The sequence below is a fragment of the Capnocytophaga sp. oral taxon 863 str. F0517 genome, assembly GCF_000466425.1.
Taxonomy (GTDB): domain Bacteria; phylum Bacteroidota; class Bacteroidia; order Flavobacteriales; family Flavobacteriaceae; genus Capnocytophaga.
Genome location: NZ_KE992182.1, coordinates 1 through 57,671, shown reverse-complemented (window position 1 = coordinate 57,671; position 57,671 = coordinate 1). Strand labels below are relative to the sequence as shown.

The following is a 57,671-nucleotide window of genomic DNA, read 5'->3' as shown; positions in this document are numbered from 1 at the left end:
ATCATCACAAAAATATTCCCCACTGATGAAAAACCTAATCCTGAAACCCCTCTATCAAACTTAGATAACAGCAAATTGGACAAAGTAGGGATGTTCTCCATCCTTAGTGTAAAATAATTGCTTTCCTCTCCATATGTAGGCCTGCACTTAATAATAGTTGAGTGCAGGCTATTTCTAATTTATTTTATATACCTATGAAAAACATACTAAAATTCTCCCTTTTACTCCCCTTTTTATACGCCTGCAACAAAAACACAACTGATATCCCTAAAGAAGAAGCCTTACAACTGACCAATCCAAGGCTATCACTTTCGATTCCTTCCAATTTCCCTCCTCTCAATCCTCTTATTGAGACTGCCTATCCTACCGAGTATGGCGTAGCCTTAGGCGACAAACTCTTCCACGAGGTACGCCTAAGTCGGGACAACTCTATCTCTTGTGCTACTTGCCATATCCGCGGACAGGCCTATGCTGATAGAAACCCACGTGCTGTGGGGGTCGCTGGAAAAATAGGCCTTCGCAATACACCTCCTATTCAAAATATGGCCTTCCTGACCGAATATATGTGGGATGGTGCCGTGGTCGATCTCAAGGAACAGCCTATAACTCCTATCGTTACCCATGAGGAAATGGACTCTTCGCTCTTAGAAGTAAAGGAAAAGCTCAAGGATGATCCCTATTATAAGGAGGCATTCACTAAGGCTTTTGGCGATGCCCAAATCACCTCTGACCGCATCTTAGGAAGTATCGCCCAATTCATGTATACCCTGATCTCAGCCAACAGCAAATATGACCGTGTCACACGCGACCATACCGCTACCTTCTCCCTTTTGGAACAACAGGGATACGAGCTATTTCAGTCCAAATGTGCTTCCTGTCATAAGGGTACCCTCTTCACCGACGAATCTTTTAGAAATATTGGCTTCCCCGAACACCCCGACAGGGTAGAAGAATCAGGAAGAGGGCGCGTTACAGGTAGCGAAGACGACCTTTATCGCTTTCGGGTACCCTCCTTACGCAATATCGCCTATACGGCTCCCTACGGCAGTTTTGGCCAATTTGCTTCCCTGAAAGAAGTATTGGACTACTTCGATCAGGGGGTATTGGATTACCCCAACTTAGACCCTATCCTGAAGAATAACAACCGACGTATTCCCCTCACCGAAGCGGAGAAAGAGGCACTTATCGCCTTTATGCAAACCTTAAGCGATCCACAATTTATCGGAAGAGAGTAAATATAAAAAGAGCGGCCAGTCGGTCGCTCTTTATTTCTTAAGCATCTATCTTTGCGTATTTAGCATTTTTCTCGATAAACTCTCGGCGAGGTGGTACATCATCCCCCATCAGCATAGAGAAGATCCTATCGGCCTCTACCGCATTTTCTATATGTACTTTTCTTAGGATACGGTGCTCCGGCTTCATGGTAGTATCGGCCAGCTGATCCGCATTCATCTCTCCCAAACCTTTGTAGCGCTGTACTGTTACCTTGGTTTGTGCTTGCTCATAGAACTCCTTGGTAAGGGTATCACGCTCTTCGTCCGACCAAGCATACTGTTCTTTTTTCCCTTGCTTAAGCAGATAAAGCGGAGGGGTGGCAATATACACATGTCCTTCCTCTATCAGCTCGCGCATATAGCGGAAGAAAAAAGTCAAAATCAGTGTAGCAATATGCGAACCATCCACGTCAGCATCGCTCATGATAATTACCTTATGATATCTTAGTTTGCTAATATTGAGTGCTTTTGAATCCTCTTCGGTACCTATGGTAACCCCCAAGGCAGTATAGATATTTTTGATCTCTTCGTTCTCGAACACTCGGTACTGCATGGCCTTCTCCACATTGAGGATCTTACCACGTAGCGGCAAAATCGCTTGGAATTTCTGGTCGCGCCCTTGCTTGGCTGTACCTCCCGCAGAATCCCCCTCGACTAAGAAGAGTTCACAGTTAGCCGGATTTCTATCTTGACAATCGGCCAATTTGTTAGGTAAGCCTGCCCCTCCCATAGGAGATTTACGCTGTACGGCTTCACGGGCTTTCTTTGCGGCCAAGCGAGCTTGAGCAGCTAATATAACCTTATTGACAATCGTCTTGGCATCTTCGGGGTTCTCTTCCAAATAGCTTTCTAACATATCAGAAACAGCCTGCGAAACAGCTGCTGTCACCTCACGGTTCCCCAATTTGGTCTTGGTCTGCCCCTCAAACTGGGGTTCGGCTACCTTAACCGAGATAATGGCCGTAAGTCCTTCTCGGAAGTCATCCCCTGAGATTTCCAAAGGATTCTTCTTGTCCTTGTTAGCCTTTTCAAGCAAACCCGATTTGTCGGCATAGTTCTTCAGCGTACGAGTAAGCCCCATACGGAAGCCTTGTAAGTGAGTACCTCCTTCGTGGGTATTGATGTTATTGACATACGAATGTAGGTTCTCATTGAAGGAATCGTTATAAATCATGGCTACTTCCACAGGAATATCGTTCTTTTCCCCTTCCATAGCAATGATTTTCTTGATAATAGGGGTACGATTGCCATCCAAGTACTGGATAAACTCTTCTAATCCCTTTTCAGAGTAGAATTTTTGGCTCACAGGCTCCCCTTTTTCATTCTTATTGCGCAAGTCGGTCAAGGTAATGTGGATTCCCTTGTTCAAAAAAGCCAACTCTCGGATACGATTGGCCAAGATATCATAGTTGAACTCTACCGTTTGCTGAAAAATTTCTGTATCAGGCAAGAAAGTAACCTTAGTACCACGCTTATCTGTAGCCCCTTTTTCTTTGACTTGATAGAGGGCTACCCCACGTTCATATTCTTGTTCCCATATCTTCCCGTCGCGGTACACAGTAGCAGTCAGGTGGGTCGAAAGAGCATTAACGACGGATACCCCTACCCCATGCAGCCCTCCAGAGACCTTATAAGAGCCTTTGTCAAACTTTCCTCCTGCCCCTATTTTGGTCATCACCACCTCAAGAGCGGAAACGCCTTCTTTCTTATGTATATCCACCGGGATACCACGCCCGTTATCCTCTACCGTTACCGAATTATCAGGGTTGATAATCACCGATATAGTGTTGCAATAGCCTGCAAGTGCCTCATCAATAGAGTTGTCCAACACCTCATATACTAAGTGGTGCAAGCCTCTCACCCCTACATCCCCTATATACATGGATGGGCGCACACGCACGTGCTCCATCCCCTCTAAGGATTGAATGTTATCGGCCGAATATTTGTTTGGATCTAATGGTTCGCTCATTACGTTTGCTAATAAAAAATTCGGACAAAGATACAATCTTTTTTTGTCATTCGCAAATGTTTTTTGCCAAAGTTATCAAGAATTTAGAGGTATAGAATTATAGGAAGTAACCAATACAGATGAATAACAAAAAAGATATAAAATAAAAATAACCTACAAAATGTAGGTTATACTTTCTTTTTGTATAGGTGCTTTCTCACTTCATCTGTCTTGAAGGGTAAGTCTAAGTTTTTTGCTTTAGCTAATTTATGAGCTATATTTCTATTTGCTATTTTTGACAACTCCATTATAGCTTCATATTGTTCTTTGGTTTCTTCTTCGAAAGCAGGCATAGGCTTCTTAATCCTTTTCTTTGTTTCGATAGGATTTTTTTTAGTCTTAGTTTCTTTGATTTTTGTAACTTTCGCAAAATCAAGTTTTTTAGCTTCTTTTATAAAAGCTAAGGCTTGAGGACTGTCGCTGGTGATGGTAATAGTATAAGCCATGAGATTCTTATTTTGAGTACAAATGTACAAAAATTATACCAAAGCACAACAAACCTCCCCTAATATACTCTCTTGTGCAACTTTCCTTTTTTTTAGAGAATCTTATATAATACATTGATTTTCAACAATTTAAACTACTTATAAAACTTAAGTACTGAATAAGATTTTAGAAAAGAATTTGGATCGTTTGCAATGAGAATATTAATATAAATAACTCATTTGTCATTAATCATTAAAAGTTGTATCTTTGTCCCCAAAAAAACAACCTTATGAAGTGGCAAGGAAGACGACAAAGTGACAACGTGGAAGACCGCCGTGGGGTGAGTACCACAGGAAAAGTGGCTGCCGGTGGCGGCTTGTTAGGAATTGTAATTGTCCTGCTCCAACTCTTTGGAGGGGAAACCGGACAGGCCGTCGCGCCTATCTTAGAGCAGTTCAACCAAACACAACAAACCTCCCAAGTAGCCAATGAGGCTGACCTTACAGAGGAACAAAAGGAAATCAAAGCCTTTACCGCAACCGTATTGGCCGATACGGAGGATATTTGGACTAAAATATTCAAAGACAACAATTTAGGAACCTACCAGAAGCCTACCTTAGTGCTCTTCACCAATGCAGTACAGACCGCTTGTGGAAACGCCAGCAGTGCTGTAGGGCCTTTCTACTGCCCTGGCAATCACAAGCTCTATATGGATATGAGCTTCTTCGAGGAGCTGCGTACACGCTTTGGTGCCAAAGGGGGCGACTTTGCCATCGCTTATGTAATGGCGCATGAGGTAGGCCACCATGTACAAACACTCTTGGGGACCTCCAAAAAGGTTCGCCAAGCCCAACAAGGACTCAGCCAAAAGGAGGCTAACAAACTCTCGGTAGCTCTCGAACTCCAAGCCGATTTCTATGCGGGAGTATGGGCGCACTATGACAAACAATATCTCGATGCCGACGATATAGATGAGGCCATAAGCGCTGCCAACGCCGTAGGAGACGATGCCATCCAAAAACGCATGCAAGGAGAGGTAGTCCCCGACTCCTTCACCCATGGTACCTCTAAGCAGCGAGTAGAATGGTTCATGAAAGGATATAATACAGGCGATATCAATCAAGGAAATACCTTTGATAGTGTAAAGTGAAAAGTGAAGAGTGAATAGCTTTTCGCTCTTCACTTTCCACTCTTCACTTAATAAAGTTGGGTAAATCAGCTTATCGCTGCCTTCGGGTAGAGGAAAGTCCGGACACCACAGAGCGCTATAGCGGGTAACGCCCGTCCGCCGTAAGGCGAGGACCAGTGCAACAGAAAGCAAGTACAGTTCGGCTGTAGTGAAATCAGGTAAACTCTATAGGGTGCAACGCCAAGTATACCGGCAACTAAGAGTGGCTCGCTCCGTGTCGGAGGGTAGGCGGTTAGAATGGCCTGGCAACAGTCCATCCAGATAAATGATAAGCTCTTTCTCCTGAAGGGAAAGCACAGAATCCGGCTTATGATTTACCCTTCTTTTTAACAATAAAAAATGCGAGATTTTCGAAAAATCTCGCATTTTTTATTAACGTATGATGACCGATATATCTACTCTTCGGGCTTTCTCCTTATCCACCGAATGGTCTATGCCTCTGAAAGCAGTAAGGATTCGCTGCAAAGCAATTCCGCGCTGCTCCAGCAAGCGAGCTACGCTTTCCGAACGCCTCATAGACAATTGATTATTGTAGGCGGAGGAACCCACATCACTCGCATAGCCTTCCAATAGAATGGACAGCTCTGGATTATCGTTAAGCATGCTTACTATTTGGCTGATAGCCTCTGTATCATGTGGCAGCGGACTATAGGCATTATTAGCAAAATAAATAGGTGTTTTCTTATGTCCGTACTTAGCCAACAAATCTTCTAATGTACGCCTTCTTTCCTCTGAAATAACAACATTCACTTCATTGTGAACAGGTGCTGCTATGCGCTGTGTTGCTACTTCATGTTGCTGTACTTCATTTTGTAACACTTCATTATTCGCTACTTTATGCTGTACTTCATTATTTCGTACTTTATTATCCTGCACTTGATTATTTGTTTGTTTTTTAGATACTAACAAAACGGAATCTAAGCGCTGTTGGATTTTTTCCAGTTTGTCTTTATTATTCAATGCAGCTAATGCGGCTATTGATACGGCTAATTGCTTTTGCTGGTTACTTAGATCATTTACAGATCTGTATATCGTACTCAATTGTTTTTGCAAAGCCTCCTCATTCGAATTATTAGCCACATTTTTAGTTGTATTCGGATTATTATTAGCTACCTGCTTAGCTGTATTCGGATTATTGGCTGCCTGCTTGGCTTTATTTGGATTATTATTAGCCACACGTCTGGCTGTATTGGAACCTCTAATCACGTATTTGACAGTATCTGTTACATGAATAACCGAAATGCTATCCTTTTTCATCATATAAGCCAATAGAAGATCCATTTTCCTATTTAGCTGTTCTACATCTGTATGAGTGGAGTCTGCATGTTGCGCTAAATAGTAAAAATTCTTTATTTCATTGGATTTATATATATTTGAAGCTGCTTCTTTTTGTTGAGATTTATGCAGATTAGTCAGTTTTTCCGATCTTATTTTTCTCAATTTAGCCTCCGCTACTTTTTGTAAAAGCAATTGTAACTCCCCTTCAGAGAGAACAATTTCTGTTTGTTGATGTGGTAGCTTATCTTGAGCATATATAAGAGTAGGAACAAACACTAATATAAATATAATCCCCTTTATTATGATATTATTCATAGTTTTGGGCTTTTTCTATTTAGGTTTATTTGTTTTTATAGGAGCATTCTTCACTGTAGGAACAATGATATTTGTTTTCTCCACACTTTCTTTCAAATTTTGGATAGCTTCAAGGACAGACTGATTCATTTTCTGTTGTTCTTCTATCTTTTTATTATTGTTATTGATTTCTAACAACAATTTTTCAAGCCTATCGATACGTTGATCTGGTGTTTTCCCTTCTCCTTCTTCTACTTTTTGAACTACTTCAGAGATTAAGGTTTGTAGTTGTTCTGGAGTCATTCTTACCAAATGTGTTTGGTCTCCTGCTGGATAAGGAATATGCTCTGCTACGTAATTGTTACGCAATTCTTCCCATTTTTTCTTTTCTTTTAGCAATAGATCTGCATTCTTCATATCATTCTGTCGGTAGGCCAATTGTATTTGTTTTTCTACCACAGCGATTTGTGCATTATAGTAGTCTATATCTTTTTGCTTTTGAGAGGCTATTGTTGTTTTAGGTGCTTGTTGAACCTTAGTTTGCTTTGCTTCCTGTTGGGCTTCCACATGAAGTTCGTTGGCAGGGTCTTGATAAGTATAGCTGTTTTCTTTAGCTAATTTGATGCGAATACCTGCACTATAGAAAATATTTTTTTGCAGCTTATTGGGAGAGCTCAAAGCGCTATGAGCCCCTTCATTATTAGCGGTATATAGGATATTAGCTACCCCGAACAGTTCTAAATGTTTACTTATGGGAATAGCCATTCCTAATCCTCCTTTTGCAAAAATACCAGATCTATTTTCAGCCGTTGCCACCTTTCCCTGATAGCTTTCGCCTGCCCTAAGGCGTCCTGCCCCTACGGTAATATAAGGTACCACGCCGTTTGACACATTAAGACGTGCCAAAAAGTCCGCCCCATAGAGCGAGAGCTTGTCAAAGTTCGTGCTTACTTTTTCATCCTCCATGGCTTGGTAATAGAACCCTCTTACACCTATGTATTCTGTAAAGTCGAATCCTAAGGAGATACCTGCCAAATAAGTATCACGGAAGTTGTTAGCATCATCAAAATCAATATATCCGATGGCAGGAGCAACGACCACCTTGAAGTTCTTAAGACTGGTATAAGAACGATCGAACTCGGTCAATTCGTTAGGATTGCGCCCTCCTAAATACCATTCTAAGCCTGCTGCAAGAGACCAGTTGTAGAGATTTCCTTTCGAGATATTATCTTTTATCCATTGATTATAAGGACTTGTGGGTGCTTCGGAGGTTTTATAAAGGACATTAGGCGCATCCGAATTGAAGCGATAGCCTTTTGCCTGAAGGTTGAGTGTAAGTCGTCTTAGCAAATTGAACTTAGCTCCCAAGCCAAAGGTAAAATAAATAGCATCTTGCTTAGTGGGATCTACCTTTACGGTCTGTATACCAGAGCCTAAGGTTACATAAGGCTGGAAAGAATACGTCATAGGGATATTCCCTTTGAGTTCTCCACCCCAGCGGTATACCGCTACATCGGAAGGTGAAAAAGCATCCCTTATATTATCAGGAAGCGAAAAACCATCTATGGTCGATTTCAATCCTAATGACTGACTGTACAAGCCGAGTAACTCTAAGTTTTTGCCAAAGCCAAAACCTACATAACCACCCGCCATAAAGCCATTCTCTATCGCTGATTTCTTATTCCACCATACATATTCTGCGGTAGGAGCTATCGCAAAACTAATATCCTTTACTTGTGCTGATACATTAGCTCCTAATGCAGTGGCCAAAAGGCCTATAAGAATTTTCTTTTTCATAAAATACTTATTTATTACGTTCTTTATTTTACAAACAATTGTTCTAAAACAGGGGCAAATATACAAAAATATTTATAGTTATAGCAAAAACTAATTATTATTTTTCTATTTTTCATTAACCTTTATAATCTTCCCTCTCCTACTCCCTTTTGCAACCTATATACTTGCCCTTGAGCTGCAATACAAATAAAAAATGCGAGATTTTTGTAAAATCTCTCGTTTTTTTTGTTTTTATAAGCTCACATTGGTCATTAATCATTGGTCATTATTTTTACCTATTACTTGACTTACTATAATCGCTCCCGCCATAGCGACATTAAGGCTTTCTGCCTGTTGGAGCTTGCCAAAGCGTGGTATAGTAATAGCCCCATTAGCCAAAGCGGCAACCTCTGGACTGACCCCATTGGCTTCGTTGCCCAAGACAATTACACAATCCTTCGGAAAAGGACTCGTATAGAGGTTCTCTCCTTCTAAAGTGGCTACATATACCGGTAAGGCACAAGTAGCCAAGAAACCCGCCAAGGGAAGGTAATGCACCCCCACCCGCGAGAGTGACCCCATGGAGGCTTGTACGACCTTGGGATTATAGCAATCCACCGTCTGCTCGCTGCACAGAAGTGTCTCTATACCAAACCAATCACACAGGCGGATCAGCGTACCCAAATTACCTGGGTCTTGGATATTATCTAAGGCCAAGATAAGTCCTTCTTGCAAGATACCCTTATGCTGGGGTTGGTGGAAAATAGCCACCCCTTCATCAGGATTTTTGAAACTGGTGAGCTTCAAGAGGTCTTCCTTGGTCACAAGGCTCAAGGGCTGCCCAGAGAGAACAGGGGAGAATGTTTCTGTTGCATAGATAGCTTCAGCTTTATAGCCTGCCTGGACAAACTCTACTATACTCTTCTTCCCCTCTACCACAAAGAGTCCTGTTTCGCTACGATGTTTCTTCTGAGAGAGTTTTTGTACTAACTTGAATTGGTTTTTGCTTAGCATATAGGATAAATAATCGCAAGGCAAATATACAATTATTTTTGAAAAAATAGTATCTTTGCAAAAATATTCATCGTTATGAAATACTACCTTATCGCTGGTGAAGCCTCTGGCGACTTACATGGGGCAAACCTCATGCGCGCCCTACAACAAATAGATCCCGAGGCTGAATTCCGTTTTTGGGGAGGTGATCGTATGGAAGCTGTAGGAGGAAAGCTCATCAAGCACTACCGCGATTTGGCTTTTATGGGATTTTGGGAAGTGGTTACCAATCTTCGAACAATTCTTCGAAATATTGATTTTTGCAAACGAGATATCATACAATTTCAGCCTGATGCGATTATCTTCATTGATTATCCTGGGTTCAATATGCGTATTGCTAAGTGGGCTAAGCAGCAGGGAATTCCTACTCATTATTACATCTCCCCACAGATATGGGCTTGGAAGGAAAACCGCATCAAAGCAATCAAAAGGGATGTAGATGCCATGTATGTCATTCTACCTTTTGAAAAAGATTTCTATGAAGAGAAGCACCAATATCCCGTACACTTTGTAGGACATCCTCTGTTAGATGCTATTGCAGCGAGGAAGGAGGTTAGCGAGGAAGTATTCAAAAGAGAAAACGGCTTAGATGAGCGCCCTATCATTGCCCTGTTACCAGGTAGCCGCAAGCAGGAGATTGCCCAAATGCTCTCGGTGATGCTCTCGGTGGTGGGTAGCTATCATCTATACCAGTTTGTTATTGCAGGGGCACCCTCTTTAGGATATGACTTTTATAAGCAGTTTATCAAGGAAGAAAATGTACATTTTGTAAGTGGAAAGACCTATGACCTACTCGCTCACTCCTATGCGGCCTTAGTCACCAGCGGCACAGCTACCTTGGAAACAGCTTTATTGAATGTCCCCGAAGTGGTGTGCTACCGAGGCAATTGGATTTCTTACCAAATAGCCAAGCGGGTCATTAGCCTCAAGTATATTTCCTTGGTCAATCTTATTATGGATGCTCCCGTGGTTACTGAACTTATCCAGGGAGCGCTCAACACCCGAAACCTCAAAGCAGAACTCAACAAACTCCTAAATGCTGATTATAGAGAAAAACTCCTCAAGGATTACGAAGCCTTGCGAGAAAAATTAGGCAACGAAGGCGCCAGTGAGCGCACCGCTCAAGCTATTTACGATTCCTTACAAGATAAAAGGCATTACGATAGGTGCTAAAACAGCCGTGAAAATCCCATTGAAAATCATTCCTAAGCTGGCGTAGATCGCGTGCTTTTCGCTAAGGTTGAAGGCAGCCATAATCCCCAAGGCATGAGAGGCTGTTCCTAAGGATATACCACGCCCCATTGGGCTTTTGATACCTGTCCATTGGAGCACCTTAAAGCCTAAAATAGACCCCAATATACCGGTCACAATCACTGCCGCTACCGTAAGGGAGGTAATCCCATGGAGGGTCTTGGACACCTCAAGGGCAATAGGGGTAGTTACGGACTTAGGGGCTAAAGAGCGAATGATATGCGCATCGGCACCTAAGCCCTTGGCGATATAGCATACGGAAAGAATCCCAACCAAGCTACCCACAAACTGGGAGACTAAGAGTGGCAAAAGTTGTTTGCGAATCTTAGAAAGCTGTTGGTATAGAGGAACTCCCATAGCCACAATAGAGGGCTTAAGCCAAAAATCAATATACATACCTGCATTGTGCTCATAGGTCTCATAAGAGATATTGAAGATGAGCAGATAACCTATAAGCACAGAAACGGCGAGCATCACAGGGTTGAGGAACACGGATTTGTATTTCTGTTGGAGCATAAGGACTCCGTAATAGACGCCAAAGGTGATGGCTAAAAGGACTAAAGGATTTTCAAATATTTTCATGATCGTGGTGATGTTTGGTTCTTTTGCGGATAAATTGATATACATGGCCTGTTACCACCATCACAATGAGGGTACTGCCCACAATTGCTGCACTGATAGACCAAAAATTCTTAGCTATAAGGTCAAAGTAAGCCAATATAGCCACGCTGGGCGGCACGAAGAACAGCCCTAAGTGAGAGATCAACATATCTGAAAAAGCCTTGACCCAATGCAGCTTGATCCAGCCTAAGTGTAGAAAAAGGGTCAGTAGTATCATTCCTATAATACTGGAAGGAAAGTGAATCTCTGTAAGATAAACGATCAACTCTCCTAAGGCCAAACAGCCAAAGATAATAGCACAATATCTGATTAACATAGGATAGTGATTAAAACGGGCGCAAAATTACAACTTTAATGACAAATGACCAATGATAAATGACAAATCTTTTTCACTATTAGCAAAAAATCCGACCCATTGCTGAGTCGGATTTTCATTATTATGGAAAAAGTGATTAACCTCCAAAGTCGTCGAAACGAATGTTTTCATCTGGCATACCGAAGTCTTGTCCCATTTTCTGAACAGCCTTGTTCATCATCGGAGGACCACAGAAGTAGAGTTCAATATCTTCGGGTGCTTCGTGTTTGCTCAAGTATTGTTCGATTACCGCATTGTGTACGAAACCTAAGAAACCATCCCCTTCTTTGTCGTTGATGTCTTTCTTCACTTTCCAGTTATCCTCTGGTAGGGGCTCGGAAAGCACGATGAAGAACTTGAAGTTAGGGAACTCACGCTCCAATTCACGGAAGTGCTCTATGTAGAACAATTCACGCTTAGAACGACCTCCATACCAGTAAGTTACGGTACGTCCTGTCTTCAATGTTTTGAAGAGGTGGTATAGGTGCGAACGCATAGGCGCCATACCTGCTCCCCCACCTACGTATAACATCTCGGCATCGGATTCGTTGATAAAGAACTCTCCATAAGGCCCTGAGATGGTTACCTTGTCTCCTGGTTTGCGAGAGAAGATGTAAGAGGAGGCTACCCCTGGATTTACATCCATCCAGCCGCCTTTAGCTCTGTCAAAAGGAGGGGTAGCGATACGTACGTTAAGCATGATTTCGCGCCCTTCCGCAGGGTAAGAGGCCATAGAGTAAGCACGCTCAGCAGGCTCTGGGTTTTTCATCACCAGTGGCCATAGCTTGAACTTATCCCATTCCATTTTGAACTTCTCTGGCTCACCTGGGTGTTCTACTGGGTGAGCAGTAATATCAATATCGGAGTATTTTACCTCGCAAGGAGGAATTTCTATCTGGATATATCCTCCTGGTTTGTAGTCCATATCTTCTGGGATTTCCACCACGAACTCTTTGATGAAGGAAGCCACATTGTAGTTTCTCACTACGGTAGCTTGCCACTTCTTGATACCGAAGACCTGTTCAGGTACCCCGATTTTCATATCTTGTTTTACCTTTACCTGGCAGGCAAGGCGTACGCCCTCTTTGAGTTCTTTTTTGGTAAAGTGAGGTGTTTCAGTAGGAAGGGCTTCTCCCCCACCTTCGTACACATGGCATTCGCACTGCAAGCAAGAGCCCTTACCTCCACAAGCCGATGGGAGGAAGATCTTCTCGTTACCCAAGGTAGAAAGCAAGGAACCACCTAGGGGTACTTCTATTACCTTATCATTATTGATGGTAATTTTCACTGGCCCCGATGGGGTTAGTTTTTGTTTTACATAAAGCAAAATCGCCACTAACAAGAGGATTATCACTAATAATCCTACCACCGTTACCGTAATAGTTGTTAATATTTCACTTGCTAAAATCATTACTTAAGTCTTTTGTGTTATTGGCTAATTTATCAGTTTTTACTTCTTGTTGAACGGTTGTGGTTTCTTTCTTAGGTTCTTCCTTCTTGCTGCTACCACCGGTAAGCATACCCCCAAAGCTCATAAAGCCAATGGCCATAAGCCCTGTGGTGATAAAGGTAATCCCTAAGCCTCGCAAAGGGGCTGGTACATGTGAGTAACGTATTTTCTCACGAATGGCAGCCAAGGCCAAGATAGCGATTGCCCAACCCAATCCTGAACTGAATCCGTAAGCTACGGAAAGGCCGAAAGAGTGGATGGTTTCCTCACGAGATTGCATAAAGAGTGACCCTCCTAAGATGGCACAGTTCACCGCAATAAGAGGCAAGAAGATCCCCAAGGAGTTATACAAAGAAGGAGAGAACTTCTCTACAATGATCTCAACCAACTGTACCATGGTAGCTACCGTAGCGATAAAGAGGATGTAAGTGAGGAAGCTCAAGTCATAAGAGGCGTATTCCTCACCGAGCCATGATAGGGCACCTTCTTTGAGAATATATTGGTTAAGCAAGTAGTTCATAGGCACTGTAAGGGTTTGCACGAAAACTACAGCTGCTCCCAAACCTATAGCCGTAGATACCTTTTTGGATACCGCCAAGTACGAACACATACCCAAGAAGGTAGCGAAAATCATATTCTCTGAGAATACAGATTTAAATATCAGTGTTAAATATTCTAACATGTTCTTTTCGTTTTAAGTGATTAATGACCTTCTTCTATAAGGGCTTTGTTGCGTGAGCGCTGTACCCATACTACGATACCATAGGTTACCAAGGCCATAGGAGCCAAAAGCATAAAGCCGTTGTTTTCATAGCCCAAGGCATATACCCCTGTTTTCTTGATAGGGTCTCCCAATATTTGGAAGCCGAGCAAGGTTCCTGAACCTAAGAGTTCGCGGAAGAAAGCAACAATAAGCAAGGCGATGGAGTACCCTCCGGCGTTTCCAAGGGCATCAAGGAAAGACTTCCCTGGAGGATTTCCCAAAGCGAAAGCCTCAAAACGTCCCATCAAAATACAGTTGGTAATGATAAGCCCTACGTATACCGATAGCTGTTTGCTTAGGTCATATACAAAGGCTTTGAGCACAAAATCCACCACAATCACCAAGGCAGCTGCTACAATCAGCTGGGCGATGATACGAATCTTGGGTGGTATCACATTTCTAAGTAAAGAAATGGCTACGTTCCCCATGGCCAATACGAAGGTAAAGGAAAGACTCATTACGATCGCGGCTTTGAGCTGAGCGGTAATGGCCAGCGCGGAGCAGATCCCCAATACCTGTACCGTTACGGGGTTATTATCCCATAGGGGATCAGTTACTAATTTGATATCTTTTTTTGTTAGTCCCATCGTCTTATTGGTTTAAACTTTTAATATAGGCTACATAAGGGGAAAGTCCGTGTGCAATCATCTCTGCTACCCCGTTTCCGGTAAGGGTGGCTCCAGCGATGGCATCTACCTTTCCGTCCTCTTTACGTTTGTTTTCTGGGTCTGCATTGCTCTTTGAGATCTGAACACTTTGGAAGTTACCTGCTCCGTCCAATACATGTTCTCCTATGAAGTCGTCCATGAAGAAGCGTTCCTTAATGTTGGCTCCCAAGCCGGCAGTCTCTCCTTTGTGGTCAAAGAACACCCCTTGTATCACAAAGTCCTTATCTACGGCTATATAGCCCCAGATAGCATCCCACAATCCTCGCCCGTTTACAGGAATGATATAGAGGGTCTTTCCTTCTTTCTCTCCTACATAGAGAGGAAGTCCTGGGCGGTGTCCGTTGAAGTTGATAAGGTCTTCAGCTCCTTTTACTTCCTTAGCGGTATTGCTTTGAGGATCTATAAGGTACTGTGCCTTTACATATTTGTCAAACTCAGTATTGGCCTCTGTAGTAGTGAGGAAAACTACTTTACCTTCTCCAAGGGCGCCTTCATTATGATTCACACCCATGGCATAAAGGATATTTTGCTTTTTCTCCAATTTCTTATTTTCACTGATTTGGCCGCTAAGTGCGGAAGAAATCCCCGCCAGCAAAGCCCCTACGATTACCACCATGACAATGGCGAAAATCACTGTATATGAATTACTTTCTGTCTTGACTGCCATAATTATGCGGTTTTAGTAGTTAGTTTTAAGCGTTTTTTACGGCGAGATACATTGGCCTGTACCACAAAGTGGTCTATGGTAGGCGCCAATACGTTCATCAGCAAGATAGCGAGCATCACCCCTTCTGGATAAGCTGGGTTGAAGCAACGTATCATAATGGCAAAGAAGCCCGCGAAGAAGCCGTAGATGTATTTCCCTGTATTGGTCTGTGCCGCTGTTACCGGATCGGTAGCCATGAATACGGCTCCAAAAGCCAAACCTCCGATAAGCAAATGCTCATAAGCGGGTAAGTTCCACAAGGCGTAGAACTGGGTACCTTCCATACTTGGTGCCAAGCAGTTAAAAATACTTCCCATTACAAAAGCCCCTACAAAGGTACTCAAGATAATACGCCAAGAAGCGATCTTGGTATAGATAAGGAACAAAGCTCCTAAGAGGATAAGCAGTGTAGAGGTCTCCCCTACTGAACCTGGGATAAACCCATAGAAGAGGTCGGATAGCTGATAAGTACCTGTCTGTCCTTGGGCTAAGCTTCCCAAGATGGTCTCTCCTGATACGGCATCCAATTGGGCACCTCCTGCGATTTCATTGGCTCTGCCCAAGGCACCTTCTACCCATATCTTGTCCCCTGTCATATAAGTAGGATAAGCGAAGAACAAGAAGGCACGGATGGTAAGGGCAGGGTTTACGATATTCATACCAGTACCACCGAATACTTCCTTACCGAGGATCACCCCGAAAGCAACCGCTGTGGCAAGCATCCAAAGAGGAATATCAATAGGTACGATAAGGGGTACGAGCATCCCTGTTACTAGGTAACCTTCCTCTACTTCGTGCTTGCGGATGGTTGCGAAAACAAACTCAATCCCCAAACCTACAAGGTAGGAGACAATCACCAAGGGGAGTACCTTCATCGCCCCTATGCAGAAGTTAGTCCCACTCCAGAAGTCTCCACTGAAAAAGGACATACCTGCCTGAGGTTCCAAAGTACCAAAAGCCACTTGGTGTTGGTATCCTGCATTGAAAATACCAAAAATCAAGCAGGGAATCAGCGCCATAATCACGGTATTCATCGTCCGCTTTAGGTCATCTGCTGCCTTAATGTGAGTACCCCCATGGGTTACTTCATTAGGCGTATAAAGGAAAGTGTGGAGCGCATTGAAGGTCGTTTCCCACTTGGTTCCCTTATACTTTTCTTTTAGTGTATGTAATTTACTTTTTAAACTCATTTTATTATGAATAAGTTAATTATTTCTTTTTTATGGATTTGCGAATTAGTTTTAAAGCCCAATCATAATGACTTGATGTTGCCGAAACTAAGTAAGAGCCTAAAGAAGTACTCCCCGTCCAGTGATACTTTTTCTTAGTGAAAAGCTCCTCATCTGTGTGTTTCTGTATAAGTTGAAACACTTTGTTATGAGTAGCTTCAAAAAGTGAGCGTATCTCAGTAAGTGACACTCCTTGACACTGCTCCCATATTTCTCGGTTGAGCTTAGGGGTGTCAGAAAAAGTATAGCCTTCTTTGGGTATTTTGGGTTTCTCACCTCGCATCCCTACCTCGTACCAGTTTAAGAATAATAAATGCCAATGATACAAGTGACCTATGACATCACGAATATTCCTATTCATAGTACCTTCGGGAAATGCTTTTTCTCGCTCTTTGTCTGATAGTGCTTCTATCAAAGAAACTAACTTTTGGTAGTTTTCTTTGGCTAAAGCCTCTAAATCTTGCTTCGTTGCGGGTCTGGACATATGCTATAGCAACTTTTATCCCAATTCGTCCATCATCAAATCCAAACCGTTTCTGATGATTTGCTGGTGTGGCTGTTTGGACACACATACAAACTCGGTCAAGGCAAAATCCTCAGGGGCTACTTCATACGCTCCTAAGTTTTCCAATTCGTCCAAGTCCTTATACAAGCAGGCTTTGAGCAGCTGCATAGGGTAAATATCTAGCGGGAATACCTCCTCATACATACCTGTTACTACAAAGGCGCGTTGCTCTCCGTTGGTATTGGTGTTGAGGTCGTACTCTTTAGTAGGATTGAGCCAAGAGAAGGTCAAGGCACGGGTAAGAGAAATCTTGTTGCTTATAGGTTTTGCCCAACCCAATAGGTCGTAGTCGTTGCCTTCTGCAATGGCTGTAATCTGGTCATCATAGAAGCCTAAGTAGGTGTTTTCACATACCTTTCGACCGGTAAGCACATCCCCACTGATGATACGGGTAGCGGCAGGCTCTTTTAGCTGCTCGGCTACCAAGCTCTTGATTTGAGCCCCTGCAATAGCCGTTACATAGTGTGGATTAGCCAAAGAAGCTCCTGTAAGGGCTACCGTACGGGTAAGGTTTAGGTGACCGGTAAGGAAAAGCTCTCCTATAACTACCAAGTCCTGAGGAGCAACCACCCATACCACTTCCCCCTTGTTGATAGGGCTGATTTTCGCAATTTGGGTGCTGACGTTTCCTGCTGGGTGTGGCCCTGATACGTTGTGCAATACGATATCCTTGAGGCCTCGGAAAGGAGAAAGGGAACTGTCCTTGAAGACAGATACATGCACCTTACCAGTGGTAAGTTTGGAAAGGGCGGTAAGGGCTACCTGCAATTCTTTTTCCTTGCCCTTGAGCACATAGTCATAATCAGGGGCAAGCGGATTGGTCTTGCAAGCCGAGATGAAGATCTCCTTAGGCTGGCTGTCAGGGTTAGCAATCACATCGTACGGACGTTGCTTAATGAGCGGCCAAGCACCTGACTCGAGCAAGTGTTCTTTGATTTGCTCTGGAGAGAGTGAGTTTACCTCCTTCTTTCCAAAGTCCTGGAAAGACTGAGTAGCATCGGGAGTAATTCTGATTTCCAGAATTTTACGGCGTTCTCCACGGATAATCTCCGTGATAGTACCACTAACGGGAGAAGGGAAGAGTACCCTTTCGTCTCTTTTGTCGTAGAAAACGGCGTCTCCGGCTTTGAGTGTTGCCCCCTCGCGTGCAATGAGCTTAGGGATGACGCGGTGGAATTCAGCAGGCTTGATCCCATACACAGCGGCCAATGGTGCCGCCTTGGTTACAGGCTCAGCTTTTCCTTTGAGCTGAATATCCAATCCTTTTCGAATACGGATGTCGCTTGACATAGGATATAAATTAGTTAGTTTCTTAAAAAGTCGTGCAAAAGTATCATTTTTTTTTGAATTAATTCATATAAAACCGACTTTTAACAGCTCTATTTCGTTATTTATACTCTTTATAAATTAGAGACACGAATCAGTAGTTAAAATAATACACTTTATATAGTAATCCGTTGATATTCAACATCTTTCTATACATCCCCCTAGCCCCCCTCAAGGGGGGAATTGCATTCAGCCGAACTATCATTCTGATTATCAGCATACTTAGGTCAAATCTTCACTACTCTATTTGACACCAGCATACTATTCCCCCCTTGAGGGGGGCTAGGGGGATGTAATTATAAATCATTAATAATAAGTCACTTACAACTTTTATAAATACCTATATTTCTAGTTATTTAACTTATTGATTCGCATTAGCAGTTAGTTTTTGTGTAGTTACGTGGTTCGTTCTTAGTGCTTAGTGACCAACCACAGAGCACTAATCACTAATGTTTTCTTAAAATATTCCTTTTGTAACCTCTTGAATACAAATATCTTACATGTTTTACATAGAAAAAACATCCATAAAGATTTTTGGGTTAAAGAAAAAAACCTATCTTTGCCCCAAATTTAAAAACATTTTTAAGATGAAAAAAATTCTTTTATCAGCTGTAGCTGTATTGGCTTTCAGCTTTGCAAATGCACAAGAACTCGTTTCTTCTAAAGGAGAAAACTACCTTCCTAAACAAGGTGACTGGTCTATCGGATTCAATGCCAACAGTGCTTTAAAATTTGTCGGAAATGCTTTCAATGGTGCCAATGGTAATGAAGTAAATTTCAACAGCAATGATGCTACAAAACTACCAGGATTTGCCAATAGTGTTAGCTTTGTAGGAAAAAACTTTACTTCTGACACTACTGCTGACCGCTACACTGCTAACTTACTTTTCTCTTACAAAAAATCAAAAAGTGATAATGACGCTGAAACAGCCTTTGGTCTTTTAGCTGGTTATGGTAAAGAGTGGAGAAAAGGAACTACCCGCCTTCAAGGATTCTATGGTGCTGATGCCCTTATCGGCTTCAGTTCTCCTGCTAAGAATGATACTAACTTCTTATTAGGTGCACAAGGATTTGCAGGTGTTGAGTACTTTATCTTCCCTAAAGTAGCTTTAGGAGCTCAATATGCTTTCCCTGTAACCATCAGTTATGAAAAATCAGGTGAAAATAATACATTCAAATTCGGTATTGGTAACTCTCCTGCTAATGGAGCTACTGAAAAGACTGGTTTCGGAACTGCTTCTGTTCTCTTAAACCTTTACTTCTAAGAAATTGTATAAACTTTTCTTCCATATGAATAAAACCGCTTTCCTCTTGGAGAGCGGTTTTTTAGTAAAAAGTGAATAGCAAATAGTGAAAAACGTTACTCACTGTCCACTTTTCACTTTTCACTGTTCACTCTTCACTGTTCACTGTCCCATTTTCCTAAGTCGGATCGCAGTGAGCACTTTCTTGGTATAGAGGGGAAAGTCGGCATTGAGCATCCAGCCGAAATAGCCAGGTTCTTCGTCCAAGATTTCCGTTACCTTGCGCCCTTTGTGTTTGCCAAAAGTAAATATCTCCTCTCCTTGTTCGTTATAGGCGATAAAGCCCGCAAAGTCAGCCACTTGCTTGCGGGTGGTAAAGTCGCTCAGTTGCTTGATGTCATTGGGCAGGGTATCGGCATAGGTATCGAGCTGCGCCTTGAGGATCTCGTAGGTGGCAGTGGTATCGGCCTCAGCGGAATGGGCATTGTCCAAGGATTTCTTGCAATAGAACTTATAAGCGGCCGAGAGGGTGCGCTGTTCCATCTTGTGGAAGATCGTCTGTACATCCACGGTCACACGGTTCTTGAGGTCAAAATCCACTCCAGCACGCAGCAGTTCTTCAGCCAGTAGTGGAATATCAAAGCGGTCGGAGTTATAGCCGGCTAAGTCGGAATCCTTGATCAGGTTATGTATCTGCTTGGCCAGCTCCTTGAAGGTAGGCGCCTCACACACCATCGCATCGCTGATACCATGAATATCGGTAGAGGCAGGCGGAATGGGGATCGTAGGATTCACCAGCCAGGTCTTGCTCTCGCGGTTGCCATTGGGGTATACCTTTAATATGGAGATTTCCACGATGCGATCGCGGGAGACATCAGTGCCAGTAGTCTCCAAATCAAAGAAACAAAGCGGACGAGTTAGTTTCAGTTCCATGAGAAAGTTTTTATCAGATAGAAGGTACAAAAATAAGAAAAAAAAATCAGATAAGACAAGCTAAGTTTTTTTATTTTTTATTAGAAAATACGCTACAAAATTCGTAACTTTGTGTCCATAATTACAAAACTGTAACAGTGATGAATTACCGACACATGCTCTCCTTGGTAGCATTGGGGACTATAGGTACCCTCCAAGGGCAAAATGCTCCTTATTGGCAACAAAAAGTAGATTACAAAATGGAGGTCAATATGGACGTAAAAAACTACCAATACACCGGAAAGCAGGAGCTTACCTACACCAATAACGCTCCTGATACGCTCAAGGTTGTCTTCTATCATCTTTTCCTAAACGCTTTCCAGCCCGGTAGCGAGATGGATATCCGCCTGCAAAACATCTTAGACCCCGATAGCCGTATGGTTACCAAAAAAGAGGTCGATGGCAAAACGATCAAGGAAAGCCGTATTGCTTCCCTTAAGCCTGAAGAAATCGGTTACCTCAAGGTCAATAACCTCACCCAAGACGGCACTCCTGTGAAGTACCACACCGAGGGGACTATCCTCAAGGTAGAACTCAACAAGCCCATTGCCCCTCACTCAAGTACCGTCTTCCGTATGGACTTTGCCGGACAGGCTCCGGTGATGATTCGCCGTACTGGTAGAAACAGCCCCGATGGGGTAGCGCTCTCCATGAGCCAGTGGTATCCCAAATTGGCCGAATACGACTACCGCGGCTGGAATACCTCCGAATACATCGGCCGTGAATTCTATGGGGTATGGGGCAATTTTGATGTAAAAATCACCCTCGATAAGGACTATATCGTAGGAGGCTCCGGTTACTTGCAGAACAAGAACGAAATAGGCTTCGGCTACGAGGATACAGGTGTGAAAGTACCCAAGGTAAAGGGCAACACCCGCACTTGGCACTTCTATGCACCCATGGTACACGACTTTACCTGGGCTGCCGACCCACAGTTTATCCATGATAAGCTCGATGCTGGCGATGGAGTTACCCTACACTTCCTCTACAAGAAATATCCTGAAATATGGAAGCGTATCCAAGGGGACATGCTCAAGACCTTTGAGTTCTATAATCAATTTGTCGGCCCCTATCCATGGCAACAATACTCCTTTATCCAAGGGGGAGATGGCGGTATGGAATATGCCATGTGTACCCTTATCAAAGGAGAGGATGACTATCGCTCCCTATTGGGCACTGCGATACATGAGTTAGGCCATGCTTGGTTCCAGCATATTTTAGCCTCCGATGAGACCCTCTATCCATGGCTGGACGAGGGCTTTACCACTTATATACAGGACTTGGCAACCAGCCGTATCACCGGCGAAGCGCCTTTTGTAAGCCTGTATAGGTCTTATGACCGCTATGTCAAATCCAAATATGAAGAGACCCCTACCCATCACTCCGATCGCTTCAATACCAACTATGCTTATTCCACAAGTGCTTATGTCAAGGGAAGTCTCTTTCTTCGCCAGTTGGAATATATCATAGGAGAAAAGCAAGTAGAGAAGACCCTACAGCTCTATTTCAAGAAATTTGCCTTCAAGCACCCACAACCCCATGACCTAATCCGCTGTGCCGAAGAGGTTTCCGGTATGCAATTAGGCTGGTACCTCAACGAGTTCATGCAAACCCCCGATCATGTGGATTATGCAGTAGATAAGGTAGAAGGCAAAGGCGCACAAACCCAAATCACCCTACGCCGCGTAGGGCGTGTTCCCCTCCCTGTCGATGTCTTTGTCGTAGATAAGAGTGGTAAGACCCACTATTGCTATATCCCGCTACGCATGCAGTTCGGACAAAAAGCAAACCCTTATAGCTATGAACGCCAAGTATTCCCCGACTGGGGTTGGGCATATCCTACCTATAGCTTTGAGGTGGCTATTCCCTTTGAAAACATCCAAAAAGTAATCATTGACCCCTATCATATCTCCACCGATATAGATAGAAGCAACGATACTTTCCAACCATAGTAAGGGTATTAGTTTTTATATTACAAAAGAGAAGCCGTTCCTGATTTGGGAACGGCTTCTTGTATTTCTGCCCCTTTGGGGGTTGGGGGATTGGAATTAGAATTTATATCCTACCCCTATTTGAATCACACGGTTATTGGCATAGTTCTTGGAATCTCCATTCTTTTGAAGATTAGCCAAGCCCCAGTTGTAAGAGGCCTCGAAGAACAAGCCATTATCGGACAAGTTGTATTCGGCACCTAAGCCAATCCCATAGTCAAAGTGGTTGTAGCTATCACTTTTTACAGTTTCTGTCTTACCATCATATTTAGTTTGTTGGCTAAGGATATAACCTGCATAAAGCCCTGCTTTAGGACGGAAGCCCGCAAAGTCGTACTTAAACCATACCGGGAGGTTAAGGGCGTGTTGTACAAGAGCTCCATCTCCTTCTTTGGGTTTAGCTCCTTGGTTAGAGTAAGTAAGGCCTGCATCCAAAAGGGTTACATCGTTAAAAGCATACTCTGCCAAACCTCCTACATAAAAAGCAGGACGGATTTTAGTTTCTACTTTTACATCAGCTGTTTTGGAAGCCACATCAGCAAGGTTAAGCCCTGCGCGAGCTCCAAATTTTACTTGTGCGTTAGCTCCTGCTATCGCAAGGGCTGCAAACGCTACGGTCATGAATACTTTTTTCATTTTATAGGTGTTTTTTTAGTTTTTTAGTTATAGTAACTAATGATTAATAGTACAAGTTTGTAATCTCAAAAAGCGTGCCAAAGTCACTCGTCACTAATTAAACGTATATCTCACTGTAATTCCCGTACGTATAGTAGTCATAGGGAAGGAGGTAGAGATGGCGTATTTCGAGAAGGAATAATCAAAATAGAAAATTCCCGATAGGTTCTTGGAGAACGAGTAATCAGCGGTCAAGCGACCCAGCCAAGAGGTTTGTCCGTTGGTTACTTGGTTGTCACTTAGCTCCATATTGCGGATAACTGTAAAGTCGTCTCGGAAGGCGAGGTCTGCCTTGAGGTTTAGGTCGCTTCGGATAACCACATCACGCCCGTTGAAGCGGGAAGTGAAGCTAATATCCTTGATACGATAGCCCAAGCCCAAGCGATATTCGCGGCGTTGCAGCTCGGTGAGATAGTTGTTATCCAAGCTGATAGAGATGGTACGGTCGCGGCGTATTTCCCCCATCACACTCAGGGAGTTCTGCAATTCGGTATCTATGCGAATTAGTGGCGAAAACTGCTCTACGAGATTCACATTGGTAAAGAGCTTCTCATTGCGGAAGTTACCTCCTTGGTCTAACTGATCAGGGTTTTGAGTATATTCCAAGTTGGTACGGAAATCACTCAGTGCATAGCTGGCACGATAGCCATGGGTAAGGGTAAAGCGACGGAAAGTATTCTTAATCGCCTCCATACGCATAAGACCTCCATAGCGCACCGTCCAGGCTGGAATAGGAATGGTGCGGAAAGCTCCCAAAGATACCCCATCGGCATCACGACCGGTATAGGCAGCATAGAAGGCCGGCATCATTACCGCTTGGTTATTCTTACCATAACCCTTAGGGAAGCCATCGGCATCGATATTGTTAGGGTCAGCCAAGTTGATTCCTCGCTGGGTGGCCAAGCGCCTTGCGATGGTGATCCTATTGTCCTTGAAACGCTGGAAGGCCTTGGAGCTATACGCATCCGATGCCATGAAGGAAGTGAGGATCATGTTATCGGAGATCATAAAGTTCCCTGTGGTGTTGCCTATCAGTGGGTTATAGTAACCAGGCACCCCATTGAAGGTCTCCTCGAAATTATCAATATACTCTCGATCGGCCTTGAGGTCTATCTGCAAGTCATTGGCTGGCTGTAGGCTGGCCGTTAGGCTCAAGTTCTTATTGGTAGAGCGGACAAACTGCTCGTTGAAGTCCCCAAAGCGGGTAAGCCATCCCCTGCGACCGGCCTCATAGCGGATATCGTCCTGCCAGCCGAACACAAAGGGTAAGGATGGCTGAGAGGTACCGAAGAAGCCTACTTGGGGTAGGTAGCCAGGAAGGCTCATCCCATTGGTCTCGGTATAGCTCACCCCTATACGCCTTACCATGGTGGCCAGGTTCATGAGGTGATCTTTTCCGGTGGACTTCTGTCCTATAGCTTGGCGCTTCACTCCTAAGGAACTATAGAAGCGGTCGAAGGTCATATTAGCCGTCAGGTTATGGGTATTGGCATTCTGTACCTTATTTATCTGGTGACCTGCCACTTGGGTAAGGGCTTCCGAACCGCGTTGCCAATCGAAATCTCCAGTATAGGAGTAAGAAGCCTTCACAAAGGATAGGTAAGGCAACTTATCCAATGGCAACTCATAATTGAGCTTGAAGGCTGACATGAAGTGGTTCGGGGTTCCCTGATTCCAAAAGTCATGCCATAGGGTGAGTTCCTTATTCAGCTCGCGCTCGCCTATATCATTGTAGCGGTAATAGTTGCGCACGATATTGCTGTTGGTCACGTCATAGCTTAGCTTGAGCGACTTGGTCAAAGAATAATTGACCCCATATTGCCAGTCAAAGAGATAGTTGCGCTGTTGTAATTCCGGTAGGGGCACCTGGGTATTGGGATTGACACCCAGTGGATACACCTCGCGGAAGCGCTGACGTGCAAAAGCGCGGGTCAGGGTAGGCCCTATATAGATATTGTTCGGCAATATATTAAAATTGACCTCGGAGAGCCACTTAAGGTACTTGTTGGCACTCATCTTCTGCTTGCCTTTGAAGGGTGTCCACTTATATTGCTCGAAGGTATGGGCATAGAGCGCCCCTGTACGCACATTCTGTTCTTTTTGCTTTTCTATCTCGAAATCATGGTGATCCATTTGGTTATAGGCATAATTTAGAGTTAGGTTCTCTATGGAGTAGAACTTCGCTTTTTGGCCTTCCCCAAGGTTCTTCTTCACTCCAATGAGGCTGATACCACGCCTTAGGGTATAGTCCTCGGCTTGCTCGCGGATGAGGTCTTTCTGCTCTTGGGTCGTGGCAGCTGCGATGCGGTCTTTGAGCTTAATATCCTCATACTGCGGGTCGTACTCTGGAGTTGCTACCGAGGCCGAACGATTCAGCCCCACCGGAAGTTGTACATTCCACTTCTTAGGGAAGAGCTTACCGGCATTGATATTCATCATAGCATCGAGCTGTCGGAGCTCCTCACGGCTACGCTCATTGGGTTTCTGTTCTACAGTACCAAAGCCTACTGTACTGATTTTCCCTGTAAGGGACATGTCCATGAAGTCGGCTGCATTGAGATCCACAGCGGCAATCCCTGCCCAGCCGCCTTTGTTTTCGAGCTCGGACATACGCAATTCGTTGAACCACACCTCTCCACAAACCTGATTGGTGGTCGCGTTCTTGATTCCTACCATGATAATCTGTACATCGGCCAGTGATGGATTACCCTTAATCGCATAGCGATTCTGTCCCATAGGATGGGGGGTCGTGGCTGGGGAGGCTATCAGGTTCAGCCCCGCATCATAATAGGTAAGCTGGGCTAAGTTACCACTGTTGATCCCCTTGGCCTTAATCTGGGTGAGCGCTTCCATCGGAATATCGAAGCTATTGGCCGCTGGCCAAATGCCCTCTTCGGTATAAGCCCCCGCAGGAGTTACCTGTAAGGGCAATTCCACCTGATAGAAGTTTTCCGAAAGATCCGAACCAAGGCGTACGAAGGCCACCATATCTCCATCGGCGAGGGATTGGTTTTTGTAGCGTTCGGCATGGACAAACATCTTGATGCGCTTGTACTGGCGCAGGTCGGCGTTGAGGTTCTTGTACACCCCGCGGGCATCGCGAGGGGCTAAGTCGCATATGGTATAGGAGAGCGCTTGCTCATTTTGGCTGACAATAGTGTTGTTCTGGTTGATTTGTTCTCGGTATACCCCTGGAGGCATACGGTATGGGATTGGCTGGCGGGTACCATTCTCTATCAAGCTCACAGAGCCTATCTCGGTTACTGCCCCTGCATCGGGAGCCGAGAGGTCGTCCTTGAGCGATTTGGTATAGTGGCGCCAGTCCCCTCGTACCAAGTCCAAAGTACCAAATCGAAGCAATACCTCGGAGGAGAAACCAGTGAGGTACATGCGAATATGGGTTACCGAACGAAGGTCTCCCCCACCTCCGTACTCACGTCGGTTGGCATCCTTGATAGGTATCTTATACTGTATCCAGCGTGCAAAAACGGGGGTTCCATCGGGCGTTTCTGCATATACTTCCTTGATATCACTCACATAACGATCCGTACGCTGTACATTGCCATGGATAGGCACTCGGTACTCGTAATAGCTATTGACCGTGCTCATGGTATTGTCCTTATTCACGTCCTCTGTATCAGGATTAAGCGATGCGGCCTGGCTACTTCCGGCCACCGGTGAGTTGCCTTGGGTACCATTGTAGTTGTAATAGCGGTTGAGTATCCCTCCGGAGCGGTTCAGGTAATACTCATAGTTGTCCAAGGCAGGATCCGAAGGCGAATCCAAAAGGTTATTGGCATAGATAGCCCGCTCCTGCTCATCGGTGAGTCCATCCAGACCTATATCCTGCAAGCTGCGGTTTTCCGAATTGGAGTCAAAGGCATAGAGTAGTGACTGAGAGACAGGCGTTTTCCCCCAAGCGGTGGTATGGGTAGGCGAGTTAATGGAAAGCCCTGGCAAGCCATTTTCGTACTGCTTGCGACCATCCTTGAGGATATCCTCGGAGATATTACCCAGGTCAAAGACCAATTCCCCTGTAGCTGAAGGGGTGAACTCTCCAGAGGTATAGGGGTCTAAGACCCAAAACTGTATATATTCTATATTGTTCTCTTCGAAATTGGTAGCGGTAACCCCTCGCATGATTCCTGCCCACTTGTCAGAAGCCGAGAGCGTGCTCATGGCCTGAGGATTGTTGTTGTACGAGCCTTTGACATTGGGGTAATAGGCCAAGTCCAAGGTATTCTGTACCAGCAAATCACCCTGAGCCAATTCTCGTTCAGGGAAAATCTCCTTGACATAGATACGGCGGGTACTGTTCTTAGAAATCTCGGAGGCATTCACATCCCCTGGCTTGTTATTGGAATAGAAGACAGGGTCGATGCTATACCAAGCCAATTTGGCACGTCCATAGCCATTCTTGAGGTTATCGGAATCTTCGGGGCTATTGCCATAGAGGGTTTGGTTGGGGTAGCTGCCTTGCCCGAAGCGCAAAGGAGTGCTGGCCAATGACCAAGAGCGCATCCCACGGATGTCCACAGTGGTCTGTGCCGCTTCGAAGTCATCCAGATAAGCGGTCGCCTCCCCATCGAAATCGGATCCACTGGGGCTGCTCGGGCGCAAGAAGGCCATCTCTCCTCTGACAGAGAGGTTCGAGGCTACATCACTCTGCAAAGAGGGTACTTTGTTGAGCAAGCGGGTAAGGAAAGGCAGCTCCGTGGAGTAGCTTCCGCCAAATCCAAATATAGTATTGTTCACCGGCTCCTGACCGTAATTGGCTTTTTGAGTATAGGGGCGCTCTCGCATATTGATCAGCGAGGTGCCCACTCGGAACTTATCATTGAACTTGTGTTCTACATTTACCCCAATGAAGCGGCGACTCTGCCCTCCGAAGATGAGGTTGTTCTCCACCGATACCTGTATCGGAAGGTTGGAGTTCTCTATAGTAGGATCTATGATCTGTACCGTACCTTGTTGGTAATTGACCGTATAGTCGATACCTTCTTGAAGGATACGCCCCCCTACGGTTACTCGTACCGAGCCACGAGGTACATTGTAGGCACCCAAGGAGATACCACGCCCTCCCTTGGACTTATAGCGCCCCTTGAGGGAGAACTTATTGCGCTCGGCATCCTCCAAGGCCTTGGCCTTAATATCAGTATAAAGCGAGCGGAATACATATTTCTTTTGATTGGCATTCCAAACAGTAGAGCCTGGCTGATAGGCTGTCGGGTCGAGATAGCGGCTTCCCCCTCCGAGCTTGTCATAGAGGTATTTTCCAAAGGGTTCTACCTTGGTAAAGATAATCTTCCCATATTCGGGATCTATGGTGATGCCATCGACAAAGTCAAAGAAGCCATCGCCTCCATTCTCTGGGTCATTGTAGGCATTGAGCCTATCGAAGTTGAAGAGCTGAAGGAGGATTTTTCGGGTAAGCTCTCTGTTCCAAGTAGCCTCATCTACCGGAGCAATGTAGTTGACTGGAGCGGGATCATTATAGAAGATGTTCATGCGGAAGTTATCCGGATTGATCTGTACCGCATTGAGCGAATAGACGTTCTTCATCATCAGGTTCCAGATAGGATCCCCAGTGACCAAGCGGTTACTCTTGAGCATCTTGAGTACCAAACAGTTATTGGTGATTTTGTTCTGTCCTCCTATATAGACATTGGTGGTGGCCGAAATCCCGTCGTTGGCGAACTCCCCTACCTGATACACCTGTCCTTCGTAGGTATATTGGTAAGCAACCGCCAAGACTTCATCATTATTCAATCGCTGACTTAGGGAGATATAGCCCAATTGCTTATTGACCTTGAAGTCCCGTCCTTCTTCTAATTTCTGTGCGTTTTCCAGCACGGCATAGTCGAAACCTTCATTGACCAAGGAAGCGACCGTACCAAAACCAGAGCGGAGGGTAGCCACATCGCGGATCTCCTTCTTCAACACTGAGCGAGGACTGTCCATACGAGTAGGGTCGTACATATTGGCCTCATTGGTAGGCCTGTCCCCAGGGGAGCCACGGAAGAAGCCTGCGGGGGCATTGCCGGCAATACGGGTGTTCTCTGCCTTGGCTTCACCTAAGTCCTGCAAGGCTACGATGTTGCGTATATTGGAAGTACGACTGGAGCGGTTGGTTGCCCATACCTCTACCCGCACGATTTGCACCTTGCTGCGGATATAAGGATAGTTCTCCAAGGCGCGGTCATATTGGTCTCTGAAGAATTGAGAGAGGAAATAGTTGCGGTTTTCATCATAATCCAAAGCGCGGATCTCAAAGTCCTGTAGGGTTCCGCCCCCCTGAGCAGTAACGGTCTGGGACTGGGAGCGTTGTTCGGAAAAAACCCCTGTCACGGTAGTACGACCGAACTGTAGTTCGGTCTTCAGCCCGAAGAGACTTTGTGCCCCGGTGATAAGCGAGCTATTGAGTGGCAAACTCACATTTCCCAGCTCTACCTTACGTACAATATCGTCTTCATTGGGCGAATATTCCAATTTGAACACATTCTGAAAATCAAAAGTAGCCTGAGTATCATACATCGCATTGATCGCCAAGCGTGTTCCTATCTTCCCCTGTATCCCCATGCTGATGCGTTGGTCAAAATCAATCCCATAGGAAGAGCGGTATTCGGGACTGATAGAAGGATTGTCATTCTTGGTATAGCGCATCCCCAGGTCAAAAGCCACATTCCCTTGGGGGATAATATCTATATTATTCCCTCCGAAGATGGATTCGAAAAGCTCTGATTTGACATAGAACTCCGGCAGCAAGTCCCGCTGGGCATTCCGAGCCTCTTCGGGCGAAGTGGTAGGCTGCATCGCCTTGGACTTTTCCCTGAAATACAAGCCCATACGCTCACGCATCACCAAGCGCTCATACTCCTGAGGGGTAAGGAAAATGGGCGTGGAAATATCATACTCCCCCACCTTTTCACTATAGACATATTTGTCCAGGGTTGCATTGTACTTATACTTACGCGAAATGCGATCGGAGTCCTTCAATAGCAGACGGCGTAGCGAACGACTCGAAGGAATCGTATCCTTAGCATTTTGCGAGGGGGTCTGCTTCTCTTGCCCCCAAAGGGTACCTGAAAGAAGCGTGAAGAGGAGGGATAAGGGTATAAATATTTTTGCGTTCATTTTGGTTATAGTTGTTTTAAGGCTTGTTTGATCAGTTGTTCTACAGAGACGGCCTCGGTGACTTGCGAAAGGATCTTGCCCACCACCGCCTCGGCCGTTTTCCGAGGATAGCCCAATACTTCAAGAGCTGCCAAGGCCTCTTCCTTGTGGGGTTGTCCTTGTGGCAGCGCAGGCTGGGTAGGGTCATCGGAGAGCTTGAGTACCTTCTCTCTCAGATCTAAGATGATGCGCTGAGCGGTCTTGGCTCCTATTCCCTTGGCCGACTGTATGGTGCGCACCTCATTGTTAATAATGGCACTGCGCAGCTGCCCAGGAGAGAGCGAAGAGAGCATCACCCGTGCTGTACTTGCCCCTACCCCCGATACCGAGATAAGCAGCGAGAAAAGCTCCCGCTCCTGCTTGTCGAAAAATCCAAAAAGAGTATGGGCATCTTCCTTCACTTGCAAATAGGTATAGACCTTTATACGCTCCGTATCAGGAAGTTGCGAGTATGTATTAAGCGAAATATTCACCCAGTAGCCCACCCCATTACAGTCTATCACGATGTAGATGGGGGTCTTCTCTACCAAGCGACCTTCAAGATGTGTAATCATAGTGGTTAGAGGTTAGTGATTAGTGGTTAGAGGTTAGTGATTTGCATTAATAATATGAATCAATAGTTAAAGGTCTAGAAATATATACATCTATAAAAGTTGTAAGTGACTCATTATCAACTCTTCATTATCACATCCCCCCTACCCCCCTCAAGGGGGGAGTTACGGAGTGGTATCAAACAGAGTGGTGAAAGTTTAACCTAAATATACTGATAACCAGCATGATAGTTCAACAGTATCCTATTCCCCCCTTGAGGGGGGCTAGGGGGATGTCGTAAAAAGACTTTGACAATTATACAAATTAACTATATTAATCTATTTTTTAACTATTGATTCGCACTGATAATTAACCCCTCATTATTCCTTTTCACTTTTCACTTTTAACTATTCACTTTTCATTATTCCCTCTTCACTTCTCACTCTTCATGTAAGAAGGCTTTCTTTTGGAGGAGTTCTTCCTCGGTTTCCTTACAATTTTCATCGGGGATACAGCAGTCCACTGGACAGACAGCCGCACACTGGGGTTCCTCATGGAAGCCCAAGCACTCGGTACATTTGTCGGGAACAATATAGTAATAATCGTCGCTGATAGGCTTCTGTACCTCATCGGCATTGACGTGTTTTCCATTGGGTAGGACGATGTTCCCTCTTAACTTGGTTCCATCACTATAGCGCCAGTCATCGGCACCTTCGTATATTGCATTGTTAGGGCATTCAGGTTCGCAAGCCCCACAATTGATACAGTCATCTGTTATTATAATAGCCATTTTTTATAGGGTTATTATGGGTTACAGGATTATAGGACTATAGGATTATAGAATTATAGCCAAAACCCTATAATTCTATAACCCTTCATTTCTTAATCCCTTAAATTTCTCAATCTCGATCTAACTCAATCATTTGGATGGCGGTAATGGCCGCTTCTATTCCTTTGTTGCCATGCTTGCCCCCACTGCGGTCTATGGACTGCTGTAGGGTATTATCGGTAAGCAGACAGAAAATCACCGGCACATGCTGGGTAGCATTCAGGTAAGCAATCCCTTGGGTGACCCCTTGACAGACAAAGTCAAAGTGCTTGGTCTCGCCTTGGATCACACAGCCTATGACAATCACCGCATCGACCCCCTCTTCCAGCATACGCTTGGCACCATTGACTAACTCAAAGGCTCCTGGCACTTTCCACTGGATGATATCTCGGGCATGTACCCCACAATCCAAGAGGGTCTCATAAGCCCCTCGGCGCATATTCTCGGTTATCTGCCCATTCCACTGAGAGGTTATGATACCTATGGTTCTGCCTGCCACATCGGGTAGGGAGGCCTTGTCATAGGTAGAAAGATTTTTATTCTCTGTAGCCATATTATAGGTTCATAAGAGCATTGACCTGAGCGATACGCATCTCCACTGAGGTAGCCTCTTCTGATTTAGGATAATCTGTCTTGATACGTTCTAAGTATTCCAATGCCTGTTTGTAATTCTTCTGCTCTTGTGCCACCTGGGCTGCCTTACCTAAGTAGAGGGGTGCTGTTAGCTCATTATCACTCTCCTTGATGGCTTTTTGGTAGTAGTCCATCGCATCCTTAGGCTGGTTGAGTGCTACGAAGGCATCCCCTATATTGCCCAAAGCTAAGGCATTGAGAATAGGATCGGAAGAGGAGAACTTATCCAAATGAGACACCGCTTCCTTGTATTTGTTCAATTGCAAATAAGCCATTCCGGCTGCATAATAGGCTACATTACCTGCTTTGCTGGAGCCATGGTCTTTGATAATCTTCAAAAAGCCAGGATGACTCTTATCTCCCTCAAGGGAAAGGGTAAAGAGAGAATCCCTGGTGGCTGTGGTTTGGGCATTGAGTGCTTCCCCAAAAGTCTTTTGAGCAAAAGAAAGTTGCTCGGCGATTTCCTTCTCACGAGGGGCGCTTACGAATTGTTTGTAGAACATATAGCCTAAGCCTACCACCACTACCGCTACGATAGCAAGGAGAATGGTTCGCTGATGAGAGATCACCCAGGCTTCTGTTTTCCCAGCCTTCTCATCTAAGGTCTGGAATACCTCTGCGGTGGTACTCTCATGGGACAATTGTTCGCTACTAACCTCATTAGCAACATCTTGCTGTGCTCTTTCTTTCTTGGTTTGTCGGCCTGGACGATAGTTATTCTTCTTGTAAACTGACATAATTTTTTTGCTTTAAAAACATTTTGCAAAAATAGAATTTTTATTTGTAATAACACGTGTTTTTCTCAAGAATTTTTAATAATTTGCGCACGTTTTTCTAAGCCCTTTTTCGGATGTTCCTAAAACGACTTTACATACTGAATTTCAAAAATATAGATAGCCAAGTGTACACCTTCTGCTCGGGGGTGAATTGTTTTGTGGGCGACAATGGAGTGGGAAAAACCAATTCCTTGGACGCCATTTACCACTTAGGAATGACCAAAAGCTACTTCAACTCGAGCGCATCGCACTCCATTCGCTTTGGGGAGGACTTCTACCTGATAGAGGGTACTTTCCAGAAGGAAGCGCGTGAGGAACTGGTGGTCTGTAGCGTAAAAAAAGGACAGAAAAAGGTACTCAAGCGCAATGGCAAGGCTTATGAGAAGCTCTCCGAGCATATCGGTGCCTTCCCGGTGGTGATCGTCTCCCCTTCTGACCGCGACCTTATCCATGAGGGGAGTGAGGCACGTCGCCGCTTCCTCGATGGGATGCTCTGCCAGCTAAGCCCCTCCTATCTGCAAGCCCTGCTAAGGTACAACCAAGTGCTCTCCCAGCGCAATGGCCTACTGAAGCTCATGGCCGAGCGGCAATACTTCGACCCTCATACCTTGGCCATCTACGATGAGCAGCTCGCCCTCTATGGGGCGCCTATTTTCCAAGAACGCAAGGCTTTTCTGGAGGCCTTCCTCCCTACTTTTCAAGAGCAATATACCGCCCTCTGTCAGGGAAAAGAACAAGTGGCCATCGGCTACCAAAGCCCCTTGGAAGGGGGCAACTTCAGGGAGCTGCTCTCCCAAAGCCGCTCCCAAGATAGGGCAGCCCAATACACCACAGTGGGGATTCATAAGGACGATTTGAGCTTCTCCATAGCCCAGCAGCCAGTGAAGAAATTCGCCAGTCAAGGACAGCAAAAATCATTCCTTATTGCGTTAAAGTTAGCCCAATTTTTCAGCCTCTATACCCATAGCCATATAGCGCCTATCCTGCTGCTGGACGATATCTTCGACAAGCTCGATAGCAAGCGTGTAGGCCAGCTCTTGAGCATCGTCAGCCAGCCGCCCTTCGCGCAGGTTTTCCTAAGTGATACGGATCTCGAGCGTACCGAACAGATAGTCAAGCAAGTGACCCCCAATTACCAGATTTTCAAACTGTGAAAATTTATCCCTAAAATATTTTTGTGTAATTAAAAAAATTCCTATATTTGCACCCTCAAACTGCATGTAAGATGAAAGATAAAAAACGCGACCTAAAAGCGTATGACATTCACTTTGCAGGACTAAAAGATGGTGAACACCTCTTTGAATATCAGATAGATAATCATTTTTTTGAACTATTTGACTATCATGAGTTCAATGAAGTTTCCCAAAGGGTAAGTGTTCATTTGGTGAAGAAAAGTACCCTCTTGGAGTTACATTTCTCAAGCCAAGGAACAGTCAATGTCAATTGTGACCTTACTGATGAACCTTTTGATCTCCCTTGTGAGGCTACCCTCCACTTGGTAGTGAAGTTCGGCGAGGCTTACAATGATGATAATGAAGAGTTGCTCATCCTCCCTCAAGGAGAACATACCCTATCGGTTGCCCAATATATCTATGAGATGATTATTCTCTCTGTTCCGGCCAAGCGTATCAACACCCATGCGGCCAACTTAGATGAGGTATTGGACACCATTGAGGCTTTTAGCCCTAAAGAGCTGGAAACAGCCCCCGATGATTCCCAGACTGACCCACGATGGGACGAATTAAGAAAATTGTTGAACAAATAAAAAAATAAGAAAATGGCACATCCCAAACGAAGACAATCCTCTACCCGAAGAGACAAAAGAAGAACTCACGACACCGCTGTCGTTCCTCAAATAGCTAAAGACCCTACCACTGGCGAATTGCACCTCTACCACAGAGCACACTGGTTCGAAGGTAAGCTATACTACCGCGGACAAGTACTTATCGATGCTACTGCTGGAACTGAATCCGCTGCTAAAGAAGCTTAAAAATTAAAGATAATAAAACAGAAAGAGACTATCCGAAAGGATGGTCTTTTTTTTGGCTCATAACCTTTTATAATAGTGACTAATGACAAGTGACGAGTGACTATCCCTGTATGGGATTGGGTCACTCGTCACTTTATTTGTCGTTAGTCACTAATCATTAGTCACTAATCGTTGGTTATTTATCACTTAACATAGAGCCATCCTGACTTCTGTAGGCTTTCGCCTTTGGCCTTGTACTCTAAGATATAGAAGTAAGTACCTTGTGGTAGCTTGCTGTCTTTGCTTAGGGTAGCACGTCCTTCGGAGATACCTCGGAATGGTTCCTCATTGGTATAATTGTCCTTATCGAACACCAACACCCCATAGCGGTTGTATATCTTGAGGTTATTATCAGGATAGTACTGTATATTCTTGATGATAAAGGCGTTGTTCGGACTTCCTTCGTCGGTTGAGATCGCATTATAGAACTCAAGAGTTATATCATTTTCAACCTTCACCATTACAGTTACTTCCTTCTCTATGCCATAGGCATTGGATTTTATCTTATACCTGATGGGGTAGGTACCCGATGGCGTTCCTTGTGGGATTACCAATCGTCCTTGGTCATCGAAAGTAACATTCTCGGAGATACCTGGCTGATCGGTGATAGTCAAGGTCACATCTGCAGGGGTAAGAGGCTGTCCTTCTAAGGTATCGCCATCCAAGACACTCTTAGTTACTCCTGGCGACTGGTTGGTCATTACTGGAGGATTGGTGAAGTCCTTATCACTAACTGAGAAGTTAGGGGTGATCTTCACTTTGTCCTCGCCGGTGATCCAGTCAGCATCGGAGGTACTTTCCTTAGGACGGATCTTATACTTGACGGTATATTCTCCTATAGGAGCTCCAGGCTTCACGACGATCTTACCAGTGGCAGGATCGAGGCTAATCTTACCGTCAGGAGCTGGTCCTGAAGGATCCACATTGCTTATCTCTATTTCCTCTATCTGTACCGTTTCGGGAGTAGCTCGCTCGTTGGAGGCTACGTTGTCGTTGCCCAATACACTCTGTTCGGATACCTTATCAGGTTGTCCTTCGAGCGGACGTTCTACAGAAATATTATCTTCTCCTGCGATCACATCCGTTACTCGGATGCGCACCTTGGCGATAGCACTCATTCTATCCTTATGAACTTCGTAGTAGAGTTCATAATTACCTACTGCAATACCTGGTTTTACAGTAATAAATCCATCTGTTCCAAGAACAATATTGTTGGTCACTTCGGCTATATTAGGCTCTGTTCTTAGCTTTTGTACCGTAATACCTTCTTTGCCTCTGAGGCCTACTTCTGTACCCAACTTATCGTTGTCCAAGACATTTATCGTAGAGGTGCCTCCTGCGGTTCCTACCTTATATTCAGGGTCATCCACCGCTTCAAGGTCTTGGTTCGGATTGACCTTCACAACAATCTGTTTCGACTGACAAGTAGGAGGCGTTTGCCTATCGCAGACCTGTATTTGGAAAGGATAATCACCAGCAGGCACATTGCCTGGGACAGTAATTTCTCCTGTATTAGGATTGATAGAAGGCACTGGCGAACCTGCTGGAGGGGTTACCGTGAGCGTTACCTCGCCTGCCTGAGGTCTTCTACCATTGACTCTCACATTATCCAAGATGTTTCCTGCAGGAGTAGGGTCATCAGATGGCCTTACTGGGATGCGATCGTCGGATAGTTCCACTTTGTTCTTCACCACTATAGTAACCGTCGCAGGAGCACTCACAGGACTGGGACGTCCCTTAGGCTGGATGGTATAGGTCACTGTATAGGTACCTCCCTGTACATCGGCGGCTATTTTTACCTTACCAGTCACGGTATCCAAGAACACCTTATCCGGATCAGAAGCGGCGGTCTGTACAATATCCACTTGTGTGGTAGTAGGGCCATTGGTACCATCAAAAGCATCGTTGGAGAGGACATTCACCTCACGACGATTGTTATCCTTCACCGTAGTGGCTGTCGCTGACCACTGCACCGTATAATTATCGTCATTGGCAGCGATATCTTCTTCCAAGACCACGACCTTGACAGTTGCCGTTTGGCAGTTGGTCGTATTCTTCTGACATACCTTATAGGTGATGGTATGCTCACCAGGAGCCGCATTGGCAGGTACCTTGATCTTACCATTTTCTACGGTTGCACCACTGCCATCGGCATCCTCTATCTCAAGGGTCACCGTATCGGTTGTGACAGGGTCACCATTTAGGGTATCGTTGGAGAGGACATCTACCTCACCTCCTACTTTAGTTACCCGAGCGGTATTGTCCGGATTGAGGACAAGCTCGCCTAAGCTGGTAATCTTCTGTGTCTTGGTTTGGCAATTGTCTGTTTGCCCTTTTTCACATACCTTATAGGTAATGGTATGTTCCCCTGGGGTAACCCTCGCAGGGATACGAATCTTACCATCGGAATCTATCGTAGCTCCCGTTCCGTCAGGATTGGTAATAGTGATATCCACGTTGGAGGTATTGGCTGCTCCTCCATTGACACGGTCATTGGTTAGCACATCCACGGTACCTCCTGTGTGAGGGATGGTTGCCGGATCATCGTCATTGAGCTGGATACGCGCAGGGATGGATACCTTCACCGTCTTGGTCTGGCAATTAGTCGTATTCTTCTGACACACCTTATAGGTAATGGTATGCTCACCAGGGGTGACATCATCGCCAGGGGCCGGTACTTTGATCTTGCCATTGTCTATCGTAGCATGGGTACCATCGGCATCAGTAATTTCGATGCTTACCGTATCGGTTGTGACAGGGGTTCCACTTAGGATATCATTGCTTAGGACATCCACTTGACCTCCAGTCTTAGGGATACGAGCCGTATCATCGTCATTGAGAACAAGCTCGCCTAAGCTGGTAATCTTGAGTGTCTTGGTTTGGCAATTGTCTGTTTGCCCTTTTTCACATACCTTATAAGTAATGGTATGTTCCCCTGGGGATACTCCTTCAGGAATACGGATCTTGCCATCAGGATCTATATCAGCTCCTGTATTACCATCGTTGGTAATGGCGATATCCACATTACCACGATTGGCAGATCCTCCATTGACAGTATCGTTGGCCAACACATCCACAGCACCTCCTATATGAGGGATGGTTGCTGGGGCATCATCGGTTAGGGTGATGTTGGCAGGAACAGAAATCTTCACCTCTGCGGTTTGGCACTGAGAAGTTTGTCCTTTTTCACATACCTTATAGGTAATAGTATGCTCACCAGGAGCTACGTTATTAGGTATTATGATCTTGCCATCAGGGCCTATGGTGGCTCCGATACCTCTGTCATTATCGATAGTGATTTCCACATTATCGGTGGTAGCGGGCACCCCATTAAGGGTATCGTTGCCCAATACAGCTACCTCTCCACCTGTCTTAGGTACCCGAGCGGTATTATCGGGATTGAGCTGTAGATTGGAAGGGGTTACCTCTATCGTTGTGGTGATATCTTGGCAGGTCTGTGATTGCGGACTTGGGTGGTCACATAGCTTATAGACAATGGTATAAGTACCTGGAGCTGTACCCTGGGGCACCAATACCTTACCATTTGGCTCAATGGTTGGCGCCTGGGTACCTCCCGCTTGTGGGGAGGCAGGGGTTACGATTGTTATAGGAACCAAGTCTGCACTTTGGGCTGGAGTACCATTGAGCTTCACCTTATCTATCACATTGCCTATTTCAGCAGGGGTCGTTCCGGTAGCTGCTTTTCCACGGAAGACAGGCGTTTCCACCTCTATCCTATTGGTCACCGCTACAAAGACATGGCCTACTGGGGAGGCTGTGTTTCCTCTTTCCTTGATACGATAGCTAATATTGTATTCTCCAGCTGGGGTATTGGCGGGGATGAGTACCCGACCGGTGGTCACATCTACCTTGATATTGGAAGGATCCGGAAGGGCTTCTATCTCTACTATATCGGTATCCAAGAAGCCTGTACGAGTACCTAAGACATCATTATCCAACACATTGACAATCGCATTGCCACTGTCTCTAAGCTCGGTAGGTACGCTGCTCTTCTGTACCTTGTAAGGGACATCGGGAGAGCTGCTTTGTCGGTCGTCCTTCGCTTCTATATCATTAGGTGCTACATTTATAGTTACCGTCTGTCGCTTACAAGTACGTGCCTCTATATTTACCTGGTCACAAATCTCATAAGTAATAGGGTACGAACCTATCGGAGTTCCCTTAGGCACGAGTATCTTACCGGTTGTTGTATCTATATAAGGTACCGCAGGGCTTTGAGGAGTAGGAAGCGCAGGGGTAACTACGTTAATGGTAACTTCCCCAGCATTGGGTCGTTGGCCATTGATGGTCGTTGGTTCCAGTACATCACCTATTTCCCTTGGCGTATTATCTACCGCAGGCTTGGCGGGACTTAGGGTAGGGACTCCTACCACCATATTGTTCTTCACGGCTATGGTAACGGTGGCTTCATCCGTCTCGTTACCCAAGTTTATCTTATCCAAGAGCTTGTACTTAAATCTGTGCAAGCCTGCTGGTGTGTTGGCTGCCACGGTGACCTTACCACTATTATCGGTAGAGAGGTAGGGCGAAGTAGCTGTAGTTAGGATGGTTACTTGGTTGGTATTGAGTCCTACCATATCCCCAAGCTTGTCGTTGTCCAAGATGTTCGCTGCATTCGTACCATCCTTCTTCACTACTGTAGCGGTATTGGAAACCGTTACTGGAAGGAAAGTGTTGTCCTGACTATCATCATTCGCCTTGAATTCTTCTAAACCTATACGTACAACCGCTCGAACATCCTTGCAAAGCTGCGGTGTTGCTTGATCACAAAGCATATAAGAAAGCCAATAAGTACGATCAGGCGTATCTTTAGTGGTCTTGATCTCTCCTGTTGTCTCATCTATAGTGAGTGAAGCAGGAACCCCATAGGAAGGAATGTTCGTTATTGTGAGCTGGCCTGGAGCGGTCTGTAGCACTCCATTGTACTTCACCTGCCCTAAGGTAAAGATATTACCTATTACCTTAGTACTATTATCAGTAGGCTTCTTACTGCTCACCTCATAATGAGAAAGCCCTTCCAGCTTATTGTCAGTATCCACCACTACTTTTACAGTAGCAGCCTGAGAGAGGTTGTCGGTACCTTTTTCCTTAATCTTATAGGTCAAAGTATGTTCCCCTATACTCGCATTGGCTCCTACAGTGATGTAGCCTGTGTTTCTATCAATATGAACTTGACCATCTCCTGTCACCTCTACTATTTCCACCTGGGATGGGGTCACTGAGAGCCCTGCCAAGGTATCGTTGTCCAAGACACTCACTGGAGCTCCATCACCTATAATACGAGCTTCTGTGGCAGAGAAAGGTACTGTATAAACAGCATTGGTATAGTCATCTTCTTGGGCTTCGATCGTATTTTTGTCCACCACTACGGCAAGGGTTTGTGTCTTACAATGCTGGGCTTCACCCTGAGCGGCATCACATACTTGGTAGGTAAGGTTATAGGTACCATCGGGCACTGCTGGTGGGAGGATGACCTTACCGGTAAGCGGATCTATATAAGGTACGGCTGCTCCTGCTCTCTTAGGTGTGGCTGGAGTAGGTACTGTGATCATTACCTTGTCGAGCGTAGGTTGCTCGTCATTGATCTTCACCCCATTGAGTATATTGCCCAATTCCTTATCTCTACCTCGGGTAGAAGGGGTATTGGATGCTGGGATGGTGATTGGATTCACCTCTAAGTTGTTCTTGACTACGACCTTCACCTCCACTTCGTTGGAAGCAGTAGTTTGGCCTTGTTCGGTCAGCGTATATCGGAGGGTGTATACTCCTGCTGTAGTACCAGCAGCTACCTTGACAGTCGCTGTAGCTGGATCTATCGTAACTTTTTCTTCGTTATGGGTAGCGGTAAGGCTCACCTGTGCGAGCGTGGGGGCTACCCCATCAAGCTTATCGTTGGCCAAGAGGTTGAGGTTCGCACCATCCTTCTGTACCACTTGCTCGGTAGTGGCATAGCGGATTTCTGTATTGGAGAGGTCGGCCTCCGCCAAGAGAATACCCGCAGTTACCTTCACGGTTGCGGTGATTTCCCCACTGCAACTTTGTGGATTGGCCTTATCGCATACCTTATATTTAATAGTATAGTCACCCGCTGGCGTTCCTTGTGGGATAAGCACCTTGCCAGTGGCAGGATCTATCTTAGGCACTACGGAAGAGCCTGGACGTGGAGTGGCTGGGACAATATCCCTTATTACCACCTCGGTGATCGCTGGTACAGCAGGGTTGCCTGGGATACGTACAGGGGTCAGTGCATTACCTGCCTCGGTAGGGATGGCCGTCTTGGAAGGTTGGCCACTATAGGTTGGAGTACGCTCAAGCAGGCTTACCTCACTTGTAACCACCACGGTGATGGTCGCCTCATTAGAAAGGTTTTCAGTACCTTTTTCCTTGAGCTTGTACTTGAGCTGGTAAGTACCCGCAGCAGTACCCGCTGCCACTTTCACCTCTGCTGTGGTTCTATTGATACTTAGGCCGGTTAGGGTATTGGTAGGCTGTATCTCTACCTGTGCCAAAGTAGGGGCTGCACTGCCCAAGAGATCATTGGCCAAGATATTCAGTGCGGCACCTCCCACTCGTACATATTGATCGACTGTGGTGCTGCGTATAAGGACATCGTTGCTATCATCATTGGTAGCTACCAAGTTATTATCGGTTACCGTAAGAGTAAGGGTATGCGTCTTACAGATAGCGGCATGAGCGGCATCGCATACGGTATACCTTATAGGATAGGTATTAGCAGCGAGGGTGCCTCCTGGGATCTGAATCTTGCCATCAGGAGTTAGGGTAGCTCCTGTACCTGCTGGATCAGTAAGGGTCACCACCACATTGGTCGGATGTTGTGCCAATCCTCCATTGATACGGTCGTTTGCAAGGACATTGATAGTGCCTCCCGTATTGCGGGCTATGGTAGCGGTATCGTCCTGAGTATTGAGATGTACCAGCTTAATAGCCTTGGTAGCGGTCACCTTGCCACCGAAAAGGTCAGTAGTGGTAAAGGTTACCTCTATTTGATCTGTATTACAGAGGTTGCCAGGGCGTACAGCTGCAAAGTTGTTAGTGAGGCTCACTTCTCCACAAGGAGTGGAGGCCTGTGCGGTTGCCAACCAAGCATTCACTTGAGTATCAATATTAGTATCCTCACAGTTCAGCGCTAAGTCGGTAGCTGGCAATGTAATCACAGGGCGTTGGTCTCCTATAGCTACCTTGTAAGTCACCTGAGTACGAGGTGATTCGCATCCTGTGGCATTCACCTGACTTACATAATAGGTATAGGTAGTTGGCTGGGTCACTTGTCGCTGTACTTGTGGTGCAGCAGCTAAGGCGGTACCCCCTGCAAAGGCCTCATACCACTTGAGGGTATGTCCTGCCGCTGGGGTCACCAAGCCCGAGAGGTCGAAGGTTGTAGGCGCCTGGGTCGGACAAGCCACCTGAGTGTTGTCCACCACGGGTACAGCTACTGTATTAACCGTTAGCTGAGCCACACGAGAATATTGTTCTACATCGGCACCGCAAGTATCGCCATAGCTAAAGCGTACGCGGTAGTAGCGCTGGTGATCCGCTGCCTTGATATCATTAAGGGTCAGGGTCGCTGTACCCCCTGTCGCAGGAATGGTACCACTTACTCCCGAAGCAGCCACCGCAGTTGTCCAACTGCTTTCGAGCATAGGTGTCTCGGACTGTTGCCAAACATAGCTTAGGTCACCTGTGGTAGCTCCTGTAAGCTGTGCCGTAGCCGAGAGGGTCTCACCCGCCTGGCCGACACAAGCACTAAGGGCTTGGGGCTGCGCTGAGATATCAATCGCAGCGGGGCGCAACGATAGTGGACAAAGCTCTACGGTATAGCCATAAAGGCTTCTTCCTATATTATTGCGTACCTTCAATACAAGCTCTGTAAAGGGCTTTGAGGAAGTAACCAATACAGCCCCTTGGGTGAATTCCAGCATTTGTGGAACCCATGCTCTCTCTCCGTCTTCATCAAATGTCAGGCCCCAATTATTTCTATTTTCACAATTAGTAATAGAAGTAGTTAAGGTACCTCCGCAATTTACTGAAATTTTCACTCCATCTCCATCCGCTGGGTCTCTTATCATTCCTGATTCCCACACCTGTACCTGAGTAATGGGTTTGTCAAAGGTATAAATAATCTTTTGAGCCGCACGTCCTTCTTCTCTCTTATTCATAGCCGGATGACCATATAATACAGGATTATAGCAAAATCCATTTAGAGGATCATTCATTACAGGTACAAACTCATAACGCTCGGTTCCTATGATGCGACGGGTTACCTCTATGCCATTCATGGTTGCTTTGGCAAGGGCTTGGGTAGGGAACTGAGGGGTCGGGTGTTGGCTACAAGTAGCCCCGGCCGCGGCAGCCGCTGTGGTGGTCACCTCCGCCTTGTAGTGGATGCCTGTGAGGTCGCATAGGCCAGCCTTCTCCAACTTAGTAACATCCAAAACTACCGCATGGCTTACCCCTGTCTTGGTTACGGTAGCCACTCCCATAGCATTGAGGGTCAACTCTTCGGGCGCTCCCCCATCAAAGGTATAGGTAGCTTTTGCCCCCGGAGTACCCTTGATGGTATAGGTAAGGGTATTAGCTCCTGGATTCAAGATGGTGGGCGATACTCCTATATAGGTAAGGGTAGGCTTGTTCTTCAGTGTCACCCTGATCTCCTGGCGGGTTATACTTTCACAACCATCGGCATTGGTCGCTGCCACATAGTAAGACTTGGTTTCCAAGAGTGTCTCTGCCGAAAGTGGATTGCCTCCGGTGGCGGCATCATACCATACATAGTTATTGGCAGCTATATCGGAGAGCTTCTTGCCTTCCCCCACGCAGAACTCTTGTGGAGTGGTTAGTGTAGGGGGCGCCACCGCAGCGCTAAGGGTGATGGTCACTTGGGTACGCGGACTCTCACAACCATTCTCCACCTGGGAGATATAGTAGGTACGAGCCGTTAGCACATCAGTAGCAGCCAAAGCCGTACCTCCCATAGCAGCGGTGGTATACCATTTTAAGTTATTATAACCGGAGAATACTTCCGATACCTTAGTGCCTGTACAGACCCTTTGATTGGTGAGAATCGGTGCCATGGTAGGATTGGTTATCTCTACCGTCTCGGTAATCTCATCGGACTGGGTTACTAAGATATCATCGATAACGAAGTCATTACTTCCTTCTGAATTATTAGTATTAGTAAAGCGTAATTCCAATTCAGTGGCCTCTCCTGGATTAAAGGTATGAGTTACCTCCGTCCAGTCGTTATCATGAGCACGATTTTTTATTTCTTCTACTTTGACAGAAGCCGGAATCTCCGCTCCACTGGCTTTGTCTACAAAGACTGTACGTATATTGGCATTATAAGGATGATTATCTGGATTCAGGTTATAGCCATAGTACCTTAAGGTAACGGCCTTGTTCTTGGCTACCTTTAGAGTCTTTTTATAGAAAACCTGATTAGCATTAGCCCCATGGTTAATCGCCAAATAGCGTCCCTGGGCACCCAAGCCCGTATGGTCTTGAGGACTTATCCATCCCCAATTTTGGTTTTTAGTCAGGTTCTGCTTATTCGCTACTTGATAATGCCCTTCTGGTAAGATATCGGCCGGATAACCGATCAGGTGGTCTCGCCCTACAAAAGGTGGTGGTACCACATCGGTCGGCAGCAAATAAGGCTCTCCTGAGCGGAAGTCTTCCTTAAAGATAATATTAGGATTACCTTTTTTATAGGTAAGGGTATGAGTACCTATCGATACATTATTAAAAGTACCGGAGGACTGGAAGGTACCCCCGTCCAAGCTATAGGTATAGCCTGCGGGTAGCCCTGTGATCTCTATCTTACCGCTTTGGGTGGTACAGTCGTAAGTACCACTGAGCTTCACAGAGGAAGCTGGGACATTCACCGTTACAGGAAGTGTATTAGCACAGTTGGCCACAGGTTGGCTTACCCTTATATTATCCACAGCTACATCATTCCCTCCACCAGGTAACATACGCACTACGAAGAAAAGCTCGGTATGGCTTCCTGTATAACCAGTAACCTTCATAGGGTGCCAGTCATCACGACTGGTACATCTAGGTATATTAAACTGATAAGAGGTGAACAAAGGAGCGGTGCCCGCATCGGCATCTGCTTCAGTAGCAAATACCTGAAGCTGCATAGGCATTACCCAATTTGCCCCAAGTCCACCTGTATTATTATGAGCAATAGTGTTGTATACATAAGCAGAAAAATTCACTTGTGTATGAGGACGTACTGTTGCTTTTCGTTTGTAGATTACCGCCCGAGGATTGTCTACTACAGAATTATAACAGAGTACCCGTCCATTCGGATCACCATCCTTATCATTAGGATAGCGCCAATAATGAGGAGGATCCAACAAAGCATTTGTATAATCAATCACTCCTGGTCTACTTACACTGGCTACAGTATAGCAGGCATCTAAACCAAAATCACTGGTACGAGCTGCACCACTCCCATTATTGAGATACTGCTTGCCAGAGCCATCCAAGGGGGCAAAGTACACATTTGGATTGGCATAAGGACTACTAACTCCTTTAGCTGCTCCACCTTCATATTTACCAAAATCATCATAGAAGATAAGCTCTTCTTCCAAAGAAGGAGCAGTATAATTCACCTGTACCGTGTTAGCCCCCTCTGGCATGTTACGGATAAAGAAAGAATTGGAGGTCTCCCCATTATAGGTATAGCTATATTGGTAAGTAGGTTGGTTGTTCAGCAGATATACATTAGCCGCTGTAGCAGTAGGCTCTATCTGAGGGGTAAAGGTAGGGGTAGCAGGCTTGGCAGGAACGGTAATGGTCTTGGTAAGTACATTACTGCCTTGCTTGATACGTACGGTATGATTGCCTGCGGTAAGCCAGCCCTTGTTAGAGGTCTGCCAACCGGTACCAAAGTCGAATTGGTAGCCGGTACCTTCTACCTTAGCGGTTACCTCTGCCTTATCAGCATTAACACCTGTACCACAGCCAATAAGTTGGGTGAGTTGTAGGTCGGCTACAAGAGAAGAAGGCGTAAGAGGGGCAGTTGCTCTAAGAGTTTGGCTCTGACTAATCACTTGGGTACAAGCTCCTATTTTGACCTCTGTTACCTTCAGATAGGTATCGTCGGTAACGGTCTTGCTTTCGCTATAGTGTCCGCTAGCATTGAGGGTAGCCGTCTTGGCGGTTCCATCTACCTCATAACGGATTTCAGCATTAGGGGTACCTTGTATCGTATAGGTTACATTGGTTGGCGTACCTCGGTTGAAGGAAGTAGGGCTGAGTGTCACGGAGGTGATCTCTGCCTGATTGATCTTCAGGTCTACCTCCTGAGAATAAGCAGTAGCCGTTCCGGTAAACTTCGTTGGGTAAGTATAGGTATAGGCCACCCTTACCTTAGCATCGTGATAAGTGGCTGCAGAAAGTTGGGACGGGGTAAAGGTCTTCTCCCCTAAATTCGTCCCTGAATAGCGCATTCCTGGTACATTCTCCCAAGTACTGGAACCATTCTTTTTCACTTGAAGCTGGTAGGTCTCGATACCTCCGGTATAAGCTGAGTCTATTCCTAACTTCCCTTTGAAGACAGGAGTAGTACCTACACATACCTGTTGGCTCTGTAATACATTATATACAACTATATTAGCTACCCTTCGCAAATCCGGGCACAGCTCCATGAAGAAACCCGACTGATCGGTCGCCGATACTCGTATGGTCAGCTCCGTAAAGGGCTTATTTCCAGTAATTTTGATAGCCGCATCGGTAATCTTCATATCGTTCCCTGCTTGTGCTCCATTGGGCAGCAAGCTCACGATATTATTACAATCATAAGTCTTGCTTAGGGTAAAGCCCGCTCCTGCATTGGTCGCAAAGACCACCTGGTCGAGTTTCCCTCCAGGGTTACTCCCTCCGAAACCTATAAGGTAGATTTCGGCACTAGCCACCGGTTGGTCAAAAGTATACTTGACCGAAGTCGCTCCTTGTACCGGAGTACCGGTACTATTAGCCCCTAGATCATTCCCCATAAAGACCATTCCAGCCGGAGAGTTAGGTTGGTCACTACAATATTTGACCTTTCCTGCGGAGCTAAAAACCTGCGTACCATATATGGTACGAGTTACGTTCAAATTATTAATGCGCTTCTCTGTCACTCCGGCACCGCCGAAACCCTCAGAAGGCATACTCCCACAGCCTGGACTTTGCCCATAGGCTACAGAAGAAAATACAAGAGCCCAGGCGCACCATATTAGGTGCCCCCAGACTTTTTGCCATTGTTGGATACTTTTTATCATCTTAGAATCTCTTAGGATTTTCAAGTGCGCAAAATTAAACTATTTTTTTCTTAAAGTCAAGCCCCTAAAATGGATTTTATCAAAAGTTATTAACAACAATGGTCAATGGTTAATGATCAATGATCAATGGTTAATGGCGCAAATCAATAGTTAAAAGAATAAAGATGCGGGTATATAAACAAGTTGCAAATAACTCATTATTAATATTTTCCATTTACATCCCCCTAGCCCCCCTCAAGGGGGGAATAGGACACCGCTGAACTATCATGCTGATATTCAGCATATTTAAGTGTGATTGTTCAATATTCTACTTGATACCACTCTGTGATTCCCCCCTTGAGGGGGGCTAGGGGGATGTAGAAAAAAATATTCTGAATATCAATGGATTACTGTGTAAAGTGTATTATTTTAACTATTGATTCGCATTAGTAGTCAATGACTAATGGCGCAAATCAATAGTTAAAAGAATAAAGGCATAGGTATCAAATAAAAAGATAAAAAGTAAAAGGTAAAACTTTTACTTTTTATCTTTTTATTAGTCACTAATGGTTAGTCACTCGTCACTAATCGTTCACTATTTATAGAGTACTTTCTTCACGGCATTGATCACATCCTGAGCGTTGGGCAACCACTCTTGTAGGAGGGCTGGAGAGTAAGGCGCAGGAGTATCGGCAGTGGTGATACGTTGGATAGGCGCATCTAAGTAGTCGAAGATATGTTCTTGTACTTGGTAAGTGATTTCAGAAGATACAGAACCAAAAGGCCAAGCTTCTTCGAGGATCACCAAGCGATTGGTTTTCTTCACTGAAGTAAAGATAGCTTCCCAGTCCATAGGGCGAACAGTACGAATATCGATGATCTCACACTCTATCCCTTCTTTGGCAAGAGTTTCAGCAGCTGCAAGAGCTTCTTTGATAATCTTTCCGAAAGAAACGATAGTTACATCCTTACCAGCACGCTTGATATCGGCTACTCCTAGTGGAATGGTGTATTCCTCTTCAGGTACTTCGCCTTTGTCGCCATACATCTGTTCAGATTCCATAAAGATAACTGGATCGTTGTCACGGATAGCTGATTTGAGCAATCCCTTGGCATCGTAAGGAGTAGAAGGTACTACCACCTTAAGACCTGGACAGTTGGCAAACCAGTTCTCAAAAGCCTGAGAGTGGGTTGCTCCCAATTGCCCTGCTGAGGCAGTAGGTCCACGGAATACGATTGGAATATTGATCTGTCCACCGGACATTTGGCGCATCTTAGCCGCATTGGAGATAATCTGGTCCATGGCCACCAAAGAGAAGTTGAAGGTCATAAACTCAATGATAGGACGGCAGCCATTCATAGCCGAACCCACTCCAATACCAGAGAATCCACTCTCTGCAATAGGAGTATCTATAATACGCTTAGGACCAAACTCGTCCAGCATGCCTTTGGAAGCCTTGTAAGCACCGTTGTACTCGGCTACTTCCTCTCCCATTAGGTAAATAGAGGGATCACGACGCATCTCCTCACTCATCGCCTCACATACGGCTTCTCTGAATTGTATTGTTCTCATTTATTTTAGTTTTTAGTTGTTAGTGATCGTGCTGGGTAATTAGTCACTTTTCACTTTTACTTAATCAGTTGCAAAATTACGTATTTTTTTATTTTACACAAAATCAACTATCAACTTTGTGATAAAATTGATTTGTTCTTCGTCCAACTCAGTGTGCATAGGTAGCGATAATACCTCCTGTACTAACTGATTCGTAACAGGGAAGTCTACTTCCTTATAGCGAGGATCTAAATAGGCTTTCTGCTGGTGGAGCGGTATCGGGTAGTAAATCCCAAAAGGTACCCCCTGTGCGGCTAAGTGCTCGGCCAAGGCATCGCGCTTGCCATTGGTGATACGGATGGTATATTGGTGGAACACATGGGCGGTGTCCCCTTCGGGTATCTCTGGGGTGATGATATGTGGATTAACGGCCAGCCTCTGGGAATACATACGAGCGAAGCTGCGGCGCTTCTTATTATAGGTATCCAAGTGAGGGAGCTTGGCACGCAGTACGCAAGCCTGTAGGGAGTCCAAACGCGAATTGACCCCTACTACATCGTGGTGGTAGCGAACATACATCCCGTGGTTGACAATCCCACGTAGGGTATGTGCCAGTGCATCATCATTGGTAAAGATCGCTCCCCCATCGCCATAACAACCCAAGTTCTTGGACGGAAAGAAACTCGTGGCACCCACCTGAGCGATAGTGCCCAGCTTTTGCTTATGGCCATCACTCCAAGTATAATCAGCCCCTATCCCTTGGGCATTATCCTCTATGACAAAAAGGTTATGCTCCTTGGCCAGCTGCATAATCGCCTCCATATTCGCCGGACGACCGTAGAGATGTACCGGTACGATAGCCTTGGTCTTAGGGGTAATAGCCCTCTTGATTGCCTCTATATCTATATTAAAGGTATCCGCCTCTACATCTACCAACACAGGGGTCAATCCCAAAAGAGCGATCACCTCCACCGTAGCGGCAAAGGTAAAGTCGGCCGTGATTACCTCATCACCAGGCTTAAGGCCTAAGCCCATCATCGCTATTTGCAGTGCATCGGTACCATTGGCACAAGGAATCACATGTTTTACCTGTAAGTACTGTTCCAATTCCTTTTGGAAAGCCTGCACCTGAGGTCCATTGATAAAGGATGCGGAAGAAAGCACCTCCTCAAAGGACTGCTGTATCTGCACTTTCAAAGGCTCATATTGCCCTTGCAAATCCACCATTTGAATTTTCTTCATGGTCTTGCTTGTTTTTCGCCCGCAAAGATACGAAATAATGATTAATGATTAATGATTAATGATTAATTTTTTTATCTAATATATTTTAACTATTGATCCCTACCTTATTATATACCATTAAAGAAAATCATTCAACTAGACCATTTTTTAACTACTAACCTCTAATACCTCTTTCTTTAACTCTTAAAACAAAGTTAAACTAAAAACTTAGACCGAATTAAAATAATATCTTTGCCCACCGAAAACTATAATAGATGAAATATCTGATTTTTAGCTTCTTAAGTCTCTTTTCTGCTACTTTGTACAGCCAACAGCAGCTTGTATCCGGGCTCGTCCAAGACGAGCGAAAGGAACCGCTTCTGGGCGTGAGTGTAGTAGATAAAAACTCTAAAAAATGGGCTATTACCGACGAAAATGGGAAGTTTTCCCTCCCTTTTCAAAAAGAATATGAATTGGAGATTCAGTTCTTAGGAATGGAAAAACGCATAATCAAGGGAAGCGACCCCTCCCTTGTCATCACCCTAAAAGAGGAATCCCTAACCCTAAAAGAGGTAGTGGTAACGGCCGATAAAGTCAAGGACAAAACCAGTTCGGCTATCACGCTCGACAAATATGCCATCTCCCAATTCCAATCCTTCTCCCTCTCCGATGTGCTCCAGCAGCTCCCCGGCCAGGCAATCAAGAATATTGCCTTGGAATCCCCCAAGGACATCCAATTGCGGACGGCTATTTCTTCCCAAAATAATGCTTTCGGAGTGGGCTTTATCATGGACGACATGTATATCTCCAATGATGAGAATATGCAATCCTATGCCTTTACCCAAAAAGGAGGAAACAACAAAGCGGCTTTCTCGCATATCAATAGCTCTATTGACTTGCGTAGCATCCCTTCCTCTAATATAGAAAAGGTGGAGGTCATCAGTGGTATAGCCGATGCCAAATACGGCAATGCTACCTCTGGACTTATTATTGTAGAGCGCAAAGCGGGGGTCTCTCCCCTACAACTCTCCGCCTCTATGGTGGGGGGAGGTAACAGTCTTAGTGCGATAAAGGGCTTCAGACTACCTGGGAACTGGGGGAACCTAAGCCTCTCCTTGGATTACCTGAACTCCAACAGTGACCCTCGCAACGACCTAATGTCCTTCAACCGTATCACTGCCACTGGAATATGGAGTACCTTCAGCCCTTCCCAACGCCTGAAAAATACGCTGACCCTCTCGGCCAGAAGTAACTTAGATGGTAGCAAACAGAACAAAGAATTGGAAGAGGCCTTCCGCAACGGCTCTTCCAAAAAAGAATATGGTTATACGATAAGCAATCGCACCACCCTACAGCTCCAAAGCCCTTGGATTGATCAGCTGACCAGCTCCCTGAGCTTCGCCCATACCCGTACCGACTCTACCAAGGAATACTATGTCAATGGAATTGGCAATGTAGTCCCCTTAGCCGACCGTACCTCCTTCCATCAGGGTGCCTATACCCCTGTCTCCTATATGTCCCGAGAACGTACCATAGGCGAACCCATCAATGGCTCCCTAAGCCTGACCGCTTCCAAAGACCTCTTCCATCATAACTTCCGACATCTATTATCAGCAGGAACAGGCCTGACTTATAGTGATAATATAGGCGAGGGAAAGATCTTTGATTCCGCTTCAGCCTCTACCCTCACCACACTAAGCCCTAACCGAGGAGGTACCGATAGCCAGCAGGGGGTACGCCCACTGAACTTTAACCGCTATGTGATCGCCAACAAGCTCTTCCACTTCTATGTACAGGACAATATTACCTATACCTTCAATGATCGAAAATCCTTAGCTGCCAATATTGGGCTAAGATATGAAAACCAAAATGGCTTTTCCTCCCTCAGTCCACGTGTCAATACCGCCCTGACCCTCTCCCCTACCCTGAAATTCAGAGCAGGAGCGGGGCTGGCAACCAAGGCGCCTTCCCTGCAAAACCGCTTCCCTGGCAATGTCTTTTTTGATATCTTAGTCAAAGACCTTCGCACACGCGACTATGCCGTCAATTATATACAAACCTATGTCATAGAACGCCCCGAAGTGGCCCTCAAGCCGGCTAAAGCATGGAAATATGAAGCAGGAGCAGACCTTACACTGCCTTTTGCACGGCTAAACCTTACCGGTTTTCTCAACTATAACTATGATAGCTTCGAGAATACCCCTTACTTAGGGCTCTATCCGATCCCTGAGCTAAGCTTTACCCCCAATCCGAACCCTTCCCTACCGCCCTCCTATACCATTACCCGCTATAAGGATATGATTTTGGAGTACCAAACCTCGGGAAATACAGGAAAAAGTAAGGATACAGGGGTAGAACTGATGATGCACTTTAACAAAATTGAGGCCATCAATACCCAATTCACCCTATCGGGAAGCTATACCTATTCGGAGTCCGATAGTACGCTACCCAATCAGGTAGCCAATACCAACTTAGCCGACACCGAACACCGATATATCCTATACCCCAGAGACCTTATCAGTGCTGATAAGCTTAGCCTACGCCTAACGGCTACCTACCACCTTTCTTTCATAGGACTGCTGACGTCCCTTACTATAGAACAATTTACCTTTAGCACTCAGTTTGCTTCCGTTAAGGAACGCTATCCCTTAGGCTATCTCAATGGACAGTTGCAACACATCCCTATCCCTGAGAGCGAGCGAAGCAGCAGCCGTTACCAAGCGCTCCATAGGGTGATAGGTACTGCCGGACAAGATAGGCGTACTCCCATATATCATAATTTCCATTTGCGTATAACCAAGGAGTTACAAAATGGACTCTCTCTGTCCTTCTATATCAACAATGTAGCCAATTACCACCCTAAGGTAGTGATTGCAGGCTCTGAAACTCGTATGAACGAAGCTATTTCCTTTGGAGCCACCGCTACTTTCAAGTTTGGAAAGCTATAATTCTAGTGACTAACAACTAAAAACTAAAAACTAAATATACTTTTTATGAAAAGAATTGTTTTACTTTTAGCCTGCGTTGCATTACTCAATGCTTGTCGCAAGGACGATGATGGTTTTGATGGCAAAGGTCAAGGCCAAGAAGTGTCCCGTATCGCCTACACGGTAGAGACTACCTATGGGGACAAATTTAACAACCTCAAAGCCGCTGGTGTAGTGGTAAAGCTCACCGATACCTCCACCGGTCAGCAGTACGAGGCTACTACCTCCGACGAAGGGAAAGCAACCCTACAGCTACTGCCTGGCACCTATAACATTGAGGTCACCAAATCCCTTACCAAAGAACAAAGCAATACCCTTTTTGGCTTTGACAATGAGGCCAATTTCGCTGCCTCCAAACAAGGCCTAACTATCTCCAAAGAAGCTAATGCCATTACCTTCAAAATGAGTACTTCCCGTATGGGCGACCTCGTTATCAAACAGATCTATTATACTGGCTCTGATACAAGAACTGCTGCTAACTACAATGACCAATTCTTTGAGGTACATAACAATTCCTCTGACACCATTTACTTGGATGGTATCTATTTTGCCAAACTGAAGGTATCAACCGATACTAAATCCTACAAAGGCCAAAAAGGCTATGATGCTGAAGGAAAGTATGATTGGAGCCAAACGCAAGGTTTAGAAGGCTTAGGTGAGAAGGCCAATACAGATTATGTATATGCCAAAACTGTCATCGCCTTCCCTGGTAACGGTAAAGAGTATCCTTTAGCTCCTGGTAAGTCCAAAATCGTCGCAATCTCCGCTCGTAATCATAAAGAGCCTTTACCTGGAAAAAGGCCTGTAATAAAACCTGAACTGACCATAGACCTAAGTCGTTCCCACTTTGAGGTATATTTAGATGCAACCCAGTCCTCAAGCGGAAGAACTTTAGACACTGATAACCCTGCGGTTCCCAATATGGTTATACTCCATAAAAGTGGTGGACAAGACTTCCTTTTAGATCCCCATGGTCGAGAAGCCTATATCCTCTTCAGGGACACCCAAGAGAACTTCAATACTTATAGAAAAGTGCCTCTACCCTCTGTAAACTCTGATAATCTCAACAAAGCACCTAAACATGTTCAGATTCCTATAAATAAAATCATTGATGGAGTCAATGCCCAACATGACAATGTAAACAAATCTTTCCCTCACAGCCTACCTGATAGCATAGATGCTGGAGAACTCAAGGCTAATAGCTTCTACTCTTCTGAAGTATTTATCCGTAAGGTGAAAGATACTCGAAATGGTATCACCCGCTATCAGGATACCAACAACTCTTCTAATGACTTCGATAGAAAAGAAAATGTATTTGACCTAAGTGCTTTAGATTAATTATTGTTGTTATTATATGAATGAGTATCCTTTTTGGGTACTCATTCTTTCCATTTTTACTATGAAAAGACTTATTTTTCCCTTATGCGGGCTGTTTTCGGCTACTTTCTATGGGCAAATCGCCCCGGATACTTATATGTTTGAGGAGATGTATGCCCTTTACGAGGCTTCGCCTATCTTTCTTTCGGAGGCACCCGTGGACAACTTTACCTTCAGTACCCTATACCTTCACCACAAGGAAGGAGACCTACACCTCGCCCAAGAAGCTAAAGAACAAACTGACTTTGGCTTGCGCTCCTATGGTTTTTACCAACATAAGCGTATCAACTTCTTTGGAAAGATCAACCTGCAACGTATCTATCAGAAAGACAAAGCTTGGACACTCTCAGAAGAAGAGGTACAGCCCAACGGCCTTATGCCTGACCCGCACTACTTTGCGGTAAGTCGCCCTGCCCCTTGGGTAAACCAGCAGTACCATATCTTCGGGGGAGCAGGGATCCCCATTTACAAACAACTATGGGATATGACCCTCTCTACTCGTATCAATTATGAAGAAAAATTCAGAGAAAACTACGACCCAAGACCTAAAACTAACCATAATGAACTCTATTTTGCTGCACAAACAGCCTTTCGACTGCTTGACAAACACAAAATAGCCCTCTCCGGTGAATATGGATACAACAAAGCCAGCAATAAAATAAAATTCTCTGACCAAGAAGGACAAACCCCCAACAATTTTACCAAATACAACCGCTGGCAACTTGGATTAGGTACCTCCCAACTCCCTCCGAATTCCCATTATAGGCGCAATAATGACTATTATGGCTTTGCCCTTGGTTATCATTTTACCACTGACAAGCACAAACTTTTAGCAGAAGGTAGCTATCGCAATACCCTCACCCATACTTATCGCAATGACAATGATAGCGAGTTTGACGAAGATATTTTAGCCCGTCTCTATGAGGACACTTTTTTAGCTAAAATACATTATATCAATCAGTTAAAAAAAGAACAACTCCTTAGTCTGTCACTTATAGCCTCCGACAAGCAAGCCACTAACCGCCTTATGCAGCGACAGGGGCGCAACTATCGCTCCTATCAAGAGGACATCGCCTTCTCTGCCAACCTATTAAAGCAGCTTGGAGAAACCCACCGAGAGTTGGCCTTAGAGGCTGTCTACCAAGGGGCTTACCAAAAAGATGTAACCGCGAAAACGCTCACGGATCATTCCTCCCTTGCCCTCTCGCTATTTTGGGCAAAGGGCTATGAGCTAGACCACTTTGTACTTCGCCCCTCACTAAAGGCAAGCCTTATCAGCCCATTGTACAACAAGCTCATCAATGAAAATGAAGACTACCACAAGGCTTATAATCCGGACGATTATGCTGCTCGTACCCTGCGCCTCTTCTACCAAGAGGTGATCTATCCCGACTATGCGTATTTTGACAGTACCCGTTACCTGCTCGATTTAGGAATCGATTTGAAAAAACGCCTCTCTAAGGGTACCCAGCTCATCACTAGCCTCCATTCCACCTATCATACTGCCTTCAAAGGAGTAGAACGCTATGGAGCTACTATTTCTATCTCTTTATTAAAATAAAAAACTAACGACAACAACCATGAAAAAAACACTTATCTTATGCCTGCTTACAGGTACTTTTTTCTCCTTTACCCGACTGAAAGAGCACCTATACGAACCCCAATACATCGCCCAGCTCAGAGAAGCCTATAGCAGTGGAGATCCCAACAAATGGGAAGCCCCCCATTTGGACGAAGGCGTCAAGGCTCGTTATATAGAAATTGGCTCCTTGCCTAAAAGCTCTTTCCCTGAGAGTAACCCTTATTCCGAAGCTAAAAAAGAATTGGGCAAGCTCCTTTTCTTTGATCCCCGCCTCTCGAAATCCAAACAAATCTCCTGTGCCAACTGCCACGACCCCGAATTGGGCTGGGCAGACGGACGTAGTCTTTCCTTTGGCCACGATCGCAAAAATGGCGTGAGAAACTCCCCCTCTATATTTAATATGGCCTACCATACCACCTTTTTCTGGGATGGGAGGGCAAGCACATTGGAGTCGCAGGCTATGTTCCCTCTTACCGATCCTGTAGAGATGGCCTCCCATGAGGTGGTAGCCGTAAAGCATATCAAGCGAATCAAGGGCTATCGTCCCTTCTTCAAGGAAGCCTACGCAGACGAAAACATTACCTTATCTCGTATCTTTGATGCCATTGCAACCTATGAGCGTACCATCGTCAGTGGCAAGAGCAAGTTCGACCGCTTTATCTCTGGAGAGAAAGACCTCTTCACCGATGAGGAAGTCTTAGGATTACATCTGTTTCGCACCAAAGCACGCTGTGTAAATTGCCACTTCTCTCCCCTATTCTCTGACCAACAGTTCCATAACTTAGGGATGTCCTACTATGGCCGCAAATATGAAGACTTAGGCCGCTACAAAATCAGCAAAGACAAGGCGGATGTCGGTAGCTTCAAGACAGCCTCCCTCCGTGAGGTAGGTCGTACCGCCCCCTATATGCACAACGGCCTGATAGCTACTTTGGACGAGGTTATCCAAATGTACGATGCAGGTATGCCTCGCCCCAAACCCAGAAAGGATCAGGAAAATGACCCTCTGTTCCCCACTACCGACCCCTTGCTCCAGAAGCTCTCTCTTTCCAAAGAAGAACGGGCTGCCCTCAAGGCTTTTCTACTTACCCTTAGCTCTCCTTTCAAACGTGAGCGCATCCCACAATTACCATAAACTAAAAACTAAAGGGTTATAGCAAAATCCTATAACCCTTTAGTGCAAAAAATCCCCTTATTCCTTTAATTTACATAGAGAAATCCTTTCTTTAGCTCTCTTTCTCCATGATGGGTGTAGTACATGATATAGAAGTACGTACCTGAAGGGAGGCGTTGGCCACTACCTATTACGTTACTTACATTGGCATAACCATGGAATAGGTCTCCACTTTCCTGATAATGAGTACTTTGATAGACTATTAAGCCCATCTGGTTAAAGATAAGCAGCTCTATAGAGGTATTAGGATCGGTATTTTCTACTTTAAAATAGTTTTCCCCATCTATAGAAACAGCATTATAGACTACTAACTCCGGCTCTTCCCACTTAGAAGTAGGAGGGGTAGGTTCCGGTGTAGGTACTGGAGCTGGTTCCGGCTTGGGGGCAGGTTTTGGCTCCGGTG

Annotated in this window: 38 protein-coding genes and 1 other RNA gene (1 of these 39 running past the window's edge); 14 read left to right on the top strand and 25 right to left on the bottom strand. The window is 45.3% G+C overall.

All coding sequences use genetic code 11. From position 1 onward, the window contains the following. On the top strand, positions 1-117 hold the 3' end of the coding sequence (locus HMPREF1551_RS12805; RefSeq protein WP_021629607.1) for an MbnP family protein. 945 nt of this gene lie to the left of the window's left edge; the window shows 117 of its 1,062 coding nt (coding positions 946-1,062); its start codon lies beyond the left edge, outside the window; the stop codon is at positions 115-117. Between the two features lie 77 nt (positions 118-194). Then, a complete protein-coding gene (locus HMPREF1551_RS12800; RefSeq protein WP_021629606.1) occupies positions 195-1,235 on the top strand; it encodes a cytochrome-c peroxidase in 1,041 nt (346 codons plus the stop codon). 37 nt (positions 1,236-1,272) lie between these two features. Here HMPREF1551_RS12800 and gyrB read toward each other — a convergent pair whose 3' ends face one another. Together gyrB and HMPREF1551_RS12790 are read right to left on the bottom strand one after the other, a co-directional pair. Further along, positions 1,273-3,243 carry a DNA topoisomerase (ATP-hydrolyzing) subunit B gene (gyrB, locus tag HMPREF1551_RS12795; protein WP_021629605.1) on the bottom strand — a complete coding sequence of 657 codons (1,971 nt, stop codon included), beginning with the start codon at positions 3,241-3,243 and terminating at the stop codon, positions 1,273-1,275. 167 nt (positions 3,244-3,410) lie between these two features. Continuing rightward, on the bottom strand, positions 3,411-3,728 hold the full coding sequence (locus HMPREF1551_RS12790) for a hypothetical protein (protein ID WP_021629604.1): 318 nt from the start codon (positions 3,726-3,728) through the stop codon (positions 3,411-3,413). Between the two features lie 269 nt (positions 3,729-3,997). Here HMPREF1551_RS12790 and HMPREF1551_RS12785 point away from each other — a divergent pair, with 269 nt between their 5' ends. Further along, positions 3,998-4,858, top strand: a complete 861-nt coding sequence (locus tag HMPREF1551_RS12785; RefSeq protein ID WP_021629603.1) for a neutral zinc metallopeptidase — start codon at positions 3,998-4,000, stop codon at positions 4,856-4,858. 57 nt (positions 4,859-4,915) lie between these two features. Continuing rightward, positions 4,916-5,222: RNase P RNA component class A (rnpB, locus tag HMPREF1551_RS13260), an RNA gene on the top strand. A gap of 47 nt (positions 5,223-5,269) precedes the next feature. Here rnpB and HMPREF1551_RS12780 read toward each other — a convergent pair. The 3 genes from HMPREF1551_RS12780 to HMPREF1551_RS12770 all read right to left on the bottom strand — a co-directional run bounded on the left by HMPREF1551_RS12780 (position 5,270) and on the right by HMPREF1551_RS12770 (position 9,259). Continuing rightward, entirely contained in the window at positions 5,270-6,490 is a 1,221-nt protein-coding gene (locus HMPREF1551_RS12780) for an OmpA family protein (protein ID WP_021629602.1), read from the bottom strand. Between the two features lie 15 nt (positions 6,491-6,505). Next, entirely contained in the window at positions 6,506-8,266 is a 1,761-nt protein-coding gene (locus tag HMPREF1551_RS12775; protein ID WP_021629601.1) for an outer membrane beta-barrel protein, read from the bottom strand. Positions 8,267-8,521: 255 nt separating this feature from the next. Continuing rightward, entirely contained in the window at positions 8,522-9,259 is a 738-nt protein-coding gene (locus HMPREF1551_RS12770; protein WP_021629599.1) for a TrmH family RNA methyltransferase, read from the bottom strand. Between the two features lie 75 nt (positions 9,260-9,334). Between HMPREF1551_RS12770 and lpxB the strand changes: the two genes are divergently transcribed. Further along, complete coding sequence (gene lpxB / locus HMPREF1551_RS12765; RefSeq protein WP_021629598.1) at positions 9,335-10,471, top strand: lipid-A-disaccharide synthase; 1,137 nt, start codon at positions 9,335-9,337, stop codon at positions 10,469-10,471. Here lpxB and HMPREF1551_RS12760 read toward each other — a convergent pair. The 9 genes from HMPREF1551_RS12760 to HMPREF1551_RS12720 all read right to left on the bottom strand — a co-directional run bounded on the left by HMPREF1551_RS12760 (position 10,439) and on the right by HMPREF1551_RS12720 (position 18,196). Then, positions 10,439-11,131, bottom strand: coding sequence for an LrgB family protein (locus HMPREF1551_RS12760; protein ID WP_021629597.1), 693 nt, complete (start codon positions 11,129-11,131; stop codon positions 10,439-10,441). The two genes, lpxB and HMPREF1551_RS12760, sit on opposite strands and share 33 nt — an antisense overlap. Continuing rightward, positions 11,118-11,486 carry a CidA/LrgA family protein gene (locus tag HMPREF1551_RS12755; protein WP_021629596.1) on the bottom strand — a complete coding sequence of 123 codons (369 nt, stop codon included), beginning with the start codon at positions 11,484-11,486 and terminating at the stop codon, positions 11,118-11,120. The genes HMPREF1551_RS12760 and HMPREF1551_RS12755 overlap by 14 nt, the downstream gene beginning before the upstream one ends. Positions 11,487-11,622: 136 nt before the next feature. Further along, a complete protein-coding gene (gene nqrF / locus HMPREF1551_RS12750) occupies positions 11,623-12,936 on the bottom strand; it encodes an NADH:ubiquinone reductase (Na(+)-transporting) subunit F (protein WP_021629594.1) in 1,314 nt (437 codons plus the stop codon). Beyond that, on the bottom strand, positions 12,920-13,657 hold the full coding sequence (nqrE, locus tag HMPREF1551_RS12745; RefSeq protein WP_021629593.1) for an NADH:ubiquinone reductase (Na(+)-transporting) subunit E: 738 nt from the start codon (positions 13,655-13,657) through the stop codon (positions 12,920-12,922). The genes nqrF and nqrE overlap by 17 nt, the downstream gene beginning before the upstream one ends. Before the next feature lie 20 nt (positions 13,658-13,677). Then, a complete protein-coding gene (locus HMPREF1551_RS12740) occupies positions 13,678-14,325 on the bottom strand; it encodes an NADH:ubiquinone reductase (Na(+)-transporting) subunit D (RefSeq protein ID WP_021629592.1) in 648 nt (215 codons plus the stop codon). A gap of 4 nt (positions 14,326-14,329) precedes the next feature. Further along, positions 14,330-15,073, bottom strand: coding sequence for a Na(+)-translocating NADH-quinone reductase subunit C (locus HMPREF1551_RS12735; protein WP_021629591.1), 744 nt, complete (start codon positions 15,071-15,073; stop codon positions 14,330-14,332). Between the two features lie 2 nt (positions 15,074-15,075). After that, on the bottom strand, positions 15,076-16,302 hold the full coding sequence (locus tag HMPREF1551_RS12730; RefSeq protein WP_021629590.1) for an NADH:ubiquinone reductase (Na(+)-transporting) subunit B: 1,227 nt from the start codon (positions 16,300-16,302) through the stop codon (positions 15,076-15,078). Positions 16,303-16,321: 19 nt separating this feature from the next. Continuing rightward, on the bottom strand, positions 16,322-16,825 hold the full coding sequence (locus tag HMPREF1551_RS12725) for a DinB family protein (RefSeq protein ID WP_021629589.1): 504 nt from the start codon (positions 16,823-16,825) through the stop codon (positions 16,322-16,324). A 15-nt stretch (positions 16,826-16,840) separates the two neighbouring features. Then, positions 16,841-18,196: a Na(+)-translocating NADH-quinone reductase subunit A gene (locus HMPREF1551_RS12720; protein ID WP_021629588.1), complete on the bottom strand. Its 1,356-nt coding sequence runs from the start codon at positions 18,194-18,196 to the stop codon at positions 16,841-16,843. Positions 18,197-18,819: 623 nt separating this feature from the next. Here HMPREF1551_RS12720 and HMPREF1551_RS12715 point away from each other — a divergent pair. Further along, positions 18,820-19,497, top strand: coding sequence for a hypothetical protein (locus HMPREF1551_RS12715; RefSeq protein WP_034544737.1), 678 nt, complete (start codon positions 18,820-18,822; stop codon positions 19,495-19,497). Positions 19,498-19,638: 141 nt separating this feature from the next. Here HMPREF1551_RS12715 and HMPREF1551_RS12710 read toward each other — a convergent pair whose 3' ends face one another. Then, positions 19,639-20,409: a 3'-5' exonuclease gene (locus tag HMPREF1551_RS12710; RefSeq protein ID WP_021629586.1), complete on the bottom strand. Its 771-nt coding sequence runs from the start codon at positions 20,407-20,409 to the stop codon at positions 19,639-19,641. A gap of 140 nt (positions 20,410-20,549) precedes the next feature. Here HMPREF1551_RS12710 and HMPREF1551_RS12705 point away from each other — a divergent pair, with 140 nt between their 5' ends. After that, a complete protein-coding gene (locus HMPREF1551_RS12705) occupies positions 20,550-22,400 on the top strand; it encodes a M1 family metallopeptidase (protein WP_034544731.1) in 1,851 nt (616 codons plus the stop codon). 96 nt (positions 22,401-22,496) lie between these two features. Here the strand turns inward: HMPREF1551_RS12705 and HMPREF1551_RS12700 are convergent, their stop codons facing one another. From HMPREF1551_RS12700 to HMPREF1551_RS12675, 6 genes are all read right to left on the bottom strand, one after another. Further along, entirely contained in the window at positions 22,497-23,075 is a 579-nt protein-coding gene (locus HMPREF1551_RS12700) for a porin family protein (protein ID WP_021629584.1), read from the bottom strand. 93 nt (positions 23,076-23,168) lie between these two features. Then, a complete protein-coding gene (sprA, locus tag HMPREF1551_RS12695) occupies positions 23,169-30,248 on the bottom strand; it encodes a cell surface protein SprA (protein WP_021629583.1) in 7,080 nt (2,359 codons plus the stop codon). Between the two features lie 5 nt (positions 30,249-30,253). Then, a complete protein-coding gene (gene ruvA, locus HMPREF1551_RS12690; RefSeq protein ID WP_021629582.1) occupies positions 30,254-30,841 on the bottom strand; it encodes a Holliday junction branch migration protein RuvA in 588 nt (195 codons plus the stop codon). A 416-nt stretch (positions 30,842-31,257) separates the two neighbouring features. Further along, positions 31,258-31,608, bottom strand: coding sequence for a 4Fe-4S dicluster domain-containing protein (locus HMPREF1551_RS12685; RefSeq protein ID WP_021629581.1), 351 nt, complete (start codon positions 31,606-31,608; stop codon positions 31,258-31,260). Between the two features lie 109 nt (positions 31,609-31,717). Further along, positions 31,718-32,200 carry a 6,7-dimethyl-8-ribityllumazine synthase gene (gene ribH, locus HMPREF1551_RS12680; protein WP_021629580.1) on the bottom strand — a complete coding sequence of 161 codons (483 nt, stop codon included), beginning with the start codon at positions 32,198-32,200 and terminating at the stop codon, positions 31,718-31,720. Position 32,201: 1 nt separating this feature from the next. Continuing rightward, complete coding sequence (locus tag HMPREF1551_RS12675) at positions 32,202-33,017, bottom strand: tetratricopeptide repeat protein (RefSeq protein WP_021629579.1); 816 nt, start codon at positions 33,015-33,017, stop codon at positions 32,202-32,204. A gap of 113 nt (positions 33,018-33,130) precedes the next feature. Here HMPREF1551_RS12675 and recF point away from each other — a divergent pair, with 113 nt between their 5' ends. From recF to rpmF, 3 genes are all read left to right on the top strand, one after another. Next, positions 33,131-34,210 carry a DNA replication/repair protein RecF gene (recF, locus tag HMPREF1551_RS12670; RefSeq protein ID WP_021629578.1) on the top strand — a complete coding sequence of 360 codons (1,080 nt, stop codon included), beginning with the start codon at positions 33,131-33,133 and terminating at the stop codon, positions 34,208-34,210. Positions 34,211-34,281: 71 nt separating this feature from the next. Continuing rightward, entirely contained in the window at positions 34,282-34,821 is a 540-nt protein-coding gene (locus tag HMPREF1551_RS12665) for a YceD family protein (protein ID WP_021629577.1), read from the top strand. A gap of 12 nt (positions 34,822-34,833) precedes the next feature. Further along, a complete protein-coding gene (rpmF, locus tag HMPREF1551_RS12660) occupies positions 34,834-35,046 on the top strand; it encodes a 50S ribosomal protein L32 (protein ID WP_021629576.1) in 213 nt (70 codons plus the stop codon). A 182-nt stretch (positions 35,047-35,228) separates the two neighbouring features. On the opposite strand, the gene HMPREF1551_RS12655 is transcribed toward rpmF, so the two are convergent. The 3 genes from HMPREF1551_RS12655 to HMPREF1551_RS12645 all read right to left on the bottom strand — a co-directional run bounded on the left by HMPREF1551_RS12655 (position 35,229) and on the right by HMPREF1551_RS12645 (position 50,169). Continuing rightward, entirely contained in the window at positions 35,229-47,396 is a 12,168-nt protein-coding gene (locus HMPREF1551_RS12655) for a gliding motility-associated C-terminal domain-containing protein (protein ID WP_021629574.1), read from the bottom strand. A 574-nt stretch (positions 47,397-47,970) separates the two neighbouring features. Then, the gene (locus tag HMPREF1551_RS12650) at positions 47,971-48,948 is read right to left on the bottom strand and encodes a pyruvate dehydrogenase complex E1 component subunit beta (RefSeq protein WP_021629573.1); all 978 of its coding nucleotides are present in this window, start codon (positions 48,946-48,948) and stop codon (positions 47,971-47,973) included. Positions 48,949-49,041: 93 nt separating this feature from the next. Next, a complete protein-coding gene (locus tag HMPREF1551_RS12645; protein WP_021629572.1) occupies positions 49,042-50,169 on the bottom strand; it encodes a DegT/DnrJ/EryC1/StrS family aminotransferase in 1,128 nt (375 codons plus the stop codon). 254 nt (positions 50,170-50,423) lie between these two features. Between HMPREF1551_RS12645 and HMPREF1551_RS12640 the strand changes: the two genes are divergently transcribed. The 4 genes from HMPREF1551_RS12640 (at position 50,424) to HMPREF1551_RS12625 (ending at position 57,229) form a co-directional block, all read left to right on the top strand. Further along, positions 50,424-53,096: a TonB-dependent receptor plug domain-containing protein gene (locus HMPREF1551_RS12640; protein WP_021629571.1), complete on the top strand. Its 2,673-nt coding sequence runs from the start codon at positions 50,424-50,426 to the stop codon at positions 53,094-53,096. A gap of 45 nt (positions 53,097-53,141) precedes the next feature. Beyond that, the gene (locus tag HMPREF1551_RS12635; RefSeq protein WP_021629570.1) at positions 53,142-54,473 is read left to right on the top strand and encodes a DUF4876 domain-containing protein; all 1,332 of its coding nucleotides are present in this window, start codon (positions 53,142-53,144) and stop codon (positions 54,471-54,473) included. A gap of 61 nt (positions 54,474-54,534) precedes the next feature. Next, positions 54,535-56,073, top strand: coding sequence for a DUF6850 family outer membrane beta-barrel protein (locus tag HMPREF1551_RS12630; protein ID WP_231374990.1), 1,539 nt, complete (start codon positions 54,535-54,537; stop codon positions 56,071-56,073). Between the two features lie 19 nt (positions 56,074-56,092). After that, positions 56,093-57,229, top strand: coding sequence for a cytochrome-c peroxidase (locus tag HMPREF1551_RS12625; protein WP_034544729.1), 1,137 nt, complete (start codon positions 56,093-56,095; stop codon positions 57,227-57,229). Between the two features lie 65 nt (positions 57,230-57,294). Here the strand turns inward: HMPREF1551_RS12625 and HMPREF1551_RS12620 are convergent. Next, the coding region (locus HMPREF1551_RS12620) for a gliding motility-associated C-terminal domain-containing protein (protein ID WP_021629566.1) at positions 57,295-57,671 on the bottom strand (377 nt) is incomplete at its 5' end.

Coding starts and splice junctions, on each gene's coding strand:
- HMPREF1551_RS12700 (WP_021629584.1), bottom strand. CDS start 23,075: ATGAAAAAAGTATTCATGACCGTAGCGTTTGCAGCCCTTGCGATAGCA.
- HMPREF1551_RS12650 (WP_021629573.1), bottom strand. CDS start 48,948: ATGAGAACAATACAATTCAGAGAAGCCGTATGTGAGGCGATGAGTGAG.
- HMPREF1551_RS12640 (WP_021629571.1), top strand. CDS start 50,424: ATGAAATATCTGATTTTTAGCTTCTTAAGTCTCTTTTCTGCTACTTTG.
- HMPREF1551_RS12710 (WP_021629586.1), bottom strand. CDS start 20,409: ATGGAACTGAAACTAACTCGTCCGCTTTGTTTCTTTGATTTGGAGACT.
- HMPREF1551_RS12790 (WP_021629604.1), bottom strand. CDS start 3,728: ATGGCTTATACTATTACCATCACCAGCGACAGTCCTCAAGCCTTAGCT.
- HMPREF1551_RS12705 (WP_034544731.1), top strand. CDS start 20,550: ATGAATTACCGACACATGCTCTCCTTGGTAGCATTGGGGACTATAGGT.
- nqrE (WP_021629593.1), bottom strand. CDS start 13,657: ATGTTAGAATATTTAACACTGATATTTAAATCTGTATTCTCAGAGAAT.
- HMPREF1551_RS12720 (WP_021629588.1), bottom strand. CDS start 18,196: ATGTCAAGCGACATCCGTATTCGAAAAGGATTGGATATTCAGCTCAAA.
- HMPREF1551_RS12635 (WP_021629570.1), top strand. CDS start 53,142: ATGAAAAGAATTGTTTTACTTTTAGCCTGCGTTGCATTACTCAATGCT.
- HMPREF1551_RS12645 (WP_021629572.1), bottom strand. CDS start 50,169: ATGAAGAAAATTCAAATGGTGGATTTGCAAGGGCAATATGAGCCTTTG.
- HMPREF1551_RS12775 (WP_021629601.1), bottom strand. CDS start 8,266: ATGAAAAAGAAAATTCTTATAGGCCTTTTGGCCACTGCATTAGGAGCT.
- HMPREF1551_RS12780 (WP_021629602.1), bottom strand. CDS start 6,490: ATGAATAATATCATAATAAAGGGGATTATATTTATATTAGTGTTTGTT.
- sprA (WP_021629583.1), bottom strand. CDS start 30,248: ATGAACGCAAAAATATTTATACCCTTATCCCTCCTCTTCACGCTTCTT.
- HMPREF1551_RS12685 (WP_021629581.1), bottom strand. CDS start 31,608: ATGGCTATTATAATAACAGATGACTGTATCAATTGTGGGGCTTGCGAA.
- HMPREF1551_RS12730 (WP_021629590.1), bottom strand. CDS start 16,302: ATGAGTTTAAAAAGTAAATTACATACACTAAAAGAAAAGTATAAGGGA.
- HMPREF1551_RS12665 (WP_021629577.1), top strand. CDS start 34,282: ATGAAAGATAAAAAACGCGACCTAAAAGCGTATGACATTCACTTTGCA.
- gyrB (WP_021629605.1), bottom strand. CDS start 3,243: ATGAGCGAACCATTAGATCCAAACAAATATTCGGCCGATAACATTCAA.
- recF (WP_021629578.1), top strand. CDS start 33,131: ATGTTCCTAAAACGACTTTACATACTGAATTTCAAAAATATAGATAGC.
- HMPREF1551_RS12770 (WP_021629599.1), bottom strand. CDS start 9,259: ATGCTAAGCAAAAACCAATTCAAGTTAGTACAAAAACTCTCTCAGAAG.
- rpmF (WP_021629576.1), top strand. CDS start 34,834: ATGGCACATCCCAAACGAAGACAATCCTCTACCCGAAGAGACAAAAGA.
- HMPREF1551_RS12735 (WP_021629591.1), bottom strand. CDS start 15,073: ATGGCAGTCAAGACAGAAAGTAATTCATATACAGTGATTTTCGCCATT.
- HMPREF1551_RS12785 (WP_021629603.1), top strand. CDS start 3,998: ATGAAGTGGCAAGGAAGACGACAAAGTGACAACGTGGAAGACCGCCGT.
- HMPREF1551_RS12675 (WP_021629579.1), bottom strand. CDS start 33,017: ATGTCAGTTTACAAGAAGAATAACTATCGTCCAGGCCGACAAACCAAG.
- ribH (WP_021629580.1), bottom strand. CDS start 32,200: ATGGCTACAGAGAATAAAAATCTTTCTACCTATGACAAGGCCTCCCTA.
- HMPREF1551_RS12760 (WP_021629597.1), bottom strand. CDS start 11,131: ATGAAAATATTTGAAAATCCTTTAGTCCTTTTAGCCATCACCTTTGGC.
- HMPREF1551_RS12725 (WP_021629589.1), bottom strand. CDS start 16,825: ATGTCCAGACCCGCAACGAAGCAAGATTTAGAGGCTTTAGCCAAAGAA.
- HMPREF1551_RS12655 (WP_021629574.1), bottom strand. CDS start 47,396: ATGATAAAAAGTATCCAACAATGGCAAAAAGTCTGGGGGCACCTAATA.
- lpxB (WP_021629598.1), top strand. CDS start 9,335: ATGAAATACTACCTTATCGCTGGTGAAGCCTCTGGCGACTTACATGGG.
- HMPREF1551_RS12740 (WP_021629592.1), bottom strand. CDS start 14,325: ATGGGACTAACAAAAAAAGATATCAAATTAGTAACTGATCCCCTATGG.
- HMPREF1551_RS12715 (WP_034544737.1), top strand. CDS start 18,820: ATGAAAAAAATTCTTTTATCAGCTGTAGCTGTATTGGCTTTCAGCTTT.
- HMPREF1551_RS12630 (WP_231374990.1), top strand. CDS start 54,535: ATGAAAAGACTTATTTTTCCCTTATGCGGGCTGTTTTCGGCTACTTTC.
- HMPREF1551_RS12755 (WP_021629596.1), bottom strand. CDS start 11,486: ATGTTAATCAGATATTGTGCTATTATCTTTGGCTGTTTGGCCTTAGGA.
- HMPREF1551_RS12625 (WP_034544729.1), top strand. CDS start 56,093: ATGAAAAAAACACTTATCTTATGCCTGCTTACAGGTACTTTTTTCTCC.
- ruvA (WP_021629582.1), bottom strand. CDS start 30,841: ATGATTACACATCTTGAAGGTCGCTTGGTAGAGAAGACCCCCATCTAC.
- nqrF (WP_021629594.1), bottom strand. CDS start 12,936: ATGATTTTAGCAAGTGAAATATTAACAACTATTACGGTAACGGTGGTA.
- HMPREF1551_RS12800 (WP_021629606.1), top strand. CDS start 195: ATGAAAAACATACTAAAATTCTCCCTTTTACTCCCCTTTTTATACGCC.